Here is a 57,671-nt window from a genome sequence, read left to right on the forward strand (position 1 = left end):
GAAAATAATGACAAATTTATTTTTGATGGATATTATCCAGATACTTTGGACATAAGACTTGATGCTAGTGATACAATAGTATTTTTAGATTTCCCACCGGTTACAAATTTAAAAAGGTCAGTAAAAAGATCCTTAACAGAAAAAAATAATGATGACGATCCTAATCTAGATAGAACTGAAAAATTAAATAAAGATTATATTTCATGGTTATTAAATTTTAATAAAAATGAAAGAGATAAAATTTTAGAAAAATTAAATAAATTAAAATTAGAAAAAAGAATTGTAATAATAAATAACGATAATAAAAAAGATTTGTTTCTTCAATCAATTGCATAAAAAAAAGAGCCTTAGGCTCTTTTTTTATTGTAAATTTATTGACCTGGTTGTTTATTTTGATTTGGGTTTTCATTATTGTTTGTATTTTCACCAGTGTTATTTAGATTATTTTTATCATCATCATTTTTATCTTTTTCTTTATCATCATCATTTTTATCTTTTTCTTTATCATTTTCTTTATTGGATTTTTTGTTTGATTTTGGTAATTCTGCACCCAAAGTAGAATATCTAACTGGTATGCTATATTTCCAATCATCTGGAACAATTCCATCCCATTTATTTGGATCATATGAATTTTTTCTGTCTATAAATGATCTATTTGCTTGTAAATATTTTGGTGTAGTATTTGATGCAAGCAAGTTGTTTCTAGAATCAACAGTTATCCAAACATGAACATCATCTTCTTTTTTTGGAATATTATTTTTTGTAAAGATTTCATCTTTTACAGTATTTCTTGGATCTGCATATGATGCTTGGGTCGGTAATTTTCCACTTATTGTATCAACTTTGGCATGAATGATTCCATCTGGTTCTTCAAATTTTTTGGCTTCATAACCATCTAGTATCTGGTTATTTACGTTTTTCCAAATCACTTCTGCTCTTGTAGTTGAATAATCATTTTGATGAATATTTTGATCATCAGATCCCATCCAAACGCCTACAGTGTAATAAGGACTATATCCAATTGACCAAAAATCTATATTGTATTCACTAGATCCTGTTTTTGTACCATAATCCATTCCAATAGGACTTACAGTTTTATAGTGATCGGCAGTAGATTTTAGTGCTGATGTAATTTGATAAGCAGTTTCAGGACTTGTTACTTTGTTTTTCTTTTTATCTTTTTCTTCAAAAATTATTTTTCCTTGATTATCTTCGATTTTTGAAAAAGATAAAGGTTCAATATATTTACCTTCATTTGCAAGGGCAGCATAAGCTGCAGTCATATCTACCAAAGTCATTCCGTTTGTCATTGCGCCAAGGCCCATTGCTGCGAGATTTTCATCATTGTTACTAGAGTTTTCGTCTTTTGTAACAAAATTATCATCTCCACTTTCTTTAATCAAACCAAATTTTTCCAAATATTTTTTAGAATTTTCAATTCCTACATCTTTTAATGTACGAACAGCATTTGTATTTACAGAATATACAATAGAATCTCTAAGAGAAACAATTCCTTTATATGATTTATAAACATTTTCTGGCCAAATTTCTCCATTTTCTTTTCTCATGAAAGGAACATCATCAATTCCAGTTGCAAGAGAGTAACCTTTGTCAATAGCAGGAGTGTAGGTTGCTAATGGTTTCATTGTTGAAGCAGGTTGTCTAGGTTGATCAATTGCTCTATTTAATATTTTTAAACCTTTTTGATCACGTCCACCAATAACTGCTTTTATTTGTCCGTTTTTATGATCAATTACAACAGTTGCTGATTGTGGCTGAATAACTCCTTCAAGATCAATGTCATAATAATTTTTATTAAATGAATAAGAACCAGAATCATTTTGAATAATGAAGTCTTCATGGTTATTTAAATAATTTGAAGTAATAATAATCGATCCGTCATTTCCTTCTCTTACATTGTCATTAGAAGTTAATTTAATATAACCAGTTTTATGAGTTCTAAGATTTGAGTCTTTTTCATCTAAAGTATAGAAATTATTAAGAATAAGATTTGTTTGATTGAGCCTTAATTTGCTTGAATTTATAATGAAATTATTATTTTCATCGAAATAAGCTTCATTAGCTGTTAGAGTAAAATCATTATTTTCATTAATCATATTATTTTTTGCAAAATAAATTATATTTCCATTTTCATTAATTATATTCCCATAACCGTCATAGGAAAGATCTAACATAGGAGCAGTATTCCAACCTTGAGTATTACCCATAATATACTCTGAAAAATTTTCGTAAATACTTTCAAGTTGTTCTTGTATATTTGTATCAATAGTTGTAGTTATTTTTAGGCCACCATAATATAATTTATTGTAAGCTTGTTTTTCATCAATACTATAAATATCTTGTAATTTTTCTACAACTTGTTTTTCTAAAAGAGTATTAAAGTAAGAAGCCATTACTGGTTCTTTATCTTCTGGTGGATTAATATTTTTTGCTACATCTTCATTTAAGGCTTTTTTATATTCACTATTTGAAATATATCCTTCTTCTTTCATTTTTTCTAGGACATATTTTTCTCTTTCATAAGGTTTAGGATTATAAATTGCAGAATATTTTTGCCCATCAATTGTAAATTCTCCAAGAGTTTTTTGATTTGTCAGCTCTGAAGTTGGAATAGTTTTAAATAAGGCAAATTCTGTAGGGGATTGAACAATTCCAGCTATTGTTGCACATTCTGCAAGAGATAATTCGCTGACATCTTTTGAAAAATAAGTTTGAGCTGCAGCTTGGACACCATAAACATTTTGACCAAGAAAAACTCTATTCATATAAGCTTCAAGTATTTCATCTTTGCTTAATGATTTTTCAATATCTAAAGCCAAAAATATCTCTTTTATTTTTCTTTCATATGTTTGATCATTTGTTAAATAAGTATTTCTTGCAAGTTGTTGAGTTAAGGTTGAACCTCCTCTAACTATAGAACCACTTTTAAAATTTTGAATTGCAGAACCAATTATTGAAAGGGGATCTATACCACTGTGCTTATAAAATCTTCTGTCTTCAGCTGCTACAAAAGCATTTTTTAAATTATCAGGAACTTTTTTTATATCAACAATATCCCTATTTTCATTAGTTCTAATCGAATCAATTTTATTTCCATCTTGATCAACTATAGTAGAATTTTCACTCATTTCATATTTTATATTCTCAGGATTTACTTTTGGAGATTTTTTCATAACTTCAACTATGCCGCCACCTACAACAGCTGCGAAAATAGTTCCAATTATTCCAAAAGTTAATAATGCTATAAGTAAAATTTTCAAAACTATAGAGGAAATTTTTTTATTCATCTTTACCTCCTTGTAAAAAATCTATATTAAATTTTAAAAATAAAAATCTCAAAATTAGATCTTGTTTTTATTTTATCATTTTTTTAAAATTTAATCTATCTGACAAAATAAATATTTGTATTTATTTAAATCTTTAATTTATAGCAAAAAAATGTATAATCTTTTTTAGAAAGGATGTTTATGCAAGAAGTTATACAAGTTAATGTTTTTGAAAATAAAGAAAACCCAAATAAAGACTTTGAGCTTGAATCGTTGATTAACACAGCAGGTGGAAAATCAGTTGCTAAAGTTAGCCAAGTAATATCAAAAGTTAATCCAGCTTATTATATAGGTTCTGGAAAAGTTTCAGAGATAGAAGATATAGCAAAAAAATTAGATGTTAAAACAGTTGTTTTTGATGTTGAACTTTCAGCTTCTCAACTTAGAAATCTAGAAGAAAAAATGAAACTTCATGTTGTTGACTGGACTACTTTGATTTTGGATATTTTTGCACAAAGGGCAAATACCAAAGAGGCAAAATTGAAAATAAAGCTTGCTCAATTAAAATATCAATTACCTAGAATTAATAAATGGTTTGCTTATTTATCCCGTCAATCTGGTGGTATTGGTACAAGAGGACCAGGTGAAACTATGCTTGAAACCGATAAGAGAGCAATAGTTCGTGATATTAGAAGTCTTGAAGAAAAATTAAAAGATTTGGAAAAAACTAAAAGTGTAAATAGAAAATCCAGAGAAAAAATTTTAAATATTTCACTTTTAGGCTACACTAACGCCGGGAAATCTACTATTTTAAATAATATGTTAAAAATTTTTGGAAAAGATAAATATGTTTATTCAGACGATCTTTTATTTGCAACTCTTGATACTTCAACAAGAAGACTAGATTTTTCAAATACTAAGGTTACTCTAACTGATACAGTAGGTTTTATTGATAATTTATCAAAAGAATTAAATGATTCATTTCTTACAACTTTAGAAGAAATTAAATTTTCTGATATGCTTTTGGTAGTTATTGATTCATCTTATGATATACAAACTCAGCTTGATACAATAGATAAGGCGCTTGATGATATTGAAGTTGGAGAAAAAAAGATTCTTTATGTTTTCAATAAGATTGATAAAATTGAAGATGATATAATTCTTTTGGGATATAAAAAAAGGGAAGAGAAAATTTTTATATCAGCTAGAGATGTAGATGATATAGTAAAGCTAAAAGATAAGATTGTAGATGTTATAAAAAATGATTATGTAAGAGTTAAAATGAAAATTCCTTATGAAGATGGGAAAGTTTTAGATTATATTATGACAAATTACGATATAGACAAGAAAGATTATGATGAAAATTCTTCTATATTAGAATTTGATATTTCAAAGAAAGATTACAATAAATATGAGAGATATATCGAAAAAAATTAGTCAAAATTACAAGACTATTGAAGGCGAAATAATAGATGAATTTGAAATAGAAAAATCGGTTTTTATTACAAATATTAAATATGTAGAAAAAGAAGAAGATGCTATAGCTTTTATTGAAAAAATAAAAAATAAATATAAAGATGCAAATCACAACTGTTCAGCCTATATTATAAATGAGAAACCAGAAATAAAAAGATATTCAGATGATGGTGAACCTCAAGGCTCAGCTGGTCTACCCATGCTTTCTGTTTTAGAAAAGGAAGAACTTTTTAATATCGTAGCAGTCGTTACAAGATATTTTGGTGGTAAAAAACTCGGTAAAGGCGGATTGGTCAGAGCTTATACAAAAGGAGTTTCTGATTGTTTAGCTGGGAAAATTACTTATAGAAAAGTTTTTATAGAAAGTAAAATAACTTTTGATTATAATTTACTTGGAATAATAGAAAACTTTCTAAATGAAGAAAATTATATTATTATAGAAAAGGACTTTCTTCAAAATGTTAGAATAAATTTATATATTGAAGAAGATAAATTCGAAAATTTCAAAAAAAAACTTATAGACATGACTTCATCAAATATAGAAATAGAAAAAATTGATAAAATCATGTTATATGATAATTAATAAGGAGGAAATATGTCAGGACATAATAAATGGAGCAAAATTAAAAATAAAAAAGGTAGTGAAGATGCAAGACGTGGAAAAATTTTTACAAAACTTGGTAGAAATATTTCTGTTGCTGTAAGAGAAGGTGGAGATAATCCAGAATATAACCCAGCTTTAAAAGCTGCAATTGATAAAGCTAAAGCTGAAAATATGCCAAATGATAATATCGAAAGAGCAATCAAAAAAGCAAGCGGAGATATGGATGGTGCAAATTTTGAAAGATTAATCTATGAAGGATATGCAAAAGATGGGGTAGCTGTAATTGTAGATTGTCTAACAGATAATAAAAACAGAACTGCACCAGATATTAGACATATTTTCGATAAAAATGGTGGAAATCTTGGAACAGATGGATCAGTAATGTTTATGTTTAATAGAAAAGGATTAATTGAAATCGAAAAAGATGGAATTGATTTTGATGAATTGATGTTAGAAGTTATTGATTTTGGTGCAGAAGATGTAACGGATGAAGGTGATGTTTATCAAATAATCACGAGTGTAGAAGATTTTCAAAATGTAGTAGATGAAATTAAAAATTCAGAATATAAATTAACAAAAGCAGATATTTCTTATATTGCTGATAATTTAATTGACGCACAAAAATCAAATAATAAACAAATAATGAAATTAATAGATGCACTTGAAGATAATGATGATGTCCAAGAAGTTTATACAAATTGGAATGTACCTGATAGCATAGAGGAATAATATGTTGAATTTTAATATTGACAGAGTCGCCTTCTCCTTATTTGGAATTGACATATATTGGTATGCAATATTAATAATTTCAGGAGTATTAATAGGTGCAAAAATCGCCCAAAAAGAATTTGTAAATAGAGGATTTTCTGAAGATTTTATTTATGATTTACTTTTTGTAATTCTTCCTTTTGCAATAATAGGGGCAAGAATTTGGTATGTTATATTTGAATGGGATTTTTATAAAAATGACCCTATACAAATCTTAAACTTTAGGGCTGGTGGACTTGCTATTCATGGTGGGATTTTGTTTGCCATAATTTCCATATATTTTTATACAAAGAAGAAAAATCTTCCATTAATTGATATTCTAGATGTTATGGTTCCTTCTCTTGCTTTAGGACAAGCAATTGGTAGATGGGGGAATTTTGTAAATGGAGAAGCACACGGTACTCCTACAAATTTACCTTGGGCAATAATAGTTGATGGAGTAAAAGTTCATCCAACTTTTTTGTATGAATCACTTGGAGATTTTTTGATATTTCTATTTTTGATAATTTATAGGAAAAAGAATCCCAAAAAAGGAATACAAACTTCAGTGTATTTTATGGCTTATGGAGTTTTAAGATTTTTTGTAGAAGGAATTAGGACTGATTCTTTGATGATTGGACCATTGAGGATGGCGCAACTTACTAGTGTAATATATTTAATTATTGGAATATTTTTATTTATAAAATATAAAAATATAAATTTAAAACCATATAAGAAAAAATAACAGCTTAGGCTGTTTTTTTCTTTGCAAAATTTTATTTTGGGAAATTAAACCACCTTTAAATAAAAAAATAAAAATAAGAAAAAAATATTTGAATTTTAGGCCTAAATTAATTTTATAATCCTTTACAATTTAAAGGATTTAGTATAAAATAAATGTGAAGTGGAAATATGTGGTAGAAGGTGGGTCATGTTTTTAGGAGAATTCATTCATAAGTTAGATTCTAAAAATAGAATAATGATGCCAAGTGAATTTAGAGATGATCTTGGTAGTGAATTTTATGTAACAAAAGGACCAGAACGTTCTTTAGTTTTATACACTATTGATGAATTCGAAAAACGTGCCAAAAAGTTTGAGGACTTATCCTACCAAAATAAAAACAATAGAGCGATGAAAAGATTGTTTTTTTCTTCCACTATCAAAGCTTATTTGGATAAACAAGGGCGAGTTTTATTAAATAAGCAATTACGCGACTATGCTAATTTGAATAAAGAGGCTATTATAATCGGAAATAATACTAACATAGAAATATGGGATTTAGATAATTGGAACGATTATATTGGTGATGTAGAAGTGAACTTATCAGAAATTATGGATCAGTAATATGGAATTTTCTCACAAATCAGTTTTATTGAATGAAACTATAAAAAATTTAAATATTAAAGAATATGGCGTATATGCTGACCTGACATTAGGTAAGGGAGGCCATTCTAAAGAAATTTTAAAAAGATTATCACCTGAGGGTCTTTTAATTGGCTTAGACCAAGATAAGGAAGCTATCAAAGCAGCAAAAGAAAATTTGAAAGAATTTTCTAATGTTTTATTTTTTAATGAAAATTTCGAAAAAATTTCAGATGTTCTTGATAAGTCTTGCTTAAATATGATAGATGGCGCTTTGATGGATATTGGCGTAAGTTCATATCAAATTGACAATGGGGATAGAGGATTTTCATATATGAAAGATGGTCCATTGGATATGAGAATGAATAAAGAAAATGAGTTAACAGCAAAACAAGTTATCAACGATTACTCTTTGGATGAGCTTTGGGAAATTTTTTCTAAATATGGTGAAGAAAGATATTCAAAAACCATTGCGAAATCAATAGTAGATTACAGAAAAATGCACGAAATTAATACAACTTTACAACTCCGAGATATTGTTATGAAATCTGTAAATACTAATGAAGCTCATCCTGAAAAAAGAGTATTTCAAGCTTTGAGAATTGAAGTTAATAGGGAACTTGAAGTTTTAGAAAATACTTTAGAAAAAATAGTAGACCGTCTTAATAAAGGGGGAAGGTTATGTGTAATAACTTTTCATTCTTTAGAAGATAGGATAGTTAAAAATAAATTTAAAGAGATGAGCAAAAAATGTATTTGCCCACCAGAATTTCCAGTTTGCGTATGCAATCACGAAAAAAAGGTTAAAATTATCAGTAAAAAACCAATTTTGCCATCAAAAAGCGAATTAAAAGAAAATAGGAGATCTCATAGTGCTAAACTAAGGGTATGCGAAAGGGTTTAATATGTCAGCGGCTTTAAAAAAAAGAAAAATAAATAAAAATATAAATAAAAGAAAAAAGCTAAGTTTACATGATCAAACTTCTTACGATACTAAGTTTAAGTACAATCGACTCAAAAAAAGAGATAGGAAGTTTAAGAAAAATATCTTAGCTTTATTGTTTTTATCTTTTATTTGTATGGGTATTTCTTCTATACATAATTACTTGAAATTGAATAATACTAGAAACGAGTATAATAATTTACAAAGTCAATATACATCTTATAAATTAACTAAAGATAGGTTGAATAAAGATCTTGAAGATTCAGTTGATTTAAAAGAAATCCAAAGATATGCAATGGAAAATCTTGGTATGATTTATCAAAACAAGGACAACACTGTTTATCTTAATATTGATAGGTAGGAGAGATGAAAGATACAATTTTAATTATTTTAATTAGTTTGATACTTACTTTAATATTAGGAAAAATTATAATTCCAATTTTAAAGAATAGTCATATTGGACAAAATATTAGACAAGAAGGACCAAAAAGTCATTATGATAAAGCAGGCACACCAACTATGGGTGGTATTATATTTTTAATATCAGCGCTTGTTTTAACATTGATATTTGTTCCTTTTTCTATGAAAACTTTTATATTGTTGCTTGCAACATTTGGCTTTGGATCTATTGGATTTGTAGATGATTTTAGAAAATTGGTTTTAAAAAGATCCTTAGGATTAACTGCTAAGCAAAAAATAATCCTTCAAGTTGCTTTATCTTTTGTAATTGCAGTTTTATGTTTTATTTTCCAAAATGATACAATAACAAAATTATGGATTCCATTTACAGATTTTAGATTAAATGTTTCTATTTTAGGCATTCCAATTATGATGTTTATAATGATAGGAACATCAAATGCAGTGAATTTGACAGATGGACTTGATGGTTTATCTACACAAGTGTCTATTCCAGTTTTTATTACTTTTATCATTTTAGCTCAAAATATAGAAAATAAATTATTTGCAAGTATTATGCTTGGAGCGGTTTTGGGATTTTTATTTTACAATTCAAATCCAGCAAGCGTATTTATGGGAGATACGGGATCTATGGCAATAGGTGGAGCTGTAGTTGCTCTTGCTATAAATGCGGGTATGACTTTATTTTTGGTGATACTTGGAGGAGTCTACGTTGCAGAGTCACTAAGCGTTATTATTCAAGTAGCATCATATAAATTTAGAAATAAAAAAAGAATATTTTTAATGACACCAATCCACCATCATTATGAATTGAAAGGATACAAAGAACCAAAAATAGTTACTGGTTTTACAATAGTATCAGTAATTTTATCTTTGATTACTTTATTAGCAGTACTATGAAAAAAGTTTTAGTTTACGGTTTAGGAATAACAGGAATATCCACAGTAAAAACTTTAGATAAATTAGGATATGAAGTTTTTACTTATGATAAAAATAAAAATAAAGACGAACGATTAGAGGGCTATAATTATAGCCCTATTTCTGATTTAAAAATTAATGAAAAATATGATTTTGTAGTAAAATCTCCAGGAATTAGACCTGATGATGAAATTGTACAAAAATTAGAAAAAAATAATGAAATAATTTCAGATATAGAGCTATCTTATAGACTTTTTGAAGATAAAAAAATAATTTCGGTTACAGGTACAAATGGAAAAACAACAACTACATCATTAATAACTTATGTTTTAAATCAAATTGGTGAAAAAGCAATAAGTGTTGGAAATATTGGTGAGGGAGTTTTGTGGCAAATGTATAATAATGATGCAACATTTGTTGAAGAAATTTCATCATTTCAACTACATAATACAAAAACATTTAAGCCAAATATTGGTGCAATATTAAATATTAGTCCAGACCATATAGACTGGCATGGATCATTTAAAAATTACGCCAATGATAAAATGAAACTTGCAAAAAACCAAGATAAAGAAGATTTTTTAGTTATAAATCACGATGATAAAATATTATCTGAAAATAAAAATAAATTTAAGGCTTCAATATACGAATTTTCTATGAAAGAAAAAATAGAAAAAGGTATATACTTAAAAGATGATAGTCTTTATTTAAAAGATGACAAAGAATTTTTCTTATTAAATAGAAATGATTTAAAAATCGTAGGTAATCATAATTTGGCAAATGCAGCTTGTGCTATGCTTTGCTTGTATTTGTATGGTATCGACTTAGATGAGATAATTAAATATACAAAGACATTTAAGGCAATTGATCACAGACTTGAATTTGTAAAACAAATAAAAAATGTTGATTTTTTTAATGATTCGAAGGCAACAAATGTAGATAGCGCTATAAAAGCAGTAGATAGTTTTGATAAAAATATTATTTTGATAGCTGGAGGATATGATAAAAAAATTGATTATTCACCATTGTTTGATAATTCAAATAAAAAGATAAAAGCTATGATTTTATTAGGTCAAACAAAATTTATTCTAGAAGATTTATGCAAGAAATACAAAATAAATTATTATCTTGTAGATGATATGCAAATGGCTGTTGACAAATCATTTGAAATTATGGAAGATTTTGACACAGTTTTGTTATCGCCAGCAAGTGCAAGTTGGGGTATGTATAAAAATTACATGCAAAGAGGAGATGACTTTAAAAAAAGAGTTTTAGAAAAGGAAGTATAAATGAGAGTTATAGTATCTGGAGGAGGCACTGGTGGACATATTTATCCAGCCATTGCAATGTGTCAAAAATTAGAAAAAGAAATAGAAGATATAGAAATTTTGTATGTTGGAATAAAAGGAAAGCCAGAAGAGAGAATAGTTAAAAAATACGGCTATCAATTTAGATCAATTGAAGCTATGGGACTTCCTAGAAAAATTTCAAAAAGACTTTTTAAATCACTGATAACAAATTATAAAGGATTTAAAGAGGCAAAAAAAATAATTAAAGAATTTAAACCAGACCTAGTAATAGGAACGGGTGGATATGTTTGTGCACCTGTTCTTTATCAAGCAAGTAGAAAAAATATAAAAACTCTAATCCATGAATCAAATTCATTTCCAGGCATAACTACAAGATTTTTATCAAACAAAGTTGACTTAGTTTGTATTTCTTTTGAAGAAGCTAAGAAACATTTAAAAAATAAAAAAAATATCCACATAACTGGTAATCCTGTAAGAAGTAACTTTAATACTGATTATACAGAAAAAGATTTGGAAAAATTAGGTATAAAAAAAGATAGACCAGTTGTATTTTCATTTGGTGGATCTAACGGATCAAAAGCATTAAATAAAGCTATTAAGGAAATGAGTGAAATGATGGATGGTAAATTTTATCTTCTTCATCAAACAGGATCAGTTTATTATGATGATTTTTTAGAGAATACTAAAGAAAATGAATATATTAAAGTATTTTCATATATAGATAATATAGATCTTTTCTATGGTGTAAGCGATCTTGTAATATCTTCTTCGGGTGCTATGAGTCTTAGTGAAATTTCAAGTTTAAAAAAAGCTTCAATATTAATACCTAAAGCTTATACTACAGAAAATCACCAAGAATACAATGCTAGAACTTACCTTGATAAAGGCGCAAGTTCTATGATTTTAGAAAAAGATTTAAACGGAAAAGTTTTATACGAAAATATAATACAAATAATAGATGATAAGGAAAAATTAGATGATATGGGTAAGATGGCTAGCAATTTACAAAACCCAAATGCTAGTAATGATATCTATGATTTAATTATAAAATTGATGGAAAAATAAAATGGCAAATAAAAATAGAAATAGAAGAAAATTAAGAAAAAAAATAAAACTTTTACTCCGATTTTTATAATTTTTTTGATTATAATTAGTTTAGCTATTTTAATCTTTAATTTTTTTAAACATGATTATTTCAAAATTTCTCAAGTCTATATAAAAGGAAATAAGATTTTATCAGACGAACAAATATTAAAAGGTTTAAATAATCCTATAGGTAAAAATATAATTTTGTATGACGAAGAAGAAAGCATAGATAAATTAAAAAAAGATGAGATAATTAAAAGTGTTAAAATTGAAAAAAAGATGCCAGATGAAATTATAGTTAAAGTTAAAGAAGAATATCCATATATGTACACTAACTATAAAAAAGAAAAATATATAGTTACAAATAATGGAAAAGTTTTAGATAAAACTGATAAGCTCAGTAATAGTAGTTTAATAAAACTAAAATTATCAAAAAATAAACCTAAAATAGGCAATAAGTTTACTGATGATAAAAAAATTTTGGATTTTATTATTTTATTACAAAAGCTAAAACATAGTAAAGACATAAAAGAAATAGACTTGGAAAACTATAATGATATTGGTATAATAATAAAAGATATTCAGATTAATTTCGGAGATTTAAAAAATTATAAGTACAAATTGAAATTACTTGATTCAGTTTTAAAAGATATAGACAATAAAAAAATAAAAGCATATACTATTAGTCTTGATAAGGGCAAGAATCCAGTAGTTGAAGTTGAAGAAAATAGTCTTGACGAAAAAGATGAAAATAATTAAAAATATTATTCTTAATGAAACGGGGGAGTAAGATGGCAAATATCAATATGGAAGTAGAAAATAACGCCTTAGCCAAAATTAAAGTTATTGGAGTAGGTGGAGGTGGAAATAATGCAATAAGCAGAATGAGAGAGGGTGGCCTTTCTGGTGTAGAATTTATTGCATTAAATACTGATCTTCAAACTTTAAATGAAGCAAATGCTGATATAAAATTACAAATCGGAGCAAAGCTTACAAGAGGACTTGGTGCTGGAGCAAATCCAGAAATTGGTGAAAAAGCTGCTGAAGAAAGTGAGTCAGAAATAGATGAATCACTTAAGGGAGCAGATATGGTATTTATCACTGCTGGAATGGGTGGTGGAACTGGTACTGGTGCAGCCCCTGTTGTAGCTAGAAAAGCAAAGGAACAAGGAATCCTTACAGTAGGTGTAGTAACTCGTCCTTTTACATTTGAAGGTAGAAAAAGACAAACATCTGCAGAAGGTGGAATTGAAGCTTTAAAAGAAAGTGTTGATACATTAATTACAATACCAAATGATAGACTTTTACAAATAGTTGAAAAGAGAACATCAATGGTAGAAGCCTTCAAAATGGCTGACCAAGTACTTATGGATGCTGTAAGTGGTATTTCAGAACTTATAGCTATACCAAATGTAATTAACCTTGACTTTGCTGATGTAAAATCAATAATGTCAGATCAAGGAATTGCTCATATGGGAATTGGTAGAGCCAGTGGTGAAAATAGGGCAGTTGACGCAGCAAAAGCAGCTGTAAATTCTCCACTACTTGAAACATCTATTGAAGGAGCTAATGCTGTATTATTAAATGTAACAGCAGCAGAAGTTGGTCTAATGGAAGCAAATGAAGCAGCAGAATTAATCAGAGATCACATCGATTCAGATGCAAATATCATTTTTGGTGTAGGTAGCGATGAATCACTAGGCGATGATATTAAGATTACTGTAATTGCTACAGGATTTGACCAAGATAGTCAAAAAAGAAGAGAATCAATGGAAACTAGAAGACCTTCACAAAATACAAGTCAGAGACCTGCACAAAGAAGTCAAAAATCTTCAAACCCATTTGACGATATAGATCTACCAGATTTCTTAAAATAAAATGAAATGTCCATATTGTGACTCAAATGACACAAAAGTTATAGATTCTAGAGCTACAGAAGATAATCACGCTATTAGAAGAAGAAGACTTTGCCAGACTTGCAATAAGAGATTTTCAACTTACGAAAGATATGAAGATCAAACGGTGATGGTTGTAAAAAAAGATAACACAAGAGAATCATTTGATAGGGCAAAACTTATAAACGGTATTGTAAAATCTTGTGAAAAAAGACCAGTAAGTATGGATCAAATAGAAAAAATTGCTGATGATATAGAAGTATCTATCAATCATATAGGTAAAAAGGAAATATCATCATCAAGTATTGGTAAATTTGTCATGGAACATCTAAAAAAGTTGGATCCTGTTGCATATGTAAGATTTGCTTCAGTTTACAGAGAGTTTAAAGATGTTGAGAGTTTCTATAAAGAGATCAAAAATTTAGAAAATGATTAGATAATTTAGGGCTTTTGCAAAAATGAATTTGTTTTAATTTTCATAGAAGTCAAATAAAAATATAAAAAACATTCTTATAAATTTTTATTTGACTATAATTTTGAAAATTGATTTATTCATAATGCAATAGTCCTTTTTTTGAAAGAAGTGAAAAAATGGATTTATTCGAACTTAATAAACAAAGACAATTAGAGAAATCAGCACCTTTAGCTGATAGGATGAGACCTGAAAATATTGAAGATTTTTTGGGACAAGATCACCTATTGGCAGAAGGCAAAATCATAAGAAGAATGATAAAATCCGATAGGATTTATTCTTCTATTTTTTATGGTCCTCCTGGAGTTGGGAAAACTACCCTTGCAAGAATTATTTCAAAATCCACAAATATGGCCTTTGAGAAAGTATCTGCAGTTGCTAGTGGAATAAGTGATTTAAAGAAAAAAATTCAAATAGCTAAAGATAATTTAAAATTTGAAAATAAAAAAACTATATTGTTTATAGATGAGATTCATAGATTTAATAAGAGTCAACAAGATTATTTGCTTCCTTTTGTTGAAGATTCTACAATAATTTTAATTGGAGCTACAACAGAAAATCCATATTTTGAAGTAAATAAAGCATTAATATCAAGAATGTATATATTTGAATTGAAAGCACATACTAATGAAGACTTGCATAAATTAATAGATATGGCTTTATCAAGAGATAAAGTTTTACAAAATAAAAATATAAAAATTGAAGAGGATGCAAGAGATACCTTAGTTAAATTTTCAAATGGAGATTGTAGGGCCTTATTAAATGCTTTAGAAATTGCTATATTTTCACAAGAGGATAAAGAAGGTATAATAGTAGTTGATCGAAAAAGTATCTTAAATTCTATTCAAAAAAAGATTTCAATTTATGATAGAGATGGGGATAGACATTATGATACTATTTCTGCTTTTATAAAATCTATGAGAGGATCTGATCCTGATGCTGCTATTTTTTATTTGGCAAAAATGTTAAATAGTGGCGAAGATATTAAATTTATAGCAAGAAGGATGATTATTTTTGCATCAGAAGATATTTCCTTGGCTGATCCTTATGCCTTAAGTCTTGCTACAAATACTTTTACTGCTATAGATACTGTAGGAATGCCAGAAGCTAGAATTATTTTAGCTCAAACTTGTATTTATTTATCTTTAGCAAAAAAGAATAATTCAACATATCTTGCCATTAATAAGGCAATGGATTTTGTGAAAAATGAAAAGGATCTGGAAGTTCCCAACAAACTGAAAGATACACATTATAAGGGGAGTAAAAATCTTGTGAAAGATACTTATTTATACCCACATGATTATAATGGTTATGTAGAGCAAGATTACCTGCCAGATGGATTTGTAAAAGAAAAATTTTATAAATCAAAAGATATAGGTTATGAAAAAATACTTAGTGAAAATTTAGAAAAAATAAAGAGAGGAAATGAGGATGAAATTATCAGAGATTAAAAAAGATGTAGAAAAATACATTGATCAAGAAGTTACAGTAGAGGGCTGGATAAGACAAGCTAGATTTACAAAAAATGTTGGCTTTATTGAATTAAATGATGGAACAATATTTAAAAATTTACAAATTGTTGTAGGAAAAGACTTAGAAAATTTTGGGGATTTACAAAAAGAACACTTATCAGCTTCCTTAAAAGTAGTTGGTAAACTTGTAAAAACTAATAATGCTAAGCAAGCCTATGAACTTCAAGCTAATAAAGTAGAAGTTTTAGGTCATAGTGATGAGAAGTTTCCAATTCAAAAACAAAAACAATCTCTTGAATATATGAGAACTATTCCTCATTTAAGAGTTAGAACCAATACTTATAGGGCTGTTTTTAGATTAAGATCAAAACTTGCTTATGCTCTTCATAAATTCTTCCAAGAAAGAGAATTTATTTACTTAAATGCACCATTAATTACTGCATCAGATACAGAAGGTGCTGGGGAAATGTTCCAAGTTACAACTCAAGATTTAGATAAACCAAATCTCGACAAAGAAGGTAAGGTTGACTATACAAAAGATTTCTTTGGCAAAAAATCATATTTAACTGTATCAGGACAACTTGAAGCAGAAGATTACGCATTAGCTCTTTCAAATATTTATACTTTTGGTCCAACATTTAGGGCTGAAGAGTCAAATACTCCAAGACATGCTGCAGAATTTTGGATGCTTGAACCAGAACTTGCTTTTGCAGATTATAATGTCTGCATGGATGTGGCTGAAGATATGATGAAATATATGATTGAATATGTTTTAGAAAATTGTAAGGATGAAATTGAATTTTTCAATGAAAGAGTTGATGATACTTTGATTGAAAGACTTACAAAGGTTAAAAATGCTAAATTTGCAAGAATTACCTATACAGATGCAATTGAAAAATTAAAAAATGCTGATGTAGATTTTGAATATCCAGTAGAATGGGGAATTGATCTTCAAACTGAACATGAAAGATACTTATCAGAAAAAATAGTTGATGGTCCAGTTTTTGTTACAGATTATCCAAAAGATATTAAAGCATTTTATATGAGAAGAAATTCAGACGGAAAAACTGTGGCAGCTTTTGATATGCTAGTTCCTGCTGTAGGAGAGCTTATAGGTGGAAGTCAAAGAGAAGAAAGATATGACGAGCTTGTAAAATCTATGGAAGATAATGGTTTGAAAATTGAAGAATATCAAAATTATCTAGATTTAAGAAAATATGGAACAGTTGTTCATTCAGGATATGGTCTTGGATTTGAAAGAGCTGTAATGTATCTTACAGGAATGAAAAATATTCGTGACGTTATCCCTTATCCAAGAACAGTTAACTCTTTTGCATCAAAAAATTAAGGAGAAAATATGAGAGAATATAATCCAAATGCCATTGAAAAAAAATGGCAAAAAATATGGGATGAAGAAGAAACATTTAAATCAGAACTTGATAGAGATAAGAAAAAATTCTATCCTTTGGTAGAATTTCCTTACCCATCTGGTCAAGGTCTTCATGTTGGTCATCCAAGACCATATACAGCTTTAGATATAGTAGCTAGGAAAAGAAGACTTGAAGGAGAAAATGTAATTTATCCAATGGGATGGGATGCTTTTGGTCTCCCAACAGAAAATTATGCTATAAAAAATCATATTCATCCTTCAATTGTTACAAAAGATAATATAAATAATTTTAAAGGTCAAATGAAATCAATAGGATTTTCTTTTGATTGGTCCAAAGAAGTTAACACAACAGATCCAAATTATTACAAATGGACTCAATGGATTTTCATTCAATTATATAAACATGGACTTGCCTATAAAAAAGAAATGCCAGTAAACTGGTGCCCATCATGTAAAGTTGGTCTTGCAAACGAAGAAGTTGTTGATGGAAAATGTGAAAGATGTGGGTCAGAAGTTACACATAAAGTTAAAAATCAATGGATGTTAAAGATTACAGAATATGCAGATAGACTTATTGATGATTTGGATGAAGTTGATTATGAAGAAAAAATAAAAACTCAACAAAAAAATTGGATTGGAAGAAGTCACGGAGCAGAAATTAATTTTTCTTTAAAAGATAAAGATTACAAATTAAATGTCTATACAACTAGACCTGATACAATTTTTGGGGCAACTTATATGGTAATTGCACCAGAACATCCTATGCTTAAAGAATTTAAAGATGAGATTAAAAATTTAGACCAAGTAAAAGATTATCAAGATTTTGCTAAGAAAAAATCAGATTTTGAAAGAAGCGAGCTTACTAAAGAAAAAACAGGTGTAAAACTTGATGGAATTTCTGCTATAAATCCATTAAATGGAAAAGAAATTCCAATTTGGATTTCTGATTATGTTTTAATTTCTTATGGAACAGGAGCTATTATGGCAGTTCCTGCACATGATGAAAGAGATTTTGAATTTGCACAAAAATTTGAAATGCCAGTTATACCTGTAATTGATACAGGTGATGAAGATTTACCAACAACTTCAATTGACAAGGGACTTTTGATAAATTCAGATTTTCTAAATGGATTAAGTGTTGCAGATGCCAAAAAGAAAATAATAGAATTTGTTGAAGAGAAAAATCTTGGTTCAGCTAAGGTAAATTATAAATTAAGAGATTGGGTATTTTCTAGACAAAGATATTGGGGTGAACCAATCCCAATGATTTATTGTGAAGAACATGGATGGGTTGCTGAAAAAGAAGAAAATCTTCCAATAAAATTGCCTGATGTTGATTCTTATGAAGTTACTGATGATGGAGAAAGTCCACTTTCCAAAATAGATGAATTTGTAAATACTACTTGCCCAATTTGTGGAAAGCCTGCAAAAAGGGAAACTGACACTATGCCACAATGGGCAGGATCTTCTTGGTATTATTTAAGATATATTGATCCAAATAATAGTGAAGACTTAGCTAGTAAAGAAAAATTAGATTATTACACACCTGTTGATTGGTACAATGGGGGAATGGAACATACTACCCTTCACTTATTATATTCAAGATTTTGGCATAAATTTTTATATGATTTGGGAAAAGTTCCTACTAAAGAACCATATCAAAAAAGAACTTCTCACGGAATGATTTTGGGAGAAGATCACCAAAAAATGTCAAAATCTAGAGGAAATGTTGTAAATCCTGATGATATTGTAAGAGATTATGGAGCAGATACTTTAAGAGCCTATGAAATGTTTATTGGTGATTTTAGGTCAACAGCTCCTTGGTCAGATGAAGGCGTTAAAGGTTGTAGAAAATATTTGGAAAGAGTATTTAATCTTTATGATTTAGTAGAAGATGGTGATGAATATACTAAAGAAATTGAAATTTTAATTAATCAAACTATTAAAAAAGTTTCTGAAGACTATGAATCACTAAAATATAATACGGCAATTGCTGCTCTTATGAGCCTATTAAATGAGATGAGAAATATTGGAAAAATTACTAAAAAAGATTATAGAACTTATTTAATTTTATTAAATCCAGTAGCTCCACATTTAACTGAAGAATTATGGGAAGAAATTGGTTTTGAAGGACAATTAAATCAAACTTCATGGCCTAAATATGATGAAAATAAACTAGAATTTGATTCAATAGAACTTCCTGTTCAAGTAAATGGAAAAGTTAGAGCAACAATTAAAATTTCAAAAGATGCAGACCAAGAAGATGCAGTAACTAGCGCAGAAAATGATCAAAATATTCAAAAATATATAGATGGTAAAAATGTATTTAAGGTAATTTATGTACCAGGAAAAATATTAAATTTACTTGTAAAATAAAAAATAAGGCTCTTGCAAATGCAAGGGCCTTTTAAATATATGTCGATTTTTGGATTGTTGAAATTATTTTTCTTAGCTTATCCGATGTATCAATTTCAGAAAAAGAAATATTTTTAATTTCACTAATCACTTTTATATTATTTTTTGTAAAATTTTTATAGTCAGATCCAGTAATAAAATCAATTAAAAGAGTTTCATCTATTTTTTCAACTGTAAGAACAAAAATGCCTTGTAAATACTTTGTATTATTATGGTATACTCCGGAATTAAAATCCTTGTCAAAACCTTTGATTTCAACAAAATCCCTATCCTTATTAATTTTTAATCCCAAATCTATCAATTTATTAAATAAGCTTAAAAAATCATCTATTGAAAAATTCTCATAAAAATTTGAAACCTTAATTTGAGAATAATTGTCTTTTATTCTTAAAGTAAGGTCTTTGTTGTTATAATATTTTAAAAATAAAGATTTAAAAATAAAAAAAGCTGTGTTATAATCCATATTTTTAAGTCTTATGTCCTTATCAAAACTAAGCTTAACAGAAGATGATTTTATTTTATTATTTATTGTATGTATCAAATTTCCATTAATAAATCTTATATGACTAACTTCATTTCCTGAAATTCTTGGATTTTCATCCAAAAGATATGGAGAAGTTGGCATAAAAATACTCCTATCCAAAATTATCTTTGTATTTTTTCCTTCATTTTTTGTCTTAATAATTTTGGAATCAATTTTATTTAATTGTGGATGACTAATATATAATAAATCATTCATAAAATTACCTCTAATTTATTATATCATATGTTATAATAAATTCAGGAGAATCTTATGAGAAAAAGTTTGTTTTTTTTACTTATTTCTTTATTAGCTGGTATTGGTGTATTCACTTTTTTTGAAACCTATAATTTTTTCTTTGTTATTATAGGTTTATTTGTGTGTGGAATTTTTCTTTTTATAAGAAAATCTATTTTTTCTTATATTTTTCTTGGTTTTTCTTTAGGGATTTTTCTTGGAAGTTTTTCTTTTAATTCTTATAAACTTGATAATTATGATAATTTGAATTTAAATCTTATCATAGTGGATAAGGATAAAAATCAAGATTTTAATATATATTATGTAAAATCCTGTAATGAAAAGGCAAAAATCAATGAAAAATCTTCTTTTACTAGTGAGAAAAATTTCCAAATAGGTGAGATGTTAAAGGCTGACTGTGAAATTTCTTTGCATAACACTAATACTAATCCCTTTATATTTTCTTATAGGAAATATTTGCTTTCTAAAAAGATTAAGTCTAAACTTGAAATAAAATCTTATAAAATTTTAGGCTATTCATCATCTATATTTTTAAAAATAAAAAGGACTTTTAGAGCATATATAGACAAAATTTTTGGAGAAAATTTATCAAAAGAATCTTTTTTGTTTATAAAATCTGTCATACTTTCTGAAAGATTTGATGATAGGGAAGTTTTGAATAAAATAGGTCTTTCCCACATTTTGGCAATTTCTGGACTTCATATAGACTTAATACTCACTTTATTATTATTTTTGCTTATAAAATCTGGGATTTCTTTTAAATACGCCTATCCTATTTCTTTAGGATTTTGCTTTTTTTATGGATATTTAATTTCATTTCCCTTTTCTGTTATTAGGGTTATTTTAATGTATTCTTTTTCTTACTTAGCATTTTTGTTAAAAAAAGGAAGAGATATGTATAAAAATCTTATAGTTTCAATGCTTTTGATCATGATTTTTAATCCCTTTGCCATTTTTAATTCAGGATTTTTTCTTTCTTTTTTAGCAGGATTTGCGATTTATGTAGTTTATCCAAGTCTTGTAAGAGGAAAAAAATATTCATATCTAAAGAAAAGTTTTATTTTTACATTGACTTTACAAGTTACTTTAGCTTTTCATGTAATTTATTATTATGGATTTTTCAATTTATTAAGCTTTTTTGCTAACTTTTTAGTAATACCTATTTTTACTATAGCTATGTATATAATTTTTGGAATTATTATTTTATATCCAATTTTAGGAGAATTTTTGGGAATTTTATTTTATATTTTAGATTTTTTAATAGGGTCTATTTTAAATATAGTTAGCTTTTTGTCTTCCTTTTCAATTTTTAGCCTAGAATTTCCAAAAGAGTCAATTTTAATTTGTTTTTATTATTTAATACTTTTGTTTATTATTGTAAGATTTAAAAATAAAAAATTAAAAGCAAAAAATTTTTTAGCTATATCAATTTTTATAGTAATTTTTTCTATTATTAGTGATAACAAAAAGGCAATTTCTTTTGAAATGGTAGATATTGGTCAGGGGGATTTTTTTATTTTGGAAGATGGCAAAGATGTGTATTTATTTGATTGTGGGGAAGTTTCTTTTAAAAATTATTCTTCAAGTGAAAAAATTGCCATCCCTTACTTAAAATCCAAGGGAGTTAAAAAAATCAAGGCTATGTTTGTATCTCATGAGGACAAAGATCATATGGGTAGTATTGAAAAACTTAAAAATAATTTCGAACTTGGACCTATTATTTCAAATAAGTATAATAAAAACCTAGGAAAAATTCATTCTTTTAAGGAAATGAAAGAGGGAGATGTTTATAAGGGGAAAAATTTTATAGTTAGGAATTTAAAAAATTTTGATGGAAAAGAAAATGAAAATTCTATGCCACTTTTAATTGAGATTAATGGTTTTAAAATTTTAACTATGGGGGATTTACCAAAAGATAAGGAAGAAATTATAGCGAGAGATATAGATATATTGAAAGTTTCTCATCATGGTTCAAAATTTTCTACGTCAAAAAAATTTATAAAAATGACAAGTCCTGATCTTGCTCTTATTTCTGCAGGAAGAAAAAATAATTATGGACACCCATCAAAAGAAGTTTTAGAAAATTTAAATAATATAGAAATTTGTAACAGTCAAACAGATGGTTATTGTCAAATTGACTTTTACAAAAATTCATTTAAGGTAAAAAAATATGTTAAAGGAGGATTTTTTAGATGAATTATAAGGAATTTATGACTGATTTATTTAAAAAAAATACAAGAGGAATTTATCTAATTGATTCTAAAGAAGAATATTTAAAGGAAACAATAATAGACCAATCTAAGGATATGATTTCTTTCCCAGATTTTAATTATATTGATATTAAAGGAAAAAAGAGCTTAGAAGAGATAAAAACAGCCATGGATACCTATCCTATAATGGAAGATAAAAAAGTTCTTATTTGGAGAAATATTAACTTATCAAAAAATTCTATAAAAGAATATGATGAAATTTGCCAACTTTTGATAGATGATGCTCAAAACGTACCAGAATTTTTGACTTTAATAATAATTTCAGAAGAAAATGTATTTAAAGGAAAATTTTATAAGACTATAAAAAAATATGGAAATATTGTTGAAATTGATAGGTTAAATAACAATGAATTAGTTTCTTTTATAGGAAAAAGATTTGTAAAAAATAAAAAGAAAATTAAAAAAGCATATATAAATGAAATTATAGATAGATTTTCTTATTTAAACAAAAATTCACAAATAGATCTTTACGAAGTTATAAATACAGTTGATAAAATAATAGCTAATTCTGATAAAATTGAAGTTTCCATAGAGGATGTACATGACCAATTGGATAAAATTTTAGATTTAAATATTTTTAATTTAACAGATACTTTATCAGTCAGGGACACAAAATCTGCTATGAATACATATTTATATATGGCAAAGGATATGGATGAAATTTTTAAGATATTCCATATGATAGTTAGGCATATAAGAAATTTGATAGGAATAAAAGTGCTATTGAAGGATTCGTACAATGATTCTTTTATACAAAAATCTTTGGGAATTTCAAGTTATGAACTTAGAAAAGATAAGGGATTTATAAGAAATTTTACATTAAATGAATTATTTGATATTCAAGAATTTTTATATAATTGTGACTTAAAACAAAAAAGTCAAGACTTTAATATGAATTTAAATATGTTAATCTTAATAGAAAAATTTTCTAAATAAAAAAATCGACTCATTCTAATCTTGGCGACTTATCTAAGTCGCAAGTTTGAATGAACCGACTAAAAATTAAGCATTTAATGAATTTAATTTTTTAGCTAATCTTGAAGTTGTTCTACTAGCTTGATTTTTGTGAATAATGTTTTTAGCTGCTGCTTGTTTTACTTTTTTATCAACAGTTTTGAAAAGTTCATTAGCTTTTTCGCTATCTTTATTTTCAATAGCTTCTTCAAATTTTTTAACGTAAGTTTTTATTTCAGATTTTGCTGATTTATTTCTAGCAGTTTGTTTTTTTGTTACATCAATTCTTTTGATTGCTGATTTAATATTTGCCATTTTTTCACCCCCAATTTATATCGACTGATTTATTTTACCACAAAATAAGCTTAATTACAAATATTTATATTTTATTAAAATTAAAATATTTGGAACTTTTGTGATATTCGTTTATAATTATAAAATGAAAGAGGTGTAATATGACAGAAAAATCTAATGATCTAGAATTTCTTGATTGGATAAAAACTATTCTTCTAGCTTTAGCTGTTGCTTTTTTTATAAAGATATTTGTAATGGATGCAACAAAAGTTGAAGGAAATTCTATGTTAAATACTTTACATAGTGGCGATATGCTTTTTGTTGACAAAGTTTCAAAACATTTCAAAGGATATGAAAGAGGAGATATTGTAATAATTGAAGCTCCTGACCAAAAAGATACTTTATATATAAAAAGAATTGTAGGCATGCCTGGAGATAATATTGAAGTAAAAAATGGCAGCGTATATGTTAACGGTGAAGTTTATGAGGAAAATTATATAAATAGCGAAGAAACTCTAACAACAAATGAAAATTCTTCATGGGAAGTTAAAGATGGGGAATATTTTGTTATGGGAGATAATAGACTACCAAATGCTAGCAATGATTCTAGAAATTTTGGACCAATATCTAGTGAAAAAATTATTGGACATGCATTTTTAAGATTTTTCCCAATTTATGATATAGGATTTGTAGATAAGGAAAACAGACAATGAAAAGAAAAGAGCATATAAGAAATTTCTCAATAATTGCTCACATTGATCATGGCAAGTCAACTTTAGCTGATAGACTTATTGAAAAAACTCAGTCTGTTGCAAAACGTGAAATAAATGATCAAATGTTAGATAGTATGGAACTTGAGCAAGAACGAGGAATCACTATCAAATTAAAATCTGTAAAGTTAAAATATAAGGCCAAAGATGGAGATACTTATGATCTAAATTTAATAGATACCCCAGGTCATGTTGACTTTACTTATGAAGTTTCAAGATCTTTAAAAGCTTGTGAAGGAGCAATTTTAGTTGTTGATGCATCTCAAGGAGTAGAAGCTCAAACTCTAGCAAATACTTATCTTGCTTTAGAACAAGATTTAGAAATTTTACCAGTATTAAATAAAATTGATCTTCCAAGTGCAAGAGTTGATGAAACAAAAGAAGAAATTGAAAATCAAATTGGACTAGAAACAGAAAATATTCCTTTAGTTTCAGCAAAAACTGGACTAAATATTGATGATGTATTGGAAGATATAATTAAAAATGTTCCAGCACCAGAAGATCATGATGATAAACCATTAAAAGCTTTAATTTTTGATTCATATTATGATTCATACAGGGGAGTAATTTGCTATGTAAGAATTTTTGAAGGAAGTGTAAAAGCTGGTGATGAAATTTTGATGATGGCAAGTGGTAAATCTTATGAAGTTACTGCTGTAGGTTATACTATGAAAAATAGAATCGAAACCAAAGATTTAAAAAGTGGAGATGTAGGTTTTATTGAGGCAAGCATTAAAGATATTAGAAATGCTAGAGTTGGTGATACAATAACCTTAAAAAATAATCCAACTCAAGATCCACTTTCAGGATACAAAGAAGTTTTGCCTATGGTATATTCAGGAATTTATCCTGCTGAGGGCGAATCATTTAATAAATTAAAAGATTCTTTGGAAAAGCTTCAAGTAAATGATGCATCTTTAGTTTTTGAACAAGAAAACTCCCAAGCCTTGGGCGTTGGACTAAGATGTGGATTTTTGGGACTTTTGCATATGGATATTATTACCGAAAGACTTGAAAGAGAATATGATTTGGATATTATTGCCACAGCTCCTTCAGTAATTTATAGGGTAAAAACAAAAGGTCACGAAGAGAAAAAATTAGAAAATCCTAACGATTTTCCGCCTCCATCAGAAATAGAATATGTAAAAGAACCTATAACAATTTCAGAAATTATGACACCAAAAGAATATATTGGACCAGTTATGGAACTTGCCCAATCAAGGCGAGGAGAGTTAATTGATATGTCATATATTGATGAAAATAGGGTTTTAATAAAATATAAAATTCCTTTAAATGAAGTAATCTATAACTTTTTTGATTCTTTAAAATCAAGATCAAAAGGTTATGCATCACTGGATTATGAAGTTGTAGATTACGAGATAAGTAATCTAATAAAACTTGATATAAAAATCAATGAAGATAAAGTTGATGCACTATCAACAGTGGTTCACAAAGATTTTGCCTATCAAAGGGGAAGATCAATTGTAGAAAAATTGAAAGAACAAATTCCAAGACAACAATTTGCAATTCCAATCCAAGCTACAATTGATTCAAAAGTTATAGCAAGAGAAACTGTAAAAGCTTTGAGAAAAGATGTAATTGCAAAATGTTATGGTGGAGATATATCAAGAAAGAAAAAACTTCTAGAAAAACAAAAAGAAGGAAAGAAAAGAATGAGACAACTAGGAAGTGTACAAATTCCACAAGATGCTTTCCTTGCTGTTTTGAAATATGATGATGAATAAAAGTTAGGGTAGGTCCTAACTTTTTATTTTTGAAAAATTTAAGGAGTACATATGGAAAAAATTGGAATTTATATTCATATTCCTTTTTGTAAGAAAAAATGTTTTTATTGCGATTTTACTGCTTTTCCAAATTTAGAATCTAGGATTGATTCATATTTTGAAAATTTAAAAAAAGAAATAAAATTATACCAAAAAAATATGGATGTAAAAGTCGATTCCATTTATATTGGAGGCGGTACTCCAACTTATGTTGATTATAAATATATAGGAGAAATTGTTGATTTACTTAAAAAATTTGATTTAAGTCAAGTAAAAGAATTTACAATTGAAGCAAATCCAAATTCCTTAACTTTAGAAAAATTAAAAGTCTATAAGAATTTTGGAATAAATAGGATTTCACTAGGTGTTCAGTCTTTTGATGATGTGGTTTTAAAAAAAATTGGAAGAGACCATAACAAAGAAATTGTACTTAAAGATATAGAAAATATCAGGAAAGCTGGATTTGATAATCTTTCATTAGATATGATTTTAAATCTCCCTGGTGGAAATTTTTCTTCTATAAAAAAAGATTTGGATTTAATTAAAAAAATAAAACCAGAACATTTGTCTTATTATTCATTAATTCTTGAAAAAGGTTCATATTTTTATAATCTTTATAAAAAAGATAAACTAAAACTTATGGATGATGACTTAGAAAGAGATATATTTTCCTATATTGAAGAATATTTAAAAATAATGGGACTAAATAGGTATGAAATTTCTAATTTTTCCAAAAAGGGCTTTGAATCTTACCACAACAAAAAATACTGGTCAGAAGGAGGATACCTTGCTTTTGGACTAGGAGCATCAGGATTTTTGTCTAATTTAAGATATAATAACGTAAAAAATTTTGTAAAATATGAAAAATTAATTAATGAAGAGAAATATCCAATAGAAGAAAAAGAATTTATTTCAGAAGATGAAAGAGAAAAAGAATATATAATTTTTAAATTAAGAGAAACTGAAGGAATTAATTTGAAAGAATATAAAAAACTTTTTGGTAAGTCTATTTTAGAAAAATATAGTAAGATCATTGAAAAATACTATAAGCTCGGGTACTTTGATATAGGTGAAAATTTAAAGTTTACTCACAAAGGTTTTGATTTATCAAATGAATTTTATATTGAAATAATATAACTTGCAAAAAGAAATTTAGCTAGTATATTATAATTAGCAGTCAGATAAATGGAGTGCTAAATGAGGTGAAAATAATGAACGAGAGAAAAAAAATGATACTCTTTTCCATTATAAACTCATACATTAATCTTGGAGAGCCTATTGGTTCTAAGTCATTACTTAATGAATATTCACTAGATATTTCGTCTGCAACAATTAGAAATGAGATGAGCACTCTTGAAAAGATGGGACTTTTGGAAAAAGCCCACACATCTGGAGGAAGATTCCCATCAGATAAAGGTTACAGACTTTATGTTGATAATCTATTAGAAAATTCATTAAATATTAAAGAAAATGAAGATTTGGAAAAAATTCTTGATAAAAGATATGGCAATGTGTCAAAGATTGTGGAGACTGCAACACTACTTCTTTCAAAGATGACAAAACTTACAGCTGTTTCTTACACTATTAGAAATAATATTACTAAGGTAATAAATTTAGAACTTTTAAAAATTGATTCTAACATGCTTTTGTTTATTGTTGTATATGATAATGGAAGTATTATAAGCGATAGAATTTATATGATTGATGAAATTAGTGATGATGAGTTGATAAAAATTTCTACTAGCTTAAAAGCAAGTATAGAAGGTGAAAGTTTAAAAGATATTTCTAATGTTTTTGATAGGTTAAAGAAAAATGGCTTTGAAAAATACGAGAATTTGTTAGATATTTTAGAGAAAAAGATAAATAATGATTCTTTAAGTGATTTGACAAAAGAAGTAATAATAAAAGGACTGGGTAATATTTTTAATTTCAAAGAATTTGAAGATCCAATTAAGGCTAAAGAGTTTATTAAGATATTCGATAGTAAAGAAAGAATCTGGGAATTGATTGAAAATTCTGACAGTGATTTAAAAGTTACTATTGGTGATGAAAATGAGATAAATGAATTGAAAGATAATACAATCATAACTTCACATTTTAATTATGACAAAGACATTGTAGGCCAAATTGGAATTATAGGACTTACAAGAATTGATTATAAGGAAGTTATTTCTGACATCAAATTAATATCAGATTTACTTAGCAAATAATAAGGTAGGTGTTTAAGGTGGACAATGAAAAAAAGCATGATGAAAATGTTGAAAATACTGAAAATATAGATGAAGAATTAGAAGAAATTGATGCTGAAATAGTTGATGAAGATGGTAATGTAGAAGAAGATTTATCAAATGATGATAATGAATATAAAGAAAAATACCAAAGACTTTTAGCAGATTTTACAAATTTCAAAAAAAGAGAAGAAAAAGCAAGGGCTGATTTTAAAAAGTTTGCTTCATCAAATTTAATCGAAGAACTTTTACCAGTTTTAGATAATTTTGATAGGGCACTTAAAGATAAAGACCAAGAAGATTCTTTTATTCAAGGAATAATAATGACAAGAGATTCTTTATGGAAAGTTTTGGAAAAAGAAGGACTTGAAGAAATTGAATCTGATGGAGTAGAATTTGATCCAAATCTCCATCACGCTTTTCAAACTGAAGAAAACGAAGATTTTAAATCAAATTATATTATAGAAACCTATCAAAAAGGATACAAACTAAATGATAGAGTAATTAGACCAAGCATGGTTAAAGTTGCAAAATAGGAGGAAAATATTATGGCAAAAATTATAGGAATTGACTTAGGAACAACAAACTCAGCAGTTGCCGTTATGGAAGGTGGGGATTCAACTATTATCCCAAATACTGAAGGAAATAGAACAACACCATCAGTTGTAGCTTTTACAAAAGATGGAGAAAGACTTGTTGGAGAAACTGCAAAAAGACAAGCAATAACAAATCCTGATAGAACCATCTCATCAATAAAAAGAGAAATGGGAACAGATTATAAAACTAGTGAAATTGATGGGAATTCTTATACACCAGAAGAAGTATCTGCAATGATTTTACAAAAATTAAAATCAGATGCAGAAAGTTATTTAAATGATACAGTTACTGATGCTGTAATTACAGTTCCAGCTTATTTTACAGATGCTCAAAGACAAGCTACAAAAGACGCTGGAAAAATTGCAGGCTTAAATGTAAAAAGAATTATAAACGAACCAACAGCAGCAGCTCTTGCATACGGAATGGATAAAGAAACTGACCAATCAAAAATCATGGTTTATGACCTTGGTGGTGGTACATTTGATGTTTCAATTCTTGAAGTAGGAGATGGAGTATTTGAAGTATTATCTACAAGAGGAAACAATAAACTAGGTGGAGACGACTTTGATAACAGATTAGTTGATTATTTAGCAGCAGAATTTAAAAAAGATACTGGTGTTGACTTGACAAAAGATCTTACTGCTATGCAAAGATTAAAAGATGCAGCAGAAAAAGCTAAAAAAGAATTATCATCTACAAAAACAACTAATGTAAATCTACCATTTATTACAGCTGTTGATGGACAACCAGTTCACTTAGACATTACAGTTACAAGAGCAAAATTTGATGAATTAACTCACGATCTTGTAGAAGCTACAAGAGGACCAGTTGAAGATGCTCTTAAAGATGCTTCTTTATCATCAAGTGATATAGAAAAAGTATTGCTTGTTGGTGGATCATCAAGAATTCCAGCAGTTCAAGATTTAGTTAAAAATATAATTGGAAAAGAACCACAAAGAGATATAAACCCAGACGAATGTGTTGCACTTGGTGCTGCAATTCAAGGTGGAGTTTTAACAGGAGAAGTTAAAGACTTATTGCTTCTTGATGTTACACCACTTTCTCTAGGAATTGAAACTCTTGGTGGAGTTGCTACAAAATTAATTGAAAGAAACACAACAATCCCAACTAAAAAATCTCAAATCTTTACAACAGCTGCAGACGGACAAACAGATGTAGATATTCACGTTGTACAAGGTGAAAGAGAAATGGCAGCAGACAATACTACACTTGGTAGATTCCAATTAACAGGAATTCCTGCAGCAAGACGTGGTGTTCCACAAATCGAAGTTACCTTTGATATAGATGCAAATGGTATTGTTAATGTATCAGCAAAAGACCAAGGTAGTGGAAAAGAACAAAAAATTACAATTACTTCATCAACAAACTTAACTGAAGAAGAAATTGATAAAAAAGTAAAAGAAGCTGAAAAATTTGCTGATGATGATAAAAAGAAAAAAGAAGGTATTGAAGTTAAAAATAATGCAGAATCTTTAGTTTACCAAGCAAGGAAAACTTTAGAAGAAGCAAAAGTTGAAGGAAACGAAAAAGATAAGATTGAAGAAAAAATCAAAGATCTTGAAGCAAGCATTAAAGCTGACAATACTGAAGATATCAAAGCAAAAACAGAAGCTCTACAACAAGAAATTTATTCAATGAGTGAAGCAATGTATAAAAACGCCCAAGCAAATCAAGAAGGTCAAAATGCTGGAAAAGCAGATGACGATGTAGTAGATGCTGATTATGAAGTAGTAGATGATGACGAAGAATAAAAATAAATAAAATTTAAAGAATAGGAGGCTTTGCTTCTTATTCTTTATTTTTATTTTAAATTTTAAAATATAATTTAATTTTTTTATCAAAGTGGTATAATAGTTGAGCTTAGATAAAAAAATAAAATTATAAATTAAGATTAGGACAAATAAATTAGCAATAATTTATTTTTTTTATATTGGAGGATAAATGAAAGACCCATATGAATTATTAGAAGTTGACAGGAACGTCAGCGATTCTGAATTGAAAAGAAAATATAGGAAACTTGCAAAAAAATATCATCCAGATTTAAATCCAGATGATGATAAGGCTCAAGAAAAATTCAAAGAAATTTCTGAAGCTTATGAAATTTTATCTGATCCACAAAAAAAACGTCAATATGACACTTATGGAGCTGCTGCCTTTGAAAATGGTGGAGGTGCTGGCGGATTTTCTGGTGGTTTTGGTGGATTTGATGATATATTTGGTGATTTATTTGGAGATATATTTTCACAAGGAAAAAGCCAACAAAGAAAAAGAGCCAGAAAAGGATCAGATATTCAACAAGTTGTAAAATTGACTTTCAAAGAATCTGCTTTCGGAATTTCTAAAGAAATTCAAGTAAGAAGAGAAGTTGAATGTGAAACTTGTCATGGAAAAGGTGCAAAAGATGAAAGTAAAATAAAAACTTGCCCTAAGTGTAATGGAACGGGCGTTATAAATAATGTAAGTCAAACTCCATTTGGGACAGTTTCTCGTCAAACAACTTGTGATAATTGTCATGGTACTGGAGAAATAATTGAGGAAAAATGTCCAGATTGTAATGGCAGCGGTAGAAAAATTAAAAATGAAAAAATAAAAATTGATATACCAGCTGGAGTAGAAAATGATTCTGTAATGAGAGTTGTTGGAAAAGGAAATGCTGGTGAAAATGGTGGATCTTATGGAGATTTATATATAATCTTAAAAGTTGAAGAACACGAAATTTTCAAAAGAGATGGACTTGATATTTACTATGAAATGCCAATTTCATTTACAACTGCAGCTCTTGGTGGAAACATAGACATTCCAACTTTAACTACTACCCAAGAATATCACATACCGGCAGGAACTCAAACTGGAAGTAAATTTAGGATAAAAAATGAGGGAATAAAATCAGATAGAACAAAAAGACAAGGTGATCTTTATTTCTATGTAAAAGTTGTTACCCCAACAAAACTATCCAAGTCTCAAAAAGAAAAATTAAAAGAATTTTCAGAAATTTCTGGCGATATGGTAAAAGAAGATAAGAACTTTTTTGAAAAATTGAAGGATTTGTTTGATTAATGAATAAAACATTTAATATTAAAACCCTAGGCTGTAAGGTTAACCAATATGAATCTGAAGCCATTGAAGAATTATTCAAAAAAAGAGGTTTTGAAAAAAAAGAAGATAATGCTGATATTTATGTTATAAATACTTGTACTGTAACAAATATGAGCGATAGAAAATCTAGACAGACAATATCAAAAGCTAGAAAAGAAAATAAGGATGCAATTATTGCAGTTATTGGTTGTTATTCCCAAGTTAAGGGAGATGAAGTAAAAGAAATTGAAGGCGTTGATATTGTTTTAGGATCAAGAAATAAAGAAGAAGTAGTGGATCTTTGTGAGAATTTTATAAATGACCATGTAAAAACTAAAGATGTAGAAGAATTTAAAATAGGTGAATCTATTGAAGATTTAGAAATTTCTAACCAAACTGATATGACTCGTGCATATATAAAAATTCAAGATGGTTGCAATATGTACTGTTCTTATTGTTTAATTCCATATGCAAGGGGAAATATTGCATCAAGGGATTTAGTATCAATAATTGATGAGGCAAAAAGGTTAAGAGATAATGGATTTAAAGAAATTGTTCTTACAGGAATTCATGTCGCAAGTTATGGAAAAGATTTGGATTTAAATATTTCCTTGATAGATGTAATAGAACATATTGCTAAAATTGATGGAATTGAAAGAATTAGACTTTCTTCAATGGAGCCAAGACATATTGACATGGAATTTTTACAAAGAATGAAAGATTGTAAAAAAGCATGTGATCATTTCCATTTATCTCTTCAATCAGGATCTGATGATATACTAAAACTTATGAATAGAAAATATGATACAAAAATTTTCAAGGAAAAAGTCGATTTGATTAGGGAGTATTTTCCAAATGCAGGTTTAACTACAGATATTATAGTAGGTTTTCCATATGAAAGTGAAAAAAATCACGAACAAACAAAAGAATTTGTTAGAGATATCAAGTTTTCCAAGACCCATCTTTTTAAATATTCTAAAAGAGATGGAACCAAAGCTGCTAGTATGAAAAATCAAGTTGATGGAAACACTAAAAAAAGAAGGTCTAAAGAATTATCTAAAATTGAAAAGAAAAATTCTCACGAATTTTTGGATAAACAAATAGGAAAAACTTTATCAGTTTTATTTGAAACAAAAACTGAACTTGAAGGATACAAATCAGGTTATTCAACAAATTATCTAAGAGTTCATACAAAAGATAAGGTAGGAATAAATAAAATTAAAAATATAAAAATCACCCAAAGAATAGATGATTATTTGATTGGTGAAATTGTAGATTAAGTCGGCATAAGCTGGCTTTTTTATTAAAAATTATGAATTATGTATACTTTTAATCATGTTTGAATATATTTATCAATTATTTTATAATTTAGATGAATTAATATTATACATAAGGAGGTAATATGGTATTATTTTTTGTAGGTCTTGCTATCCTTATTTTTGGAGGAATCATTTATTCAAAAGTTGTTGAAAGTCAATTTCAACCTGATGATAGAGAAACTCCAGCTGTAAGAAAGGCTGACGGTATTGATTATGTAACGATGAGTAAAAAGAAAAATTGGCTAATAAATTTGTTAAATATTGCAGGAACTGGACCAATTCTTGGACCAATACAAGGTATTTTATTTGGACCAATTGCATTTTTAGCAATTCCTTTAGGATGTGTTTTTTCTGGAGCTGTCCATGATTATGCAACTGGTATGATTTCGATGAGAAATGGTGGAAGCCAAGTTCCAAAATTAGTTGGAAAATATTTGGGAACAAATGTTAAAAGATTTTATAATATAGTTATTGCAATCTTATTGCTTTTAACTGGGACAGTTTTTGTTTATACACCAGGAGATTTGATTGCTAATGATATTATGGGTCTTGATCCAAATTCAAATGTTATTTGGATAATCTACGGCACAATCTTTATTTATTACATACTTTCAACAGTTTTACCTATTGATAAATTAATTGGAAGAATATATCCATTATTTGGGGCTTTTTTGCTTATATCATCAATTGGTGTTTTTGTAGGAATTATTTTTAAGGGTCTTTCTAATCTTCAATTTGATGGCTACGGATTATTTTATGATCATCCAGGTGGACAAAAATTTATTCCTTCATTTTTTATAACAGTAGCCTGTGGTATTCTTTCAGGATTTCATGGTTCTCAAGTAACTCTAGTTTCAAGAACTGTTTCTAAAGAAAAAGAAGCAATGGGAACATTTTATTCTACAATGATTACAGAAGGTTTTATAGCTATGATTTGGGCAGCTGGTGCTTTGGTTTTATTTTCATCAGGAAAAGCTGCTTTGGATACTGCAGGAACTTTGATGGTTGGACAAATTTCTAGAACTTTCATGGGATCAATTGGTGGTTATTTGGCAATAATTGGCGTAATAGCTCTTCCTATTACTAGTGGCGATACAGCATTTAGATCACTTAGATTAATTGTTTCTGAAGAATTAAATATTGACCAAAAATCTGGTGTAAAAAGAGCTTCAGTTGCAGCAGTTTTATTCGTACCCGCAATAATTATTCTTGTATTTGCAAAATCTAATCCTAATGGATTCAATATTTTATGGAGATATTTTGGATTTACAAATCAATTTGTAGCTATTTTTGCTTTAGGTGTGGCAACAACATATTTAATTACAAAAAACAAAAATTATTTAATGACTTTGATTCCAGGAATTTTTTATGCATTTATTGTATTTTCATTTATTATAAGTGCAAAAGAGATTGGTTTTGGTCTTGATTTAAAAATTTCATATATATTAGGGGCAATAATTGCTGTTTTATATGGAGTATTTATAGTAAAAAATGCAAATAAAAGAAGAAACGAAATCAAAAATATTGTATTAGATTAATTCATAAAAAGATCGGTAATTCCGGTCTTTTTTTAATAAAAAAAACCATCAATGATGGTAAAATTGGAGCTGGAAACAGGACTTGAACCCGCAACCTTTTGTTTACGATACAATTGCTCTACCGATTGAGCTATTCCAGCATATACTTATATTATACAAAAATTAATTATTTATTCAATTAACATAGATTTCTAATTTATTTAGATTTTTGGTATAATGACTAAAAGGTGGTAATATGAATAATTTAAATTATGATGCAATTTATGGTGTTTTAAATGAAATTAACTTACCCTTAGTAATTATTGCTATTCTAGTTGGTTTGGTTGTTTTATTTTTGATATCTAAAATTTTGATTAAATTAGGGATTTTTTTATTAGTAATTACCTTTTTATTTGATATGATAATTAAGGTAATCCCTATTGATATATATGGAAATTTTCCAACTATAAAGTTAATTATATTAGTAATGTATGTTTTAGGATTTGTGATTTTTGCCTATAAAAATATTAAAAGATTAATAAAAAATAAAAAGAAAAAAGAACTTTTTAAAGATAAAAAACAAGTAAATAAAGAAAATTCTAAAAATAATCCAATAAAAAGATTCTTTTCTTATACAGGATCTCTTCCATTTTTATTGATGCTTATCCTAAATCTATTTAATCCAGGAGATGGTCTTTACAAAAACATTTTAAATTTACTAACAAGTTTATCATTTTTGTTTATGATTTTTACAACCTTATATAATACTTATAAAAATGTTGATAAAATGAAAGAAAATAAAGGTAGGATGAGATTTGATGATTTGAATATTCCTTTTAAGAAAAAATCCCCTAATATCAGTAAAAATTCTGATAGAAAGATCTTGAAAAAAGAAAATGAAAAAAATCAAAAATATAATGAAGAGTTAGATGATATAGATAAAACTCAAACTAAAAGATTAAATTTAAATGATATAGAAAGTGAAATTAATAAAGAAAAATTTGACCATATAGACTTAGATGATTTTAAAGACAATATGGATCAAAGTGATTTGATAAATCTTATAAATAATAAAAATAATAAACTTACTACAATGATTTCTCTTACAAATTTGTCTAATGGAGTAAAAAAATCATACAAATCTAATAAATGCATTGCAGATATTAGACAAGATAAGGAATTTAAGGTTGATTTGGAATTTGAAAATTATAATGATTACGATTATGGAAGATTTATTGACTTATTGTTAGATTATTCAAAAAATAGGTCAAAATATAAATTCCAATTAGATTTAATTCCTCAAAAGGCTCAAAATTCTAAGGTGGTTTTCTATGATCCATCAAATTTGTATGAACTTAATAGAGATTTTGGTGATAAATTTCAAGGTAGAACAATTTCTATGAATTTCCCAAAATACAAAATAAATTATATAACTGAAAATTAATATTTCTCCTTAGATCTTTGTGATTTAAGGAGATTTTTTCATTTTATTAAAATAGAGTATAATGTATTTATATTTAAGAAAATATTTTGATTTAAAAATATAGGAATTTTCCTATATTTTTGTAATTTAAGATGAAATAGTGAGGTAGTAATGGAAATATCAAAAATTCTTTCAGAAGAATTATCTATAAATGAAAAAAGCGTAGATGAGGTTATAAAATTATTGGATGAAGGCTCTACTGTCGCTTTTATTGCAAGATATAGAAAAGAAAAAACAAATGGTTTAAAAGATACAGAAATTAGAGAAATTGAAAGTGGCCTAACAAGGCTTAGAAATTTTCAAAAAAGAAAAGAAGAAATTCTAACATCCTTAGAAAATCAAGATAAACTTGATGATGATTTAAAAGAAAAAATTAATTTAGCTAAAACTTTGACAGAACTTGAAGATATATATGCACCTTTTAAGAAAAAAGAAAAACTAGAGCTGACAAGGCAAAAGAATTAGGACTAATGGAACTTTTGGATGAAATTTTAATGAATGCTAAAAGTGAAGAAGATAGTCATGAAATAGCAAAAAAATACATAAAAGAAGGTATTGATAACGAAGAAGATGCTATAGATAAATCTTTAGATATTTTGGCAGAAGATGTGGCCAATAATATAGATGCAAAAAATATTATAAGAAGAGATGGACTCGTTAGAGCAAGAATTTTGGCAGAAAAAAAAGAAGATGAAGATTTAACCTATGAAAATTATTATGATTTTAATGAAAAAATTAAAAATCTAAAGCCTTTTCAAATTTTAGCCTTAAATAGAGCAGAAAAAAATAATGATTTGACTGTTAAATTAGAATTTACAGATAATTATAATTTAACTTTAATAAAAAATCTTTATAAATCTAATAATGATTATACAGAAAATTTGATAAAAAAAGCTATAGAAGATTCATATAAGAGGCTTTTAATCCCAACCATAACAACTGAAATAAAAAATAAATTAACTGAAAAAGCAGAAGAAGAATCAATAAAAGTTTTTTCAAAAAATCTAAAACCATATATTTTGCAAAGACCAATTAAAGATAAAAATATAATAGGCCTTGATCCTGGATATAGAACTGGTTGTAAGGTTGCAGTAATCGATAAGCATGGAAAATATTTAGATCAAGCAGTAATTTATCCAGTAAAACCTCACTCAAAGGAAAGAGAAGCAATTGATCTTTTGAAAAAATTTATAAAAAATTATAATGTTGATATTATTGCCTTGGGAAATGCGACTGCAAGTAGAGAAACAGAAGCTGTCGTAAATAAATTATTAAAAGAAGTTGAAGGAGTTTCCTATGCAATTGTAAACGAAGCTGGAGCCTCAGTTTATTCAGCATCAAAACTAGGTGAAGAAGAATTTCCAGATTTGGATGTTACAATAAGAGGAGCAGTTTCAATGGCAAGAAGACTCCAAGATCCAATGGCAGAGCTTGTAAAAATAGATCCAAAACATTTAGGAGTTGGCCAATATCAACATGATATAAATCAAAAAAAATTGGATGATGAACTTGAAAAAGTAGTTGAAGATAGTGTAAATGAAGTTGGAGTAAATATAAATAATGCATCTTACAAATTATTATCCTATGTTTCAGGACTAAATTTAAATCTAGCCAAAAGAATTGAAGAGGATTTTAAGAATGGACAAATAATTGAAAGACGTGATTTAAAAAAAGTTAAAGGTCTTGGAGATAAAACATATAAAATGGCAGCTGGATTTTTGAGATTTCCAGATTCACCAAACTTTTTAGACAATACTGCAGTCCATCCAGAAAGTTATAAAATAGCAAAAAAACTTGTAGATTATGATTTGGAAAATATAAATTTAGAACAATGTGCAAGCAATCTTGATGTTGGAGTATTAACATTAGAAGATATAATAGATGAGTTAAAAAAACCAGGACGTGATCCAAGGGATGAACTTCCAGAAGTTATTACAAAAAGTGAAGTTTTATCAATCGATGATTTAAATGATGGCGACATATTAGAAGGAACAGTAAGAAATATTACTGAATTTGGATGTTTTGTAGATATTGGAGTTGGAATTGATGGCCTTGTTCATATTTCAAATATGAGTGATAAATTTATAAAAGATCCTAATGAGATTGTTACAAATTCTGATATAATAAAAGTAAAAGTAATCGAAATCGATAAAAAAAGAGAAAGAATAGGTTTATCGATGAAAAATATTAAGGAGTAAAAAATGTTTGATTTTTTTAAAAAGAAAAAAAGGAAGAAAAAAAAGTTTCAATAGCAAGTCCTGTTAATGGAAAAGTTGTAAAATTAGAAGAAGTTCCAGATCCAGTATTTTCAGAAAAAATGGTTGGTGATGGTTTTGCGGTAATTCCATCCGATGGAGAAATTTTTGCTCCAGTAAGTGGAGAAGTTACACTTCAACCAGAAGGATATCATGCTATAGGAATAAAAACCGATGAAGGAATTGAAGTTTTGGTTCATTTTGGACTTGAAACAGTTGAATTAAAAGGAGATGGTTTTACTTCTCATGTAAAAATTGGTGATAGAGTTAATAAGGGAGATAAAGTTTTATCAGTAGATACTGAAAAAATAAAAGATAAAGTTCCTTCATTAATCACACCTTGTATTGTAGCAAATCTTGAAGAAAATAAATTATCAGAAATAAACTTTGACGCTAAATGTGGAGAAGAAGTTCAAACAGTTACAATTGTTGAATAATTGATAAAATAATTTGTCTGTGATAATATTTTTAAGTAGATAAATTATAATAAATTGGAGGATAAATGAGATTATCGAACTATTATATGCCTACATTAAGAGATGATCCTCAAGATGCAGAAACTCAAAGTCATAAGTTATTGGTAAGAGGAGCATTCATAAGAAAAACTTCATCAGGAGTTTATTCCTACTTACCACTTGGTATGAGAGTAATAAATAAAATAGAAAATATTGTAAGAAAATCTATGGAAAAATATGATTCTATAGAGGTTTCTACATCAGTATTACAAAGTAAAGATATTTGGGAAAAATCTGGTAGATGGCAAAATTTTGGACCAGAAATGTTCAAAATAAAAGATAGACATGACAGAGAATTTTGCTTAGGACCTACAGCAGAAGAACAATTTACATCACTTATAAAAGATGAATTAAATTCATATAAGCAATTACCATTAAATCTTTTTCAAATTGTTTCAAAATTTAGAGATGAAAAAAGACCGAGATTTGGAATAAATAGGTCAAGAGATTTTATAATGAAAGATGCTTATTCATTTGATGTCGATATGCAAGGGTTAGAAAAATCTTACAAAAAAATGTGGGATGCCTATGTAGAAGTTTTTGATGCTTTAGGACTAGATTACAAAATAGTAGAAGGTGATTCAGGAGCTATGGGTGGAAATACAAGTCACGAATTTATGGCTCTTGCAGAAACTGGCGAAGGTGAAATTTTTTATACAGAAAACTCAAATTATGCAGCTACTGATGAATCGGCAAAGTTTTTCTTGGAAATCGATGAGAATGAAGAAGAAAAAGAATTAGAATTAGTTCAAACAAAAGATACAAAAACAATTGAAGAAGTTTCTAATTTTCTTAAAATAGACCAAAATAAATGTGCAAAAGCAGTTGATTTATTAGTTAATGGAAAATCTGTCCTTGTAATTGTTCCTGGAGATAGGGAATTAAATATGGCAAAATTAATTTCATATTTAAAAGTTCCAGAACATGAAATCGAAATGATGGATGATGAAACAATAAGAAAAATTACTGGAGCAGAACCGGGATTTACAGGTCCGAAAGATTTAAAAGAAGATGTTAGAGTAATCGTTGATAAGTCCATCACTAGATATAAAAATTTAGTAATTGGAGCAAACAAAACTGACCATCATTATATAAATGCAAATTATAAAAGAGATTTTGATGGAGAAATTGCAGAAGATTTACTAACAGCCAAAAAAGGCGACCTTTCACAAGATGGAAAAGAAAAACTAAAACTTGCTCGTGGTATAGAAGTTGGAAATATATTCCAATTGGGAACGAAATATTCTCAAAGCCTTGAAGCATATTTTCTAGATGAAAATGGTAAACAAAAACCATTTATTATGGGTTCATATGGAATAGGAATTACAAGGTCTATATCAGCAATAATTGAGCAAAACTATGATGAAAATGGAATAATATGGCCAACAAAAGTTGCACCTTTCCATGCTTGGATAACTCTTGTAAATAAAAATAAAGAAGATCAAAAACAATTAGCCGAAAAAATTTACGAAAAATTGTTAGATCAAGGCATAGAAGTAATGTTAGATGATAGAAAAGAAAGAGCTGGAGTCAAGTTTAATGATAGAGATCTAGTAGGTTGTCCTTATAGAATTACTGTAGGAAAAGATGCTAGTGATGGAATAGTAGAATTTTCAAACAGATCTGATATGGAAAATTTGAAAATGTCATCTGATCAAGCTATAGAAAAAGTAATTACAACTATAAAAAATGATTTATGCAAATAATTGATCATAAAATATCAAAAAAATTTTTAGATGACATATTAATGGATAATTCCAAAATAATTGCTTTATTTCACGCAAATTGGTCTAATTTTTCAATTAAAATTAAAGAAGATTTTTTAAAGGAAGAAGAAGACTCATACAAAAATATAAGAAAAATTATAATAGATATAGACAAAAATAGAGACTTATTAAAAAAAATGGGTATTAATCAAATACCATCTTTAGTATCAATAACTAAGGATAGTCAAAACGAAAATGATTTTAAGATAAAATTATTAAGAAATATTTAAGGAGCGAATATGTTAGTTAATGCAAAAGAAATGTTAGACAAAGCTTATGAAAACGGATATGGTATTGGTCATTTCAATATAAATAACCTTGAATGGACAAAGGCAATCCTTGAAACTTGTGAGGAAAAAAATTCATCAGTAATATTGGGAGTTTCTGAAGGTGCTGCAAAATATATGGGTGGATTTAATGTAGTAGCAAAAATGGTAGAAGGACTTGATAAAGATTTAAATATAACTGTTCCAGTTGCCATTCACTTAGATCATGGAACATATGAAGGAGCTAAAAAAGCACTAGATGCTGGATTTACTTCAATAATGTTTGATGGTTCAAGTCTTCCAATTGACGAAAATGTTGAAAAAACAAAAGAAATAGTTGAACTTTGCCATGCTAAAAACGTATCTGTAGAAGCAGAAGTTGGTGGAATCGGTGGAGAAGAAGATGGAGTTGTTTCTACAGGAGAGTTAGCTGATCCTGAAGAATGTAAAAAAGTAGCTTCTCTAGGAGTAGATTTCTTAGCAGCAGGAATTGGTAACATCCATGGTGTATATCCAGAAAATTGGCAAGGACTAAATTTTGAAAGACTTGAAGAAATAAAAGATGCAGTTGGAAAACTTCCTCTAGTTCTTCATGGTGGTACAGGAATTCCTGAAGAACAAGTTAAAAAAGCTATCGAAAGAGGAGTTTCAAAAATCAATATTAATACTGAATGTCAAATAGTATTTACAGAAGCTACAAGAAAATATTTTGAAGAAAATAAAGATAAAGAAGCTAAAGGATTTGATCCAAGAAAAGTATTAAAACCAGGATTTGAAGCTATTAAAGATAAAGTAAGAGAAAAAATTGAATTTTTTGAATGTGAAAATTCAGCAAAATAAAAATTAATTCGGAGCCTTTGGGCTCCTTATATTTTTATGAAAAAGGAAAAATATGGATATAGATTTAAATAAATTAGATAGATTAAAGCTTGATGAATTAAAACAAATTGCAAAAGATCTTTCTATAAAATCTGTTTCATCTTATAGGAAAAATGATTTAATTGAACTCATTAAAGATACATATGAAGATGAGTCTTTAGAAGAAAAAAATCATTCTAATGAAATAAATGATCACAATGATAATTTTGACTTAGGTGAAAAATTTAATTGTGAAGGAATTTTAGATCTTCATGAAGATGGATTTGGATTTTTAAGAACAGAACACTACGAATCAAGTAATGACGATATATATGTTTCTCCTAAACAGGTAAAAATGTTTAGATTAAAAACAGGCGATCTTATTAAAGGAATTGCTAGAGTAAAAAAAATAAAGATAAATTTTCTCCATTAATTTTTGTATCAGATGTTAATGGCCTAAAGGCAGCTGATGCTTTTAATAGGTCAAATTTTGAATCACTCACACCAATTTACCCAAACCAAAGATTAAAACTTGAAACAAGTAAGGATAACATATCTCAAAGAATTATAGATATAATCGCTCCAATTGGAAGAGGACAAAGAGGACTTATAGTATCCCAACCTAAAGCTGGAAAAACTACCTTAATTAAAGATATTGAATATGCCTTGGAAAAAAACTTTGATGATCTAAAAATTTTGGTTTTATTAATTGATGAAAGACCAGAAGAGGTTACTGATTTTAAAAGATTTGTAAATCAATACAGAGATAAAGACAATCGATTAACAAGAACAGAAGTGGCTGCGTCAACTTTTGATAAGGCTCCACAAAACCATATTTATATGCAAGAAATGGTACTTGAAAGAGCAAAAAGATTGGTTGAAGATAATAAAGATGTTGTTATTTTATTAGATTCAATCACAAGACTTGCAAGAGCCTACAATATTATGACTCCACAATCAGGAAAAACTTTATCAGGTGGACTAGATCCTTTAGCTCTTATTGGACCAAAGAAATTTTTTGGAGCTGCTAGAAATATAGAAAATGGTGGATCTCTTACAATTATTGCAACATCGCTTATTGATACAGGTTCTAGAATGGATGATATGGTTTATGAAGAATTTAAGGGAACGGGAAACATGGAATTACATCTAGATAGAAATCTTGCTCAAAAAAGAATATTCCCAGCTATAGATATTGAAAAATCATCTACTAGAAAAGATAACTTATTATTATCAAATGATGAGATAGATGCTGCATTTAAAATTAGAAATTCAGTAATGAAAGACAAGGTAGAATTTACTAATGAATTTATAAATTTAATAAAGAAATGTAAAACAAATGATGAATTTATAGAACTTATTAACAAAACTTACAAAAATTAATAGTAAAATAATAATAGAGATTAATTAAAGTTAGGATTTTTTTATGAAAGTTAGAACAAAGACTATATTAAATATAACAAGTATTCTTATAATTTTGATTTCTATTTATTTGGGATATAAAGGTTATAAGATGCAAATATTTACATCTGTATCAAGTCTTCAAAATTTTTTACAAAAATATGGAATTTGGGCTCCTATTATTTTTATGCTTTTACAAATAATTCAAATAATTATTCCTGTAATACCTGGTGGAATCACAACGGCTTTTGGAGTAGTTATGTTTGGCCCATTTTGGGGATTTGTTTATAATTATATTTCTATTTGCCTAGGATCAATAATAGTTTTTTTGATTTCTAGATTTTTTGGAAAAGAAGTTGTTCTGGCTATTTTTGGTGAAGAGAACTTCAAAAAATATGATAAGTGGTTAAATCACGAAAAATATGATAAATTTTTTGCGTGGGCGATATTACTACCAGTAGCTCCTGACGATTTTTTGTGTTATTTTTCGGGACTTACAGATATGAAGTTAAAAACTTTTATAAAAATTATTATTTTTTGTAAACCACCTTCAATTTTTATATATTCAATGGGACTAGTTTTAGGAATTAAAACAATATTTAAAAGTTTTGCTTGAAATATAAATATTCGTATGGTATAATCATTATTGCTTATTGAAAGAGACAAGAAGAGGTGTTTATATGAAAAAAGAACTACATCCAGAATACCACCAAGCAAAAGTTACTTGCACATCATGTGGTAATGAATTCACTGTTGGTTCAACAGAAGAAGAAATCAAAGTTGAAGTATGTTCACAATGCCATCCATTCTATACAGGAAAACAAAGATTTTCTGACCGTGGTGGTAATGTTGAGAAATTCAATAAAAAATATGGAAGAAATAAATAAGGTTAGGTTTCTAACCTTATTTTTTATATGTATTTATGAAAATTAAAGATATTTTAGAAAAAGAAAATGATGATTTGATCATTGCTCTTACATATTTATTAAATACAAATAAAAATCTTTTATATGTTTATAGAGAAGAAAATATAAATAAAGATATAGAAGAAAGACTTTTAAAGATACAAGATAAGATTAGTAAAGGATATCCACTCCAATATGCAATTGGTAGGTGGAATTTTTATGGTCTAGATTTATTAGTTGATAAAAGAGCTCTAATACCAAGATATGAAACAGAAATTCTTGTAGATATGATTATCAATGATAAGGTAAAAAAAGGTAGGATTTTAGATATAGGATCAGGATCAGGAGCTATTTCTTTGGCTCTTTCCTATAATTTGAAAAATTCAAAGGTTCTTGGAGTTGATATTTCTAAGGATGCTATCGATCTTTCTAAGGAAAATAAAAAAAATCTTTCTATTAATAATGTTGAGTTTAAAGAAAGTGATATTTTTTCAAATGTAGAAGGGGAATTTGATATCATCGTATCAAATCCACCTTATATAAATAAGAAAGATTTTGAAAACTTAGATAAAAAATTATCTTATGAACCACAAAATGCCCTTTTGGGTGGAGTTGATGGCCTATTTTTTTATAGAAAAATAATTTCAAATGCTAAAAAATTTTTAAGTAAAAATGGTAAAATATATTTAGAGATAGGATATGACCAAAAAGATTCTATAATTAGTTTATTAAAAGAAGATGGATATAAGGATATTAAATCATATAAAGATTTTAATGATTTTGATAGAATTATTAAGGCTTGTATCTAAGGAGGATATATGTTAGAAAATTTAGAACATATGAGAGAAAACTTCAAGGAATTAGAAAAAAAACTAGCTGATCCTGAAGTTTTATCTGATACTGATAAGTTTAAAAAAGTTTCAAGAGAATACAATCAATTAAAACCAATTGTAGAAAAATATAATCAAATAACATCAGCTGAAGATATGATTGAAGAGAATAATGAACTTTTAAAAGAAGCTGAAGATAGTGAAATGATAGATCTTTTAAAAACAGAAATAGAAGAAAACAAAAAAAATCTTGAAAAATATAATGAAGATTTAAAAGTTCTTCTAATTCCAAAAGATCCTAACGACCATAAAGATGTAATTGTAGAGATTAGAGCAGGAGCAGGTGGAGAAGAAGCTGGTCTTTTTGCGGGTAATCTTTATAGAATGTATCATATGTATGCAGATAAGCAAAAATATAAAACTGAAGATATAGATGTATCAAGCCAGGGAATTGGTGGAATGAAAGAAGCTACTTTTATTGTTAGAGGTGAAGGTGCTTATTCAAAATTAAAATATGAATCGGGAGTTCACAGAGTACAAAGAGTCCCTGAAACTGAATCTGGTGGAAGAATTCACACATCAACAGCAACTGTTGCAGTTTTGCCTGAAGCAGATGAGGTTGATATAAAAATAGATCCAAATGATATAAGAACAGATGTTTATAGGTCAAGTGGAAATGGTGGACAAAGTGTAAATACAACAGATTCTGCTGTAAGACTTACTCACATTCCAACAGGACTTGTAGTAACTTGTCAAGATGAAAAATCTCAAATAAAAAATAAAGACAAGGCAATGCGAGTTTTAAGGGCAAGACTATATGAGATAGAAGAGCAAAAAAGACAAAAAGAAATTTCAGATAACAGAAAATCTCAAGTAGGAACTGGAGATAGGTCTGAAAGAATTAGAACCTACAATTATCCACAAGGAAGAATTACAGATCACAGGATAAATAAAACTATTTATCAATTAGATGATTTCTTAGATGGAAATATTGAAGAAATGATTGAATCATTAATAACTGAAGACCAAACTAGAAAATTAAAGACAATGGGAGAAGATTAATTGTTTAATTTTCTTGCAAGAAGGTTTGTAGATGACTACGAATCTATAGAAGATGAAAATGTTAGATTAAAATTAATTTCTCTTTCAGGATTTATTGGGATTTTAATCAATGCATTTTTGTTTATTTTAAAGGTAAGTATAGGTCTTATTTCATCATCTTCAGCAATTTTAGGTGATGCTTTTAATAATATGAGTGATTCTCTTACAAGTTTAATTACCTTAGTTGGAGCTAAAGCAAGTAGCAAGCCAGCAGATATTAAACATCCATATGGTCATGGAAGAAGTGAATATATAGCAAGTTTTTTAGTATCTATTCTTATTATGATTGTTGGATTTTTCTTATTTACAAGTTCAGTTGAAAGTTTTTATAAAGGAAATTTGCCAAAATTATCAAATTTAAGCATTATAATTTTGATTTTTTCTCTAGTATTTAAAATTTATATTTATATTTTAAATAAAAATCTAGATAAAAAATTAGATTCAAAATTAAATTTTGCAGTAATGATAGATGCAAGAAATGATATACTTTCAACAATATCAATCATTTTAGCAGTTATTTTGCAAAAGTATATTAAATTTAACTTAGATTCACTCTTAGGAATAATTTTATCTATTATTGTTTTTAAACCTGGTATGGATTTATTTTTAGATACTATTGATAAACTTCTTGGAAGAGGAATAGGAGCTGATCTTCACAAAAAAATTGAAGATATAATTATGGATGGAGATTTTGTTCATGGTTATCATGATTTAAAAATTCATGAATATGGTAGAGGAATACTTGTAGGTAGTTGCGATGTTGAAGTACCATCAAATATAAGTGTAGGTATAATGCATCAGGCTGTAACAAATATTGAACTTAGACTTAAAGATGAGTTAAATATTTCTATAACCATACATATGGACCCAACTTATTGTTTGATAGAAAATGAAGAAAACAAAAAACTTATTGAAAAATTAAGAAAGTCAGTGAAAAATGGAAACAGAGATATTGAAAATAGATAGAGAAAATTTGGATGAGAATATTTTTAAACATGCAGCAAAGATTATAAAAAAAGGAGAGCTTGTAGCTTTTCCAACAGAAACTGTATATGGTCTAGGTGCTGATGGATTAAACCCTGAAGCTTCTAGAAAAATTTTTAAAGCTAAAAACAGACCAGAAGATAATCCTCTAATTCTTCATATAGATGAGGATTATAAATTAGACGAGTTAGTTGAAAAAGTAGATGATAGAACAAAATTTTTAATAAAAAATCTTTGGCCTGGTCCTCTTACGGTAATACTTAAAAAAAGCTCAAAAATTCCTGATATTATCACTGGTGGAGGTCAAACAGTTGCCATAAGAAGGCCAAAAGATAAACTAGCTCGAGAATTTATAAAATATTGTGATAGACCAATAGCGGCTCCTTCTGCAAATATTTCAGGTAGACCATCACCAACAAATGCAAATGATGTATTTTATGATATGGATGGTAGAATTCCCTTGATTATTGATGGAGGAAGTTCAGATATTGGAATAGAATCTACAGTAATAGATATGAGCCTAGAAAATCCTTGCATTTTAAGACCAGGATATTATACTTATGAATATATAAAAAAATTTATCCCTAATGTTTGTTTAGATGATTCATTAGTTGATGATACAAAAGTACCAAGGTCTCCAGGTCAAAAATATAAGCATTATGCACCGAATGCTCAAATGAAAGTTTTTGTTGGTGAAAAAAGTGTAGAAAAAATAGAAAATTTAGCCTTAAAATATAAAAATGATGGAAAAAAAGTAGGAATTTTAGTTTTTGATAAAGATACTGAAAAATTCTCATCCTTTACTACACTTTCTTTAGGAAATAAAGATAATTTAATAGAAATGAGTCATGTACTTTTTGAAGCACTAAGAGACCTTGATAGAAAAGGTGTTGACATAATTCTTGCCGAGGGTGTTGAGGAAATTGGACTTGGAAAGAGTATAATGAATAGGATGAAAAAGTCAGCATCAGGAAATATTATTAATTTATAAAGGAGAAATGATGGGTAAAGTAACAGTTTTAGATCATCCAGTGATCAAACATAAGATTTCAATTTTAAGAGATAAAAATACGGGTTCTAACGAATTCAGATCTATAATAAAAGAAATTACAATTTTATTAGCCTATGAAGCTAGTAAAGATTTTACTTTAGAAGAATTTGATTTAGAAACTCCAATTTGTAAAACAACAGGTTATAGACTTTCAGGAAAAAAACTTGGTATTATTCCAATTTTGAGAGCAGGTCTTGGAATGGTTGATGGTCTTATTGAAGTTTTCCCAGCAGCTAGAGTTGGTCATATTGGAATGTACAGGGATGAAGAAACAATGAAGCCAGTTGAATATTATTTGAAAATTCCTAAAGATTCAAATAAAAGAGATATGTTAGTAATAGATCCAATGCTTGCAACTGGTGGTTCAGCTTGTGATGCTATCCAAAGATTAAAAGAAAAAGGATGTACATCTTTGAAATTACTAAATATCATTGCTGCACCAGAGGGAATAAAAAAAGTTCAAGAAGAACATCCGGATGTAGATATTTATATAGCACAATTAGATGAAGAATTAAATGATGATTGCTATATACTACCAGGTCTAGGAGATGCTGGAGATAGATTGTTTGGAACTAAATAAGGGGATAATATGAGTAAAGAAGAAGTATTAGTAGTCAGAAAAAATGGGCCTTTAAAAGGTGAGGTCTATATTTCTGGAGCAAAAAATTCTGCTCTTCCAATTCTTGCTGCAAGTTTGTTAGCAACAGAAGAAGTGATCTTAGATGAGGTTCCAAAATTAAAAGATATAGAAGTAATGGTAGAAATTTTAAAAAGTTTAAATGCTAAGGTTGAATACATTACTGAAACAAGTCTTAGAATTGACTCCTCAAATGTTGATAAATTTGAAACTCCATTTGAATTAATGGATAAAATGAGAGCATCTTTTATAGTGATGGGACCACTTTTATCAAGGTTTGGACACGCTGTAACAAAAGCACCAGGTGGTTGTAATATAGGAAAAAGACCTATAGATTTACATTTAAAGGGTTTTGAAGCTTTAGGCGCAAATACAACTATGAATCATGAAGAAATATCATCAAAAACAAAAAATGGACTAAAAGGTGATGTTATTTATTTAGATTTTCCATCAGTTGGCGCAACTGAAAATATAATGATGGCTGCGACAATGGCTGAAGGTGAAACTGTAATTGAAAATGCGGCGAAAGAACCAGAAATTGTTGATTTAGCATCATTTTTATCAAAAATGGGTGCAAAAATAACAGGAGCTGGTACATCAAATATTATTATAAAAGGTGTAGAAAAATTAAAAGGTACAAGACATACTATTGTTCCAGATAGAATTGAAGCAGCAACATATATGTTAGCAGCTGCAATTACTGGTGGAGACATAACAGTAAAAAATGTTTTAGGATCACATATTAGACCTATTATTGCTAAGTTAATTGAAATTGGTGTCGAAATTGAGGAAATTGAGGATGAAGATATAATTAGAGTTAAGGCTTCAAAGAAGTTAAAGTCTACTAATATAAAAACTCTACCTTATCCAGGATTTCCTACAGATGTTCAATCACAATTCATGGCATTGATGACAGTTTGTAAAGGTGAATCTTCTGTTGTAGAAACTGTTTTTGAAAATAGATTTATGCATGTTGATGAATTAAAGAAAATGGGTGCTGCAATAATTACTGAGGGTAATAGGGCTGTAATTGTTGGAGTAGATAAACTTCAAGGAGCAGAAGTTAAAGCTACAGATTTAAGAGCAGGTGCTGCTCTTATACTAGCAGGACTTGTAGCTGATGGAGAAACAATAATATCAAATATTTATCATATCGATAGAGGATACAGCGATTTAATTGAAAAGTTTACAAAACTTGGTGCTCTTATTAAAAGAAAACAGGTAAATTAATAATGAAATTTGAAGGCATAATAAAAAGTATAATTTATAGAAATGAAGAAAATGGATATACAGTTTTATCCTTAGAAACTTCCGATTCTCCTATAACTTGTACTGGTATTATGCCTTTTTTTAATGAAAATGATCAAATTATCGTGGAAGGCGAATTAATTTATCATGACAAATATGGAGAGCAAATAAATGTAGAAAGTGCTAGGATAAAAAAACCTTCAGACAAAAAAGCAATTATTTCTTATCTTTCTAGTGGAAATATTGAGTTAATTGGCAAAAAAACTGCTGAATTAATTTATGAAAAATTTGGGGACAAATCTATTGATGTTGTTTTTAATGAATCTGAAAAACTTTTATCTATACAAGGAATTGGCAAGAAAAAACTTGAAAAAATAAAAGAATCTACGATTGAGGCTAGAGATAGTAGGGAGGCTTTATTATATCTTCAAGGTTTAAATATTTCTTTTAACTTATCAAATAAAATTTACAAAGCTTATGGAGATAATACAATTTCAATTGTAAAAACAAATCCATATAAATTATCTGAAGATATTTCAGGAATTGGTTTTATAATGGCTGATACTATAGCTATGAATATGCAGATGAAAACTGATTCTAAATTTAGGATTTCTGCTGCTCTTTCTTATGTTTTAAAAAATGATGCAGAAATGACAGGATCTTGTACTATTAGTCTTGATGATTTAATTGATAAGACATTTTCATTGATTAAAGTTGATAAAGATAAAATTAAAGACCAAATTAATGAAGATTTGTTAAAATCAAAAATTCAAATTATGAAAATTGAAAACAAAGAATTTGTATATGATAAGGAAATTTATAAGGCAGAAAAGTCTGCCGCTATAAATCTTTCAAGACTTAAAAATGAAAAATATAATTTTGATGTAGAAATAAATGAAGATTTGGATGTTTTTTCTAAAGAGCAGCAAGTTGCAATAAATGAAGCTTTTAATAATATGCTCTTGGTAATTACTGGAGGCCCTGGTACTGGAAAAACTACTATAATAAAGGCTATCTGTAATATTTTAGATGATAATAATTTAAAATTTAATCTTGCGGCTCCAACTGGGAGAGCGGCAAAAAGAATGCAGGAATCTACAGAAAATTCTGCCTTAACTATACATAGATTAATTGGAATAAAACCAGAAAGTCCAATTCCAGAATACAATGAAGAAAATAAATTAGAATGCCATTATGTTATAGTAGATGAAGTATCAATGGTTGATATTAAATTGATGGATAAATTACTAAAAGCATTATCTTCTAATACTGCCCTTATTTTGGTAGGAGATCATAACCAACTTCCAAGTGTGGGTCCAGGTAATGTTTTGAAAGATATTTTGGATACTGATATTAAATCTGTTAGATTAAAAAAAATATTTAGACAAGCTCAAGAAAGTAATATTGTAGTTAATGCTCACAGAATAAATGATGGTTTGTATCCAATTTTAAATCAAAAAAATAAGGATTTTTTCTTTATAGATTCAAATTCTAATAAATTTCAAAAAGATATTTTAGACTTGGTTAAAAATAGGTTGCCAAATTATTATAAGCTTGACCCTATAAATGATATACAAATTCTAGCTCCAAGCAAAAAATCTTCTTGGGGTGTCCTTAATTTAAATAATGTTTTACAAGAAAATTTAAATAAAAACCCTAAGTTTTTAAAAATTAATAATAGAATTTTTAAATTGAAGGATAAGGTAATGCAGGTTAGAAATAATTATGACCTTGAGAGTTTAGATCCAAGTAATTTTGATGATGGGGTATATAATGGTGATATTGGAAGAATTATTGAAATTGATAAGGAAAGGGAATCTTTAAAAATAGAATTTTATGATGGAAATATTGTTGCTTATAAAAAAGAAGATATTAAGGATTTAGATTTATCTTATGCAATAACAATTCACAAATCTCAAGGTTCTGAATTTGATTGTGTTGTAATTCCAATGATGCCAACTTCTTTTATGCTTTTAAATAGAAATTTATTATATACAGCAATTACTAGGGCAAAGAAATTAGTAATTTTAATTGGTGAAAAAAGAATTTTAAAACAGATGGTAAGAAATAATAAGGGATCGCAAAGACTTACGAATTTGAGTTTTTGGATAAAAGAGTTATCAGAGGCATTAAAATGATAGGAAATTTTTTATTTTTGGATGATGACTTGTGTTTATTTTGTAAAGAAGAAGAAAAGGAAGAATATTTTTTGTGTGAATCTTGTCTAAATAAATTAGATTTTGTTGATAATGAATTTGAAATTTTAGGTTGTAGGGCAAGGGTTCTTTATTTTTATAATTCTTTTATGGCAAGTCTTATTGGAGATTATAAGTTTAATAGAAATACTTCCCTTTATAAAGTTTTTGGTGAAATGGTCTTTTCTTATATTAAAGAAAAATCAATGGATAATTTTGATTATATTCTTACAACTCCATCATCAAAATCTGTTTTGAAAAATAGGGGATTTGATCATGTAAAACTTATTTGCGATTACTTTATAAATAAAACTAATATGGAATATTTAGAAAATTTTAAAAAAATAAAAAATACCAAGGCTCAACATCAATTATCAAGAGAAGATAGGGCAGAAAATCTGAGAAATTCTTTTGCTTTTAATGGGGATTTAACTAGTAAAAATATTTTGATCTTTGATGATATTATTACAAGTTCTAATACTGTTAAGGAAATTATAAGAACAATTGAAAAGGCAAGTCCAAAAAAAATTGAAATTTTAGCCCTTGCTTCAAGTCATAGGGTAAAAAAATAAGGTGCATTTTTGCACCTTATTTTTTATGCTTCTGCTTTTTAACTTTCTTTTAAAAATTCGTGTATTTTTACGGCAAGTGCCATTTCTATTCTTTTTTTGAAAACTTTACAACCGTAATCATAAATTTTATTTATATCACCACCTGCATTGTAATTGTTAGCTGCGCATCCTCCTGAACAATACATTTGTGCCCAGCAATCTTTACATTTTTCTTGGCTATATAAATTATTTTTCTTGAAATTTTTTATTATTTCTGGCTTTTTAATTCCTTCAAAAACATTTCCTATTTTGAAATCTTCATTTCCAACAAATTGATGACAAGGATATAAATCTCCCGTTGGTGTAACTGCCATATATTCTGACCCTGATCCACATCCTGAAATTCTTTTGTAAACACAAGGCCCATTGTTTAAATCTATCATATAATGATAAAAAATAAATTTATCATCCTTATCTATTGCCTCTATTAACATATCTGCAAGTTTTTCATATTCTTCAAAAATTCTTGGTAGATGTTCTTCTTTTAGGGCATAATCTTCTTCATTATTTCCAACAACTGGCTCAAGAGATGTTCTTTTAAAGCCTAAATCTAAATATGTTTTTATATCTTCAGTAAAGTCTAAATTATTTGCTGTAAAGGTTCCTCTCATGTAATATTCTTTATTCCCACGAGCTTTTACTAATTTTTGAAATTTTGGAACAATTTTGTCAAATGAGCCTTTTCCATCATGACTTTTCCTAAATTCATCGTGTTTTTCTTTTCTTCCATCAAGAGAAAGAACAACATTTTTCATATTTTCATTTAAATATTCGATTTTTTCATCATCTAATAGCATTCCGTTTGTTGTTAGAGTGAAATTAAAATGTTTGTTAAATTCTTCCTCCTTACTCCTTGCATAATCAACGGTATTTTTTACCAAATCCCAATTTAAAAGTGGTTCTCCACCAAAAAAGTCAATGTCTAGATTGTAGTGAGAACCAGAATTTTCTAATAGAAAATCAATGGATTTTTTGGCAACTTCTTCTGTCATTATTGCTTCAGGTCCGTGATATCTTCCTTCTTTTGCAAAACAATATTCACAGGAAAGATTGCAAGTATGGCTTACATTTAAGCACATTGCCTTTAGGTAAGTTTTTCTTTTATCCATATCGATTGTCAAATCCTTAAAATCATCTTCTGAAAATAGGACTTTTTCATCAACCAAATCTTTTACTTCATCATAAGCTTCATCAAATTGTTCTTGATTTATGTTATGTAAATTTTTAATTTCATTTTCTATGTATGTTTTATCATTATTTTTATTTAATAAGCTTATAATATCGTAAGAAATTTCATCAACTAGATGAACAGAACCGGAATAAACATCCAGAACAATATTATAACCTTTAGCTTTATATTGGTGTATCATTTTTTCTCCTTAATTTATAGTAAAATAGTATAGATTTATTCAATAAAAAAAATAAGGGCTTGCCCTTATTTATTTTTTGTGTTAACACATTCTTGGTTAGCAACTCCACAAGATGTTTTGCAAGCTGATTGGCAAGATGTTTGACATTCACCACAGCCACCATCTTTTTTACTTTTGTGAAGATTTCTTGTATTTAAAGTAACAATTCTTTTCATATGTATCTCCTTTGTTTTCTATAAAATAATATTAACAAAAGTCAATATTTTTGTCAATCTATAATGGGGATTTCCATATTATCAATTGATAAATCAATTCCTTCTTTTTTAAAATATTTAATTTGTTCAATAACTTTTCTATTAATAACTTCTCCAGGAATAAGGAGTGGAATTCCAGGTGGATATGCATAGATATATGAAGCAGAAATATTTCCTATTGACTTATACAAATTTACTTTTAAAAAATTTTTATTAAGTGAACTTCTAATAGAATATTTTTTTTCACATTCTACAAAATAAAAAGAAAAGTTTGATTTTTTATATGATAATTTTGAATCGATTTTTAATAAAGCAGATTTTAATCTTTCAAAACCTTTTTTGGTATCAAAAATACTAGAAATCAAAATAACATAAGACATACTTGCCATTTCAATTTCAATTTTTTCTTTATATAATAAATTAGCTAATTCATTCCCATTTATGTTTGTATTTTTACAAGAAATTACAATTTTTGATAGATCTTTTTTATCAGAATTTATAAATTTAAGGTATTTTAAATTAATTTCATAAAGCTTATCTAAATTTATTTTTAAATCATCCCATAGCTTATAAAATTTTTGAAAGTTTTTTATCATATCATCTATTGATTCACATACAAGATATGATGGGGAAGAAGTTTGAAAAATTGCCATATTTCTTCTCAAATCTCCATTATCTATTTTTTTGTTTTTAATTATTATTCCACTTGCAGGAGTTAGGGCTGATAAATTCTTATGAAAAGATGTTATAGCTAGGTCATAGGTAAAATTTTTTTCATAACCTGATAAAATGGTATGAGAACCGTGAGCCATATCCACAAGCAGTAAAGTATTTTTATCTGCAATAATTTTTTTTATCTTTTTTAAATCAACCATAAAACCTTCATAGGAAGGAGAGGTTATAAAAATTAAAGAATAAGAATTTGCTTTTATTTTTTCTTTCAAATCATCATAATCTATATCGTAAGCCATATCATTTTCATCGGTTTTTATCTTAATAAAATCGTAATCTAAGTCAAAAATTTCTATGGCATTAAAAACTGATTTATGTGAATTTCTTTGAACTAAAATTTTTTTATTATTTTTTGTAAGTGACCTAATAGAAGATAAGATCCCACAAGTTGAACCATTTGTAGAAATAATAAAATCATCTGCCTTATAGATTTTTCTAAGTTTATTTTCCATATCTTTAAAAATGCTTTTTGGATCATTTAGATTATCAAAATCTCTAATTTCAGTTATATCTCTCTCGTAGGAAATTTTTTTATTTAAAATTTTCTTGTTTCTTTTATGTCCTGGCATATGAAAAGGATAAAAATCTTTTTCTATATATTTATCTAATTTTTCATTTAGCATATTTTTTCCTTTCTTTTTGTATAATATTATACTACAGTGATCTTTAGCAAATAAACTTTACAAATAAGACATTTTATTTACACAATGTATGATATAATGTATAATTGTATCATGAAAGTTTACAATGATTTAATATGAAATAAATAAAAATTTAATAAGAAGAAAAGAGGGGATTAAAATAAAAAAAGATAAGAAATTAAAAATATCTTCGTTTGTGATTTCTTTGATAATAATGCTTTTTATGCAAAGTTTTATAGAAGATTTTTCTTTCAAAGTTTATACAAATGAAAATATCGAAATAAGCCAAAATATTACTGGCAGCGAATATTCAGATAATTTTAAAATTAATTCAATTTATGTAGGTGATAAACTCTTAGATCTAAACAAAGTAGATATTAAGGGTTGGGAAAAAGCAGATACAAAAACTGGCTATCCAATTCAAACTAATGGTTTTAGCGAGGAAAACAAATTAAGTTTTAAACCAAGCCTTGGCATGATGTTTAATAAGCTTACAGTTAACTTTGAAACAAGTCCAGAATATTCTAGTGCTATTATGACATATTTAAAAGATCACACAATGACAATGTATGCAAATTCTACTGAAAATAGGTCATATGTAGACATATATTATACAGACTTTTTCTCAATTGTAATGCAAAGTTTAATCTTCATAGCATCTGTAATATTATTTGCTTTCTTTATTTATAATATTATAATTAGAATTAAAAATTTAGAACGAGGAAAAAAAGAAATTCTATACATAGGTAAAGATTATGTTTTGAATTTTATAATTTTAGGAATTTCATTATTTGGATTAAGTAAATTAAATGATCATATCAACGGATTTTATTGTACTTTCTTTAATGCTCCATATACTTTTAAAGATATTATAATATTTGTTGCTATGGTATTTTTAGCTTCACTTGGAATAAAAAGTATTTATAAGAAATATCCAGAACATAAAAAAGTTAATATAGGAAATTGGGTTTTATTTATACTAAATCCTTTTGTGTCATTTTATATACTAGAATCTGCATATAATCCAAGTATATCATCAATGGAATTGATTTATGTTTTAATAAATGCATTAATATTATTTTTGATACAAGTATTAATTTATATAGTAATCAGAAAAAAAAGATTTTCAATGATGTTTATTTTAGTTGTTTCTATAGCTTTTGGAA

The 57,671-nt window shown here is 27.5% G+C and carries 50 protein-coding genes, 1 tRNA gene and 2 pseudogenes (1 of these 53 running past the window's edge); 46 read left to right on the forward strand and 7 right to left on the reverse strand.

Features of this window, described 5'->3' with window-relative positions; all coding sequences use genetic code 11:
* A partial coding sequence (locus ASHG_RS00620) for a P-loop NTPase family protein (RefSeq protein ID WP_040396807.1) occupies positions 1–336 on the forward strand: 336 nt, incomplete at its 5' end.
* 35 nt (positions 337–371) lie between these two features.
* Here the strand turns inward: ASHG_RS00620 and ASHG_RS00625 are convergent.
* Complete coding sequence (locus tag ASHG_RS00625) at positions 372–3,308, reverse strand: transglycosylase domain-containing protein (protein ID WP_040396808.1); 2,937 nt, start codon at positions 3,306–3,308, stop codon at positions 372–374.
* A 180-nt stretch (positions 3,309–3,488) separates the two neighbouring features.
* Here ASHG_RS00625 and hflX point away from each other — a divergent pair, with 180 nt between their 5' ends.
* From hflX to leuS, 16 genes are all read left to right on the forward strand, one after another.
* The gene (hflX, locus tag ASHG_RS00630) at positions 3,489–4,724 is read left to right on the forward strand and encodes a GTPase HflX (RefSeq protein WP_040396810.1); all 1,236 of its coding nucleotides are present in this window, start codon (positions 3,489–3,491) and stop codon (positions 4,722–4,724) included.
* Positions 4,699–5,346 carry a YigZ family protein gene (locus tag ASHG_RS00635; protein ID WP_040396811.1) on the forward strand — a complete coding sequence of 216 codons (648 nt, stop codon included), beginning with the start codon at positions 4,699–4,701 and terminating at the stop codon, positions 5,344–5,346. Before hflX ends, ASHG_RS00635 begins: the two co-directional genes overlap by 26 nt.
* 12 nt (positions 5,347–5,358) lie before the next feature.
* Entirely contained in the window at positions 5,359–6,096 is a 738-nt protein-coding gene (locus ASHG_RS00640; protein WP_040396813.1) for a YebC/PmpR family DNA-binding transcriptional regulator, read from the forward strand.
* Between the two features lies 1 nt (position 6,097).
* Positions 6,098–6,859 (forward strand): prolipoprotein diacylglyceryl transferase, encoded by a 762-nt coding sequence (gene lgt, locus ASHG_RS00645; RefSeq protein WP_040396815.1) that lies wholly within the window; start codon positions 6,098–6,100, stop codon positions 6,857–6,859.
* A gap of 186 nt (positions 6,860–7,045) precedes the next feature.
* Positions 7,046–7,459, forward strand: coding sequence for a division/cell wall cluster transcriptional repressor MraZ (gene mraZ, locus ASHG_RS00650; protein WP_040396817.1), 414 nt, complete (start codon positions 7,046–7,048; stop codon positions 7,457–7,459).
* 1 nt (position 7,460) lies between these two features.
* A complete protein-coding gene (gene rsmH, locus ASHG_RS00655) occupies positions 7,461–8,381 on the forward strand; it encodes a 16S rRNA (cytosine(1402)-N(4))-methyltransferase RsmH (RefSeq protein ID WP_040396818.1) in 921 nt (306 codons plus the stop codon).
* Between the two features lies 1 nt (position 8,382).
* Positions 8,383–8,781: a hypothetical protein gene (locus ASHG_RS00660; RefSeq protein WP_040396820.1), complete on the forward strand. Its 399-nt coding sequence runs from the start codon at positions 8,383–8,385 to the stop codon at positions 8,779–8,781.
* Positions 8,782–8,786: 5 nt separating this feature from the next.
* A complete protein-coding gene (mraY, locus tag ASHG_RS00665; RefSeq protein ID WP_040396821.1) occupies positions 8,787–9,737 on the forward strand; it encodes a phospho-N-acetylmuramoyl-pentapeptide-transferase in 951 nt (316 codons plus the stop codon).
* The gene (gene murD, locus ASHG_RS00670) at positions 9,734–11,044 is read left to right on the forward strand and encodes a UDP-N-acetylmuramoyl-L-alanine--D-glutamate ligase (RefSeq protein WP_040396823.1); all 1,311 of its coding nucleotides are present in this window, start codon (positions 9,734–9,736) and stop codon (positions 11,042–11,044) included. The genes mraY and murD overlap by 4 nt, the downstream gene beginning before the upstream one ends.
* Positions 11,045–12,130 (forward strand): undecaprenyldiphospho-muramoylpentapeptide beta-N-acetylglucosaminyltransferase, encoded by a 1,086-nt coding sequence (gene murG, locus ASHG_RS00675; protein WP_040396824.1) that lies wholly within the window; start codon positions 11,045–11,047, stop codon positions 12,128–12,130. It begins immediately after the preceding gene.
* Between the two features lie 75 nt (positions 12,131–12,205).
* Positions 12,206–12,910 (forward strand): cell division protein FtsQ/DivIB, encoded by a 705-nt coding sequence (locus tag ASHG_RS00680; RefSeq protein ID WP_244264215.1) that lies wholly within the window; start codon positions 12,206–12,208, stop codon positions 12,908–12,910.
* Positions 12,911–12,942: 32 nt separating this feature from the next.
* Entirely contained in the window at positions 12,943–14,028 is a 1,086-nt protein-coding gene (gene ftsZ / locus ASHG_RS00685; protein ID WP_040396825.1) for a cell division protein FtsZ, read from the forward strand.
* A 1-nt stretch (position 14,029) separates the two neighbouring features.
* Entirely contained in the window at positions 14,030–14,482 is a 453-nt protein-coding gene (nrdR, locus tag ASHG_RS00690) for a transcriptional regulator NrdR (protein ID WP_040396826.1), read from the forward strand.
* A 155-nt stretch (positions 14,483–14,637) separates the two neighbouring features.
* On the forward strand, positions 14,638–15,969 hold the full coding sequence (locus ASHG_RS00695; protein ID WP_040396828.1) for a replication-associated recombination protein A: 1,332 nt from the start codon (positions 14,638–14,640) through the stop codon (positions 15,967–15,969).
* A complete protein-coding gene (asnS, locus tag ASHG_RS00700; RefSeq protein ID WP_040396829.1) occupies positions 15,950–17,338 on the forward strand; it encodes an asparagine--tRNA ligase in 1,389 nt (462 codons plus the stop codon). Before ASHG_RS00695 ends, asnS begins: the two co-directional genes overlap by 20 nt.
* 9 nt (positions 17,339–17,347) lie before the next feature.
* Positions 17,348–19,756: a leucine--tRNA ligase gene (gene leuS / locus ASHG_RS00705; RefSeq protein WP_040396831.1), complete on the forward strand. Its 2,409-nt coding sequence runs from the start codon at positions 17,348–17,350 to the stop codon at positions 19,754–19,756.
* Positions 19,757–19,787: 31 nt separating this feature from the next.
* Here leuS and ASHG_RS00710 read toward each other — a convergent pair whose 3' ends face one another.
* On the reverse strand, positions 19,788–20,534 hold the full coding sequence (locus ASHG_RS00710) for an alanyl-tRNA editing protein (RefSeq protein ID WP_040396832.1): 747 nt from the start codon (positions 20,532–20,534) through the stop codon (positions 19,788–19,790).
* A 54-nt stretch (positions 20,535–20,588) separates the two neighbouring features.
* Here ASHG_RS00710 and ASHG_RS00715 point away from each other — a divergent pair, with 54 nt between their 5' ends.
* Together ASHG_RS00715 and holA are read left to right on the forward strand one after the other, a co-directional pair.
* Positions 20,589–22,769 (forward strand): DNA internalization-related competence protein ComEC/Rec2, encoded by a 2,181-nt coding sequence (locus tag ASHG_RS00715; RefSeq protein WP_040396834.1) that lies wholly within the window; start codon positions 20,589–20,591, stop codon positions 22,767–22,769.
* Positions 22,766–23,779, forward strand: a complete 1,014-nt coding sequence (gene holA / locus ASHG_RS00720) for a DNA polymerase III subunit delta (protein WP_040396835.1) — start codon at positions 22,766–22,768, stop codon at positions 23,777–23,779. The genes ASHG_RS00715 and holA overlap by 4 nt, the downstream gene beginning before the upstream one ends.
* A 66-nt stretch (positions 23,780–23,845) precedes the next feature.
* Here the strand turns inward: holA and rpsT are convergent, their stop codons facing one another.
* Positions 23,846–24,112, reverse strand: a complete 267-nt coding sequence (gene rpsT, locus ASHG_RS00725) for a 30S ribosomal protein S20 (RefSeq protein ID WP_040396837.1) — start codon at positions 24,110–24,112, stop codon at positions 23,846–23,848.
* Positions 24,113–24,252: 140 nt separating this feature from the next.
* On the opposite strand from rpsT, the gene lepB reads away from it, so the two are divergent.
* From lepB to ASHG_RS00770, 9 genes are all read left to right on the forward strand, one after another.
* Positions 24,253–24,804, forward strand: a complete 552-nt coding sequence (lepB, locus tag ASHG_RS00730; protein ID WP_040396839.1) for a signal peptidase I — start codon at positions 24,253–24,255, stop codon at positions 24,802–24,804.
* The gene (lepA, locus tag ASHG_RS00735) at positions 24,801–26,606 is read left to right on the forward strand and encodes a translation elongation factor 4 (RefSeq protein WP_040396841.1); all 1,806 of its coding nucleotides are present in this window, start codon (positions 24,801–24,803) and stop codon (positions 26,604–26,606) included. The genes lepB and lepA overlap by 4 nt, the downstream gene beginning before the upstream one ends.
* A 51-nt stretch (positions 26,607–26,657) precedes the next feature.
* A complete protein-coding gene (hemW, locus tag ASHG_RS00740; RefSeq protein WP_040396843.1) occupies positions 26,658–27,782 on the forward strand; it encodes a radical SAM family heme chaperone HemW in 1,125 nt (374 codons plus the stop codon).
* A gap of 74 nt (positions 27,783–27,856) precedes the next feature.
* Positions 27,857–28,855 carry a heat-inducible transcriptional repressor HrcA gene (gene hrcA, locus ASHG_RS00745; protein WP_040396845.1) on the forward strand — a complete coding sequence of 333 codons (999 nt, stop codon included), beginning with the start codon at positions 27,857–27,859 and terminating at the stop codon, positions 28,853–28,855.
* A gap of 17 nt (positions 28,856–28,872) precedes the next feature.
* Positions 28,873–29,409: a nucleotide exchange factor GrpE gene (gene grpE, locus ASHG_RS00750; protein WP_040396847.1), complete on the forward strand. Its 537-nt coding sequence runs from the start codon at positions 28,873–28,875 to the stop codon at positions 29,407–29,409.
* A 12-nt stretch (positions 29,410–29,421) separates the two neighbouring features.
* Entirely contained in the window at positions 29,422–31,242 is a 1,821-nt protein-coding gene (gene dnaK, locus ASHG_RS00755; protein ID WP_040396848.1) for a molecular chaperone DnaK, read from the forward strand.
* 190 nt (positions 31,243–31,432) lie between these two features.
* Positions 31,433–32,548 (forward strand): molecular chaperone DnaJ, encoded by a 1,116-nt coding sequence (gene dnaJ / locus ASHG_RS00760; RefSeq protein ID WP_040396851.1) that lies wholly within the window; start codon positions 31,433–31,435, stop codon positions 32,546–32,548.
* Complete coding sequence (gene mtaB, locus ASHG_RS00765; RefSeq protein WP_040396853.1) at positions 32,548–33,846, forward strand: tRNA (N(6)-L-threonylcarbamoyladenosine(37)-C(2))-methylthiotransferase MtaB; 1,299 nt, start codon at positions 32,548–32,550, stop codon at positions 33,844–33,846. Before dnaJ ends, mtaB begins: the two co-directional genes overlap by 1 nt.
* Positions 33,847–33,968: 122 nt before the next feature.
* Positions 33,969–35,423, forward strand: coding sequence for a carbon starvation CstA family protein (locus ASHG_RS00770; RefSeq protein WP_040396855.1), 1,455 nt, complete (start codon positions 33,969–33,971; stop codon positions 35,421–35,423).
* A 64-nt stretch (positions 35,424–35,487) separates the two neighbouring features.
* Here the strand turns inward: ASHG_RS00770 and ASHG_RS00775 are convergent.
* Positions 35,488–35,563: transfer RNA gene (locus tag ASHG_RS00775), tRNA-Thr, on the reverse strand.
* 95 nt (positions 35,564–35,658) lie between these two features.
* Here ASHG_RS00775 and ASHG_RS00780 point away from each other — a divergent pair.
* The 17 genes and pseudogenes from ASHG_RS00780 to ASHG_RS00860 all read left to right on the forward strand — a co-directional run bounded on the left by ASHG_RS00780 (position 35,659) and on the right by ASHG_RS00860 (position 53,469).
* The gene (locus ASHG_RS00780) at positions 35,659–36,846 is read left to right on the forward strand and encodes a hypothetical protein (RefSeq protein ID WP_040396856.1); all 1,188 of its coding nucleotides are present in this window, start codon (positions 35,659–35,661) and stop codon (positions 36,844–36,846) included.
* A 150-nt stretch (positions 36,847–36,996) separates the two neighbouring features.
* A pseudogene (locus ASHG_RS00785) lies at positions 36,997–39,083 on the forward strand (Tex-like N-terminal domain-containing protein).
* 50 nt (positions 39,084–39,133) lie between these two features.
* Positions 39,134–39,577 carry a PTS sugar transporter subunit IIA gene (locus ASHG_RS00790; RefSeq protein WP_244264267.1) on the forward strand — a complete coding sequence of 148 codons (444 nt, stop codon included), beginning with the start codon at positions 39,134–39,136 and terminating at the stop codon, positions 39,575–39,577.
* 65 nt (positions 39,578–39,642) lie between these two features.
* Positions 39,643–41,361, forward strand: a complete 1,719-nt coding sequence (locus tag ASHG_RS00795; protein WP_040396859.1) for a proline--tRNA ligase — start codon at positions 39,643–39,645, stop codon at positions 41,359–41,361.
* On the forward strand, positions 41,352–41,651 hold the full coding sequence (locus ASHG_RS00800) for a thioredoxin domain-containing protein (protein WP_040396860.1): 300 nt from the start codon (positions 41,352–41,354) through the stop codon (positions 41,649–41,651). The genes ASHG_RS00795 and ASHG_RS00800 overlap by 10 nt, the downstream gene beginning before the upstream one ends.
* A gap of 9 nt (positions 41,652–41,660) precedes the next feature.
* On the forward strand, positions 41,661–42,527 hold the full coding sequence (gene fba, locus ASHG_RS00805; protein ID WP_040396861.1) for a class II fructose-1,6-bisphosphate aldolase: 867 nt from the start codon (positions 41,661–41,663) through the stop codon (positions 42,525–42,527).
* A 52-nt stretch (positions 42,528–42,579) separates the two neighbouring features.
* Positions 42,580–43,928, forward strand: a pseudogene (gene rho, locus ASHG_RS00810) (transcription termination factor Rho).
* 43 nt (positions 43,929–43,971) lie between these two features.
* Positions 43,972–44,562 (forward strand): TVP38/TMEM64 family protein, encoded by a 591-nt coding sequence (locus ASHG_RS00815; RefSeq protein ID WP_040396862.1) that lies wholly within the window; start codon positions 43,972–43,974, stop codon positions 44,560–44,562.
* A gap of 64 nt (positions 44,563–44,626) precedes the next feature.
* On the forward strand, positions 44,627–44,833 hold the full coding sequence (rpmE, locus tag ASHG_RS00820; protein WP_004839030.1) for a 50S ribosomal protein L31: 207 nt from the start codon (positions 44,627–44,629) through the stop codon (positions 44,831–44,833).
* Positions 44,834–44,868: 35 nt separating this feature from the next.
* Entirely contained in the window at positions 44,869–45,660 is a 792-nt protein-coding gene (prmC, locus tag ASHG_RS00825) for a peptide chain release factor N(5)-glutamine methyltransferase (protein ID WP_040396867.1), read from the forward strand.
* Between the two features lie 9 nt (positions 45,661–45,669).
* Positions 45,670–46,743, forward strand: coding sequence for a peptide chain release factor 1 (gene prfA / locus ASHG_RS00830; protein WP_040396869.1), 1,074 nt, complete (start codon positions 45,670–45,672; stop codon positions 46,741–46,743).
* Entirely contained in the window at positions 46,744–47,748 is a 1,005-nt protein-coding gene (locus ASHG_RS00835) for a cation diffusion facilitator family transporter (RefSeq protein WP_040396871.1), read from the forward strand.
* On the forward strand, positions 47,720–48,757 hold the full coding sequence (locus tag ASHG_RS00840) for an L-threonylcarbamoyladenylate synthase (RefSeq protein ID WP_040396873.1): 1,038 nt from the start codon (positions 47,720–47,722) through the stop codon (positions 48,755–48,757). The genes ASHG_RS00835 and ASHG_RS00840 overlap by 29 nt, the downstream gene beginning before the upstream one ends.
* A 10-nt stretch (positions 48,758–48,767) precedes the next feature.
* Positions 48,768–49,397: a uracil phosphoribosyltransferase gene (gene upp / locus ASHG_RS00845; RefSeq protein WP_040396875.1), complete on the forward strand. Its 630-nt coding sequence runs from the start codon at positions 48,768–48,770 to the stop codon at positions 49,395–49,397.
* Between the two features lie 9 nt (positions 49,398–49,406).
* Entirely contained in the window at positions 49,407–50,684 is a 1,278-nt protein-coding gene (gene murA, locus ASHG_RS00850) for a UDP-N-acetylglucosamine 1-carboxyvinyltransferase (protein WP_040396876.1), read from the forward strand.
* A gap of 2 nt (positions 50,685–50,686) precedes the next feature.
* Entirely contained in the window at positions 50,687–52,840 is a 2,154-nt protein-coding gene (recD2, locus tag ASHG_RS00855) for an SF1B family DNA helicase RecD2 (protein WP_040396877.1), read from the forward strand.
* Entirely contained in the window at positions 52,837–53,469 is a 633-nt protein-coding gene (locus tag ASHG_RS00860) for a ComF family protein (protein ID WP_040396878.1), read from the forward strand. The genes recD2 and ASHG_RS00860 overlap by 4 nt, the downstream gene beginning before the upstream one ends.
* A 38-nt stretch (positions 53,470–53,507) precedes the next feature.
* Here ASHG_RS00860 and scfB read toward each other — a convergent pair whose 3' ends face one another.
* From scfB to ASHG_RS00875, 3 genes are all read right to left on the reverse strand, one after another.
* Positions 53,508–54,878, reverse strand: coding sequence for a thioether cross-link-forming SCIFF peptide maturase (scfB, locus tag ASHG_RS00865; RefSeq protein WP_040396879.1), 1,371 nt, complete (start codon positions 54,876–54,878; stop codon positions 53,508–53,510).
* A 65-nt stretch (positions 54,879–54,943) separates the two neighbouring features.
* The gene (gene scfA, locus ASHG_RS00870; protein WP_040396881.1) at positions 54,944–55,093 is read right to left on the reverse strand and encodes a six-cysteine ranthipeptide SCIFF; all 150 of its coding nucleotides are present in this window, start codon (positions 55,091–55,093) and stop codon (positions 54,944–54,946) included.
* Between the two features lie 53 nt (positions 55,094–55,146).
* Complete coding sequence (locus ASHG_RS00875) at positions 55,147–56,487, reverse strand: aminotransferase class V-fold PLP-dependent enzyme (protein WP_040396882.1); 1,341 nt, start codon at positions 56,485–56,487, stop codon at positions 55,147–55,149.
* Between the two features lie 241 nt (positions 56,488–56,728).
* Here ASHG_RS00875 and ASHG_RS00880 point away from each other — a divergent pair, with 241 nt between their 5' ends.
* Positions 56,729–57,671, forward strand: partial view of a sulfatase-like hydrolase/transferase gene (locus ASHG_RS00880; protein WP_244264216.1) — the beginning only. The gene runs 1,553 nt beyond the window's last position; the window shows 943 of its 2,496 coding nt (coding positions 1–943); the start codon lies at positions 56,729–56,731; the stop codon falls past the right edge of the window.

It is taken from the genome of Anaerococcus senegalensis JC48 (genome assembly GCF_000321005.1).
GTDB lineage: Bacteria > Bacillota > Clostridia > Tissierellales > Peptoniphilaceae > Anaerococcus > Anaerococcus senegalensis.

Coding starts and splice junctions, on each gene's coding strand:
- nrdR (WP_040396826.1), top strand. CDS start 14,030: ATGAAATGTCCATATTGTGACTCAAATGACACAAAAGTTATAGATTCT.
- rpmE (WP_004839030.1), top strand. CDS start 44,627: ATGAAAAAAGAACTACATCCAGAATACCACCAAGCAAAAGTTACTTGC.
- rpsT (WP_040396837.1), bottom strand. CDS start 24,112: ATGGCAAATATTAAATCAGCAATCAAAAGAATTGATGTAACAAAAAAA.
- ASHG_RS00875 (WP_040396882.1), bottom strand. CDS start 56,487: ATGCTAAATGAAAAATTAGATAAATATATAGAAAAAGATTTTTATCCT.
- ASHG_RS00795 (WP_040396859.1), top strand. CDS start 39,643: ATGAGATTATCGAACTATTATATGCCTACATTAAGAGATGATCCTCAA.
- ASHG_RS00710 (WP_040396832.1), bottom strand. CDS start 20,534: ATGAATGATTTATTATATATTAGTCATCCACAATTAAATAAAATTGAT.
- scfB (WP_040396879.1), bottom strand. CDS start 54,878: ATGATACACCAATATAAAGCTAAAGGTTATAATATTGTTCTGGATGTT.
- dnaJ (WP_040396851.1), top strand. CDS start 31,433: ATGAAAGACCCATATGAATTATTAGAAGTTGACAGGAACGTCAGCGAT.
- ASHG_RS00635 (WP_040396811.1), top strand. CDS start 4,699: ATGAGAGATATATCGAAAAAAATTAGTCAAAATTACAAGACTATTGAA.
- prmC (WP_040396867.1), top strand. CDS start 44,869: ATGAAAATTAAAGATATTTTAGAAAAAGAAAATGATGATTTGATCATT.
- ASHG_RS00715 (WP_040396834.1), top strand. CDS start 20,589: ATGAGAAAAAGTTTGTTTTTTTTACTTATTTCTTTATTAGCTGGTATT.
- ASHG_RS00640 (WP_040396813.1), top strand. CDS start 5,359: ATGTCAGGACATAATAAATGGAGCAAAATTAAAAATAAAAAAGGTAGT.
- hemW (WP_040396843.1), top strand. CDS start 26,658: ATGGAAAAAATTGGAATTTATATTCATATTCCTTTTTGTAAGAAAAAA.
- mraY (WP_040396821.1), top strand. CDS start 8,787: ATGAAAGATACAATTTTAATTATTTTAATTAGTTTGATACTTACTTTA.
- ASHG_RS00815 (WP_040396862.1), top strand. CDS start 43,972: ATGAAAGTTAGAACAAAGACTATATTAAATATAACAAGTATTCTTATA.
- murD (WP_040396823.1), top strand. CDS start 9,734: ATGAAAAAAGTTTTAGTTTACGGTTTAGGAATAACAGGAATATCCACA.
- ASHG_RS00695 (WP_040396828.1), top strand. CDS start 14,638: ATGGATTTATTCGAACTTAATAAACAAAGACAATTAGAGAAATCAGCA.
- ASHG_RS00860 (WP_040396878.1), top strand. CDS start 52,837: ATGATAGGAAATTTTTTATTTTTGGATGATGACTTGTGTTTATTTTGT.
- leuS (WP_040396831.1), top strand. CDS start 17,348: ATGAGAGAATATAATCCAAATGCCATTGAAAAAAAATGGCAAAAAATA.
- upp (WP_040396875.1), top strand. CDS start 48,768: ATGGGTAAAGTAACAGTTTTAGATCATCCAGTGATCAAACATAAGATT.
- mtaB (WP_040396853.1), top strand. CDS start 32,548: ATGAATAAAACATTTAATATTAAAACCCTAGGCTGTAAGGTTAACCAA.
- ASHG_RS00840 (WP_040396873.1), top strand. CDS start 47,720: ATGGAAACAGAGATATTGAAAATAGATAGAGAAAATTTGGATGAGAAT.
- lepB (WP_040396839.1), top strand. CDS start 24,253: ATGACAGAAAAATCTAATGATCTAGAATTTCTTGATTGGATAAAAACT.
- ASHG_RS00660 (WP_040396820.1), top strand. CDS start 8,383: ATGTCAGCGGCTTTAAAAAAAAGAAAAATAAATAAAAATATAAATAAA.
- prfA (WP_040396869.1), top strand. CDS start 45,670: ATGTTAGAAAATTTAGAACATATGAGAGAAAACTTCAAGGAATTAGAA.
- ASHG_RS00770 (WP_040396855.1), top strand. CDS start 33,969: ATGGTATTATTTTTTGTAGGTCTTGCTATCCTTATTTTTGGAGGAATC.
- asnS (WP_040396829.1), top strand. CDS start 15,950: ATGAAATTATCAGAGATTAAAAAAGATGTAGAAAAATACATTGATCAA.
- hflX (WP_040396810.1), top strand. CDS start 3,489: ATGCAAGAAGTTATACAAGTTAATGTTTTTGAAAATAAAGAAAACCCA.
- ASHG_RS00780 (WP_040396856.1), top strand. CDS start 35,659: ATGAATAATTTAAATTATGATGCAATTTATGGTGTTTTAAATGAAATT.
- recD2 (WP_040396877.1), top strand. CDS start 50,687: ATGAAATTTGAAGGCATAATAAAAAGTATAATTTATAGAAATGAAGAA.
- murA (WP_040396876.1), top strand. CDS start 49,407: ATGAGTAAAGAAGAAGTATTAGTAGTCAGAAAAAATGGGCCTTTAAAA.
- lgt (WP_040396815.1), top strand. CDS start 6,098: ATGTTGAATTTTAATATTGACAGAGTCGCCTTCTCCTTATTTGGAATT.
- scfA (WP_040396881.1), bottom strand. CDS start 55,093: ATGAAAAGAATTGTTACTTTAAATACAAGAAATCTTCACAAAAGTAAA.
- ASHG_RS00800 (WP_040396860.1), top strand. CDS start 41,352: ATGCAAATAATTGATCATAAAATATCAAAAAAATTTTTAGATGACATA.
- hrcA (WP_040396845.1), top strand. CDS start 27,857: ATGAACGAGAGAAAAAAAATGATACTCTTTTCCATTATAAACTCATAC.
- rsmH (WP_040396818.1), top strand. CDS start 7,461: ATGGAATTTTCTCACAAATCAGTTTTATTGAATGAAACTATAAAAAAT.
- dnaK (WP_040396848.1), top strand. CDS start 29,422: ATGGCAAAAATTATAGGAATTGACTTAGGAACAACAAACTCAGCAGTT.
- ASHG_RS00625 (WP_040396808.1), bottom strand. CDS start 3,308: ATGAATAAAAAAATTTCCTCTATAGTTTTGAAAATTTTACTTATAGCA.
- fba (WP_040396861.1), top strand. CDS start 41,661: ATGTTAGTTAATGCAAAAGAAATGTTAGACAAAGCTTATGAAAACGGA.
- ftsZ (WP_040396825.1), top strand. CDS start 12,943: ATGGCAAATATCAATATGGAAGTAGAAAATAACGCCTTAGCCAAAATT.
- murG (WP_040396824.1), top strand. CDS start 11,045: ATGAGAGTTATAGTATCTGGAGGAGGCACTGGTGGACATATTTATCCA.
- lepA (WP_040396841.1), top strand. CDS start 24,801: ATGAAAAGAAAAGAGCATATAAGAAATTTCTCAATAATTGCTCACATT.
- holA (WP_040396835.1), top strand. CDS start 22,766: ATGAATTATAAGGAATTTATGACTGATTTATTTAAAAAAAATACAAGA.
- mraZ (WP_040396817.1), top strand. CDS start 7,046: ATGTTTTTAGGAGAATTCATTCATAAGTTAGATTCTAAAAATAGAATA.